We start from the raw sequence: 52851 nt of genomic DNA on the forward strand, positions 1-52851 counted from the left end.
CGGAACTCGGCGCCGCGGCCGTGCTCTCGCTGTTCGTGCTGATCGGCAACCCGCTGATCGTGATGGGCATCATGGGCGTCATGGGATACCGCAAGCGCACCGGCTTCCTCGCCGGGCTGACGGTGGCGCAGATCAGCGAGTTCTCGATCGTCTTCGTGGCCATGGGCATCACGCTGGGTCATGTCGGCGTGCCGGCGCTGGGCTTGACCACGCTGGTGGGGCTGGTGACGATCACGGCGTCGACCTACATGATCCTGTACTCGCAGCCGCTGTACGAACGCCTCGCACCCTGGCTGGGTGTGTTCGAGCGCAGGCGCCCGTGGCGCGAGCTGGCTGCCGAGGCGCGAGACGACGACGGCCGGCCGCCGCAGGCGGTGGTGTTCGGCCTGGGTCGCTACGGCAGCCGCCTGCTGCGCCAGTTGCGCGACGCCGGCGTGCACGCGCTGGGGGTGGACTTCGACCCGGAGGCGGTGCGCGAGCTGCGCGCGCAGGGCCTGCCGGTGGAGTTCGGCGACGGCGAGGATCCGCAGTTCCTCGAGACGCTGCCGCTCGCGCGCTCGCCCTGGGTGATCACGACGCTGCCGCAGTGGGAGTCCAACCGCGCGCTGCTGCATGCCTTGCAGTCGGTGCACTACCGCGGCCGCGTGGCCGGCGCGGCGCGTGACGCACTGCATGCGCGCCTGCTCGCCGAGGCCGGCGTGGCACCGGTGCTCAACCCCTTCGACGACGCCGCCGACCACGCGGCACGCCATCTCGCGCAAGCGATCCGGCAAGAGGAGACGACCTCATGAACCCCACCGGCCCCGTGCTCGCCGCCACCGACTTCTCCCCACACGCCCGTCACGCCGCCGACCGCGCGGCACGCATCGCGCATGCGAAGGGCGCGCCGCTGGCGCTGCTGCACGTGCTGCCGGGCGAGGCGCTGGCGAGCCTGCGCCAGTGGCTGGGCGCGGCGAACGCGCCCGAGGCGCAGCTGACCGGCGACGCCCGCGAGCAGCTCCAGCGGCTGGCCACGGAGCTGGGTGCGGCACGCCACGTCGAGGTGGCCTGCAGCGTCACGGCCGGGCCGCCGGTGGACGAGATCCTGCGCGAGGCCGAGCGGCTCGATGCGCGGCTGATCGTGCTCGGCGCGCGTGGCATCGGCTTCCTGCGCCGCCTGGTGCTCGGCACCACCGCCGAGCGACTGCTGCGCCGCACGGCGCGCCCGCTGCTGGTGGTGCGCCAGACCCCGCACGAGCCCTACCGGCGCGTGCTGGTGGCGCTGGACTTCTCGCCCTGGTCGGGCCAGGCGCTGGCGCTGGCGCGGCGCATCGCGCCGCATGCGCAGCTGGTGCTGTTCAGCGCCTTCGAGGTGCCCTTTGGGGAGAAGCTGCGCTTCGCCGGCGTCGATGCGGCCACCATCGAGGCCTACCGCCGCAAGGCGCGGGCCGATGCGACGCAGGCGGTGCACCGCCTCGCCGCGGCGGCCGGCCTGAAGCCCGCGCAGTGGCAGGCTTGCGTGGTCGAGGGTGACGCCTCGCTGCGCCTGGTGGAGAAGGAACAGGAGCTCGACTGCGACCTCGTCGTGCTCGGCAAGCACGGCATCGCGGCCACGGTCGACCTGCTGCTGGGCAGCGTCACCAAGCACGTGCTCGCGGAGGGCAGCACCGACGTGGCCGTGTCCACCGCGCAGGAGCCATGACGCCGGCGTTCGCGCTGCCCTGGCGTGCGCTCGGCTGCATTGCCGCGGCCGCCGCCGTGCACGCTGCCGCGCCGCCGCCCGAGGCGCTGCGCGCCGGGCTGGCGCTGTTCGTGCTGATCGGCGGGCTGTGGATGACGCAGGCGCTGCACCTGAGCGTCACCGCGCTGCTGGTGCCGCTGCTGGCGGCGCTGGCCGGCCTGATGGACCTGCGTGGAGCGCTCGCCTCGTTCGCGCACCCGGTGATCTTTCTCTTCCTCGGCAGCTTCGCGCTCGCCGCCGCGCTGCAGCAGCAGGGGCTGGACCGCGCGCTCGCCGCGGCGATGCTGCGCGCGGCCGGCGGGCGGCGCGCGCGCGCCGTGGCGCTGCTGTTCGTGCTGACGGCGCTGCTCTCGATGTGGATCAGCAACACCGCGACGGTGGCGATGATGCTGCCCCTGGCGCTCGCGCTGCTGGCTTCGGGCGACGCCCGGGAGCCGCCGGGCGCGCGTGAGCAGGCCTTCGTGCTGCTCGGGGTGGCCTACAGCGCCAGCATCGGCGGCATCGGCACCCTGGTGGGGAGCCCGCCCAACGCCATCGCGGCGGCGCAGGCCGGCATCGGCTTCACGCAGTGGCTTGCCTTCGGGCTGCCGCTGGTGCTCGTGCTGCTGCCGCTGATGGCCGCGGTGCTCTACGCGCTGCTGCGGCCGCGGCTGGCCGGACACATTGCGCTGGCGCAGGACGAGCCGCTCGAGTGGACCGCGCCGCGGCGCTGGACGCTCGCCGTCTTCGTGCTCACGGCCGGCGGCTGGGTGGCCGGCGCGCCGCTGGCGCGGGCGCTGGGCATCACCGCCGACATCGACAGCCTGGTGGCGCTGGCAGCGATCGTCGCGCTGGTGGCCGGCGGCGCGATCGGCTGGACGCAGGTGGAGCGGCACGCGCACTGGAGCGTGCTGCTCCTGTTCGGCGGCGGCCTCGCGCTCAGCGAGGTCATGGCGGCCAGCGGAGCGAGCCGCTGGCTCGCCGATGCCGTCGTGGCGCAGGTGCAGGGCGTGCCGGCGTGGCTGGTGATCGTCGCGGTGGTGACCTTCGTGGTCTTCCTGACCGAACTGGTCAGCAACACCGCCAGCGCCGCGCTGCTCGTGCCCATCTTCATGGGCGTGGCCTCGGCGCTCGGGCTGCCGCCGGTCATGCTGGCGGCGGCCATCGCCGCCTCGGCCTCCTGCGCCTTCATGCTGCCGGTGGCCACGCCGCCCAACGCGATCGTCTTCGCCACCGAGCAGGTGCCCCAGGCCACGATGATGCGCTGCGGCCTGGTGCTCAACCTCGTGTGCATCGCGGTCATCGCCGGCCTGGCCGCGCTGGCGTTCGGCTGACGACCGCTGCGCTACAGCCGGCCGCCCAGCGGCGGCGGCAGCGCATCGCCGGCCTGGCGGCGCCGGAACAGCGCGGCGCGTGCCAGCACGATGGTGGTCACCGGCGCGGTGATCGACAGCACGATGATCACCAGCCAGACGTGCAGCGCGAGTCCACCGCCACGGGTGCTGAAGTGGATGATCGACGCCAACGTGACGATCCAGGCCGCCAGCGTGGAGGCCAGCGCCGGCGCATGCATGCGCGCGAAGAAGTCGGGCAGGCGCGCCAGGCCCAGCGCGGCCACCAGCACCACGGCGCCGCTGGCCAGCAGCAGCAGCGCGACAGCGATCTCGGCCGGCGGCGGCATCATTCGATCGCCTCGCCGCGCAGCAGGAACTTGGCCAGCGCCACCGAGCCGACGAAGCCGAACAGCACCATCAGCAGCGCGCCTTCGAAGTACATCCGGCTGTCGTAGCGGACCGCCAGCACCAGCATCACCAGCATGCCGACGATGTAGAGGAAGTCGAGCGCCAGCACGCGGTCCTGCGCGCTCGGGCCGCGCGCCACGCGCAGCAGCCCGATGGCCATGGCCAGCACGTACAGCACCAGCGTCGCGTCGATCGCCAGGGCGAGGAAGGGGCTCATTCGAAGATCTCCTTCAGCGGCATCTCGTAGTCGGTGCGGAAGTGGGCGAGGAAGGCCGCCTCGTCGTCGAGATCGAACACATGCATCAGCAGCGCGCTGCGGTCGGGTGCCAGCTCGCACCACACGGTGCCGGGCACCACGGCGGTGATCATCGCCAGCGCGGCCAGCGCGTGTTCGTCGCGCAGCGCCAGCGGCACGACGACAAAGGTGCCGCGCGGCGGCTGGCGGCGCGAGCGCAGCACGCCGCGCGCCACGTCGAGCGCCGAGCGCAGCACGTCGCGGCCGACGCGCAGGATCAGCCGCACCAGCACGCCGATGCGCCGCAGCGGCCCGGGCCGCGGGCGCAGCGGCTGCGCCAGCAGCGGCATCACCACCGCCACCAGCAGGCCGAGCAGCAGCTGGCCGGGGCTGGTACTGCGCGTCAGCAGCAGCCAGCCGCCGAACAGGCCGAGCGAGAGCCAGGGCGAGGGCAGCCAGCGCTTCATGGCGCGGCTCCCGCGGCGCGCAACACCGGGCGCGTGCCCAGCACCGCGTCGATGTAGCGCTGCGGCTCGTGGAGCGCCTGCGCGGCCTCGCGCGTGTAGCCGAGCATGGCCTCGCCGTGCAGCACCAGCGCGACCAGCGCCGCCACCAGCGCCGCCACCGGCAGCGTCTCGGCGACGCGCAGCCGTGGCGCCGGGGCGTCGCCGGCGGTCCAGAAGTGGCGGATGCCCACGCGCATCAGCGCCGTGGCGGCCAGCAGGCCGGAGGCGATCAGCAGCCCGAAGAGCGCCCAGCTGCGGCCCGAGCCGATCTCCAGCAGCGTGGTCAGCATCGCCAGCTTGGCGACGAAACCGGCCAGCGGCGGCAGCCCGGCCACCACCAGCGCGCAGACGGTGAACGAGACGCCGAGGAAGGCCAGCGCGGCGGGGATGGCGCGGCCGATCAGCGCTTCCTCGTTGTCGTCGAGGTTGGTGCTCGGCGGCGGCTCGGCGTCGAAGAACACCGGCAGCGCGTCGTTGCCGTCGTCGAGCTGCGCCGGGCCGAGCTCGACCTGCCGGCTGCGCTCGAGCAGCTCGACGAGCAGGAACATTGCCGCGCTGGCGAGCGTGGAGGTGGCGAGGTAGAACAGCGCGCCGCCGGTCAGCGCCGGCTGGCCGAAGCCGATCGCCGCCACCAGCGTGCCCGACGAGGCGATCACGCTGAAGCCGGCCAGCCGCGCGAACTGCTGCGCGGCCAGCATGCCGACGGCGCCGAAGGCCAGCGTGGCCAGGCCGCCCCACACCATCACCTCGCCGCCGAAGCCGGCCGAGGCGCCGGCGCTGGCCGGGAAGCACAGCGTCCACAGCCGCAGCAGCGCGTAGACGCCGACCTTGGTGAGGATGGCGAACACCGCCGCGGCCGGCGCGCTGGCCGCGGCGTAGGCCGGCGGCAGCCAGAAGTTCAGCGGCCAGACCGCCACCTTGGCGAGGAAGGCCACCGCCAGGATGGCCGCGCCGGCGTGCAGCAGGCCGCGGTCGCTGGCCGGCACCAGCGGCAGCTTGTGGGCGATGTCGGCCATGTTCAGCGTGCCGGTCACGCCGTACAGCACCGCCACGCCGATCAGGAACAGCAGCGAGGCCACCAGGTTGATGGCGATGTAGTGCAGCCCGGCGCGCACCCGCGCCATGCCCCCGCCGTGCAGCAGCAGCCCGTAGCTGGCCGCCAGCAGCACCTCGAAGAAGACGAACAGGTTGAACAGGTCGGCGGTCAGGAAGGCGCCGTACAGGCCCATCAGCTGCAGCTGGAACAGCACGTGGAAGTACACGCCGGCGTGCTGCCAGCGCGCCAGCGCGTAGAGCAGCGCGGCCAGGCCCACCGCGCCGGCGAGCACCGCCATCAGCGCCGAGAGCCGGTCGGCCACCAGCACGATGCCGAAGGGCACCGGCCAGTTGCCCGGCAGGTAGACGGCGAAGGCCGACGGTGCCGACGCCGCGTCCACGCGCAGCAGCAGCGCCACCGCGAACGCCAGGCCGAGCGCCGCCGAGGCCAGGTTGAGCACCGCCTTCAGGCCGCGCCGGCCTTCGCCGAGCAGCAGCATCAGCGCGGCGGTGGCCAACGGCAGCAGCACCGGCGCGACCACCAGGTGCTCGGGGCCGAAGGGCAGCGTCATGGCGCCTCCTCCTCGCCGTCGACATGGTCGCCGCCGGACAGGCCGCGCAGCGCCAGCAGCACGACCAGGAACAGCGCCGTGGTGGCGAAGCCGATGACGATCGCGGTGAGCACCAGCGACTGCGGCAGCGGGTCGCTGTAGTGCGCCAGGTCGGCCGGCACGCCGGGCGCGACGATGGGTTCGGCGTCGATCGCCAGGCTGCCGACGCTGAAGATGAAGAGGTTGACCGCGTAGGACAGCAGCGACAGGCCGATCAGCACCTGGAAGGTCCGCGGGCGCAGCACCAGCCACACGCCGGCGCTGGCCAGCACGCCCACCGCGAGCGAGATGATCATCTCCATCAGGCCTGCTCCTCGTGATCGTCGGCGGCGGCCTGCTGGCGGCGCGCGCGCAGCGACTGGTGCGCGATGGCCGTCAGCAGCAGCAGCGTGGAGCCGACCACCACGGCGAACACGCCGAGGTCGAACAGCGCGGCAGTGGGCAGGTGCACCTCGCCGACCAGCGGCCAGTGCACATGGGCGGTGTGCGTGGTCAGGAAGGGGTAGCCCAGCGCCAGCGAGCCCAGCCCGGTGGCCAGCGCGGCGGCCAGGCCGAAGGCGATCCAGCGCGGTGGCAGCAGGCGCAGGCGCGCCTCCACCCAGCGCGTGCCGCCGACCATGTACTGCGCGATGAAGGCGATCGCCACCACCAGCCCGGCGACGAAGCCACCGCCCGGCTCGTTGTGGCCGCGCATGAAGAGATGGAACGCGAACACGAAGGCCACCGGCAGCAGCAGCCGCACCAGCACCGCCGGCACCTCGAGGTAACGCTGCGCGGCCTCGCCCTCACCCTCGCTCTGCAGGTCGCTCACCGCGCTGGCGGGGATGACACGCTGCTGCGCCGGCCGGTCGATCACCTCCTGCGGCGGGCGGAAGCGCCGCAGCAGCGCATAGACGGTGATGCCGACGATGCCCAGCACGGTGATCTCGCCCAGCGTGTCGAAGGCGCGGAAGTCGACCAGCATCACGTTGACCACGTTGGTGCCGCCGCCGCCGGGCAGCGCGTTCTCGAGGAAGAAGGGCGAGATCGACAGCGGCGCATGGCGCGTCAGCAGCGCATACGAGAGCACCGACAGCCCGACGCCGACCAGCAGCGCCAGCACCAGGTCGCGCCGGCGCCGCCAGCGGGCACGCAGCGTGGTGCGCGGGTCGTCTTCCTCGACGCGCTTGGGCATCCAGCGCAGGCCGAGCAGGAACAGCACCATGGTCACCACCTCCACGGCGAGCTGCGTGAGCGCGAGGTCGGGCGCGGAGAACCAGGCGAAGGTGATGCACAGCACCAGGCCGACCACCGACAGCAGGGTCAGCGCAGCGAGGCGGTGGAACTTGGCCTGCCAGGCCGCACCGATGGCGCAGGCGCCGGCGATCAGCCACAGCGCCACGAACTCCGGCGTGGCCGGCACGCGCGCGCGGTCGCCCCAGGCGAGCGGCACGATCAGCGCCGAGCCGAGGCCGGCCAGGCCGGCGATCACGAACATCATCAGCAGCTGCGGCTGCAGCCGCCGCGTGCCCAGCCAGCGCACGGCGCGGCGCGCCAGGTCGCTGGCCAGCGCGAGTGTGGCGTGGAACAGGCGCTGGCCATCCAGCGCGCCGATCAGCGCCGCGCCACGCCGGGTGCGCCGGCGCAGCCGCTCGGCGAACAGCAGGTACACCAGCACGCCGCCGGCGCTGGCCACTAGGCTCATCACGAGCGGCTCGTTGAAGCCGTGCCACAGCGCGAGGCTGTAGTCGGGCAGCCTGCCGCCGACCACCGGCGTGGCCGCCGTGGCGAGCATCGGCCCGATCGACCAGGCCGGCAGCGTGCCCACCACCACGCAGGCCAGCACCAGCAGCTCAACCGGCACGCGCATCCAGTGCACCGGCTCGTGCGGCTGGCGCGGGCAATCGCCCGAGGTGGGGCCGAAGAACACGTCGTGACCGAAGCGCAGCGAGTACACCACCGCGAACACGCCGGCCAGCGTGGCCGCCGCCGGCAGCAGGATCTCCACCGACGGGTGCGCCGTGACGAACACCGTCTCGGCGAAGAACATCTCCTTGGAGAGGAAACCGTTGAGCAGCGGCACGCCGGCCATCGCCGCGCAGGCCACGATGGCCAGCGTGCCGGTGACGGGCATGGCGCGGAACAGGCCGTCGAGGCGGCGCATGTCGCGTGTGCCGGTCTCGTGGTCGATGATGCCCACCGACATGAACAGCGAGGCCTTGAAGGTCGCGTGGTTCATCATGTGGAAGACCGCCGCCACCGCGGCCAGCGGGCTGTTCAGCCCGAGCAGCAGCGTGATCAGCCCGAGGTGGCTGATGGTCGAATACGCCAGCAGGCCCTTCAGGTCGTTCTGGAACATCGCCGCGTAGGCACCGAGCAGCAGCGTCGCCAGGCCCGCGCCGCCGACGATCCAGAACCAGGCCTCGCTGCCGGCCAGCACCGGCCACAGCCGCGCGAGCAGGAACACGCCGGCCTTCACCATCGTCGCCGAGTGCAGGTAGGCCGACACCGGCGTGGGCGCGGCCATCGCATGCGGCAGCCAGAAGTGGAACGGGAACTGCGCGCTCTTGGTCAGCGCGCCCAGCAGCACCAGGCCGAGCGCGAGCGGGTAGAGCGCATGGGCACGCACCGCCTCGCCGGCGGCCAGCACCACGTCGAGCTCGTGGCTGCCGGCGATGTGGCCGATCAGCAGCACGCCGGCCAGCAGCGCCAGCCCACCGGTGGCGGTGACGGTGAAGGCCATGCGCGCGCCGCGGCGGGCGTCCTTGCGGTGCGTCCAGTAGCCGATCAGCAGGAACGAGAACACGCTGGTCAGTTCCCAGAACACCACCAGCTGCACCAGGTTGCCCGACACCACCACGCCGAGCATCGCGCCCATGAAGCCGAGCAGCAGCGAGTAGAAGCGCGCCGCCGGGTCCTCCGGCGAGAGGTAGTAGCGCGCGTAGACCACCACCAGCAGGCCCATGCCGCTGACCAGCATCGCGAACATCCAGGCGAAGCCGTCGAGGCGCACCACGATGTCCAGCCCCAGGCTGGGCAGCCAGGCGAGGCGTTCGCTCAGCACCGTGCCCGAGGCCACCTCGGGGTAGAGCAATGCCAGCGGCACCGCCACGGCGAGCGCCACCGCGGCCGCCCACGACGACTCGAGGTTGCGCGCATTGGTCGGCAGCAGCGCCGCGACGACGGCGCCGACGAAGGGCAGCAGCAGGATCAGCAGCAGCGGCATGGCGGGCGATTCTAGGAAGGCCCACCCGCCCCGCCGGCGCGCCGGGGCACCGGCCGGGACGCGAGGCGCCGCGTCACGCCGCGGGCTGCGGCGCCACGAGAACGTCGGCGCTGCCCTCGGCCATCACCGTGCGCGTGGTGCTGCCGAGCAGCAGGTCCTGCAGCGTGCTGCGGCCCTGGCGGCCGATGGCGACCAGGTCGCAGGACTGTGCCCGTTCGGCCTGCACGATCTGCATCCACGGGTCGGCGCCGTCGGGCGTGGCGAAGCCGGTGCGCGCCGCGGCCAGGCCCGCCGCGGCGGCCAGCGCCTCCAGCCGCGCGCGCGCCTCCCGGCGCATCCGCTCGCGGTACTGCGCGAGCGTGGTGTCGGCCACGCCCGCAGTGCGCAGCCGGCTCTCGAAGGGCAGTTCGACGGCGTGCAGCAGCACCAGTTCCGCCGCGGGCGCCACGCGTGCGGCCAGCGCCAGCAGCGCCGCGCTGCAGGGCGAGAAGTCCAGCGCCACCAGCACGCGCCGGTAGGCCTGCGCGGGCGCCCGGCGCACCATCAGCGCCGGCCGCGCGGAGCGCGCCGCGATGCGCTCGGCCGTCGAGCCGATCACCACCCCGCGCAGCAGGCCGGCGCCGCGCGTGCCGGTGACCACGAGGTCGGCGCCGGTGCGTTCGGCCGCGTGGCCGACCGCCTCGACCGGGTTCCCCAGCGCCAGCTCCGCGTCGACCGCCAGCCCATGGCGCCGGGCCAACGCGGCGGCCTGCTCGTGCAGCCGCGCGCGCGCATCGTCCTGCAGCGTGGCGGCGGCCGCGTCGCCGCCCTCCAGCCCGCGACGCAGTTCCTCGAGCGCGCTCGTGCTGAGGGCGTGCACAAGGGTCAGCCTCGCGCCGGCCGCCTGCGCCAGCAGCGCGGCGCGCTCCGCGGCGTCGGCCGCGGGCGTGGACAGGTCGGTCGCGGCGACGATGGCGTGCAGGGCGCTCATGGGCAGGTGGTCTGGTTGCGTGCGGGTTGCCGGGATGGATCCTGCGCACCGCCGCAGGTTCCGGCCCGTGCCCGCAGCCTACGCCACCTTGCGTATTGGCCCCGGCGAGGGGTCAACCTAACCTGTGTGCATCCCAACCAGGAGCAACCGCCCATGAAACTTTCCCGTCGCCTCGCCGGCAAGACCCTCATCGCCCTCGGCGCCGCCGCCTGCGCGCTGGGCCTGACCGAGATGGCGCGTGCCGCCGACACCATCAAGGTCGGCATCCTGCACTCGCTGTCCGGCACCATGGCCATCTCCGAGACCGTGCTGAAGGACGTGGCGCTGATGACGATCGACGAGATCAACGCCAAGGGCGGCGTGCTCGGCAAGAAGCTCGAGCCGGTGGTCGTCGACCCGGCCTCGAACTGGCCCCTCTTCGCCGAGAAGGCCAAGCAGCTGATCACGCAGGACAAGGTGGCCGCGGTGTTCGGCTGCTGGACTTCGGTGAGCCGCAAGTCGGTGCTGCCGGTGTTCGAGGAGACCAACTCGCTGCTGTTCTACCCGGTGCAGTACGAGGGCGAGGAGCTCTCGAAGAACGTGTTCTACACCGGCGCCGCGCCGAACCAGCAGGCCATCCCCGCCGTCGAGTACCTGATGAGCAAGGACGGCGGCTCGGCCAAGCGCTGGGTGCTGCTGGGCACCGACTACGTGTACCCGCGCACGACCAACAAGATCCTGCGCGCCTTCCTGAAGAGCAAGGGCGTGGCCGAGGCCGACATCATGGAGGAGTACACCCCGTTCGGGCACTCCGACTACCAGAGCATCATCGCCAAGATCAAGAAGTTCGCCAGCGAAGGCAAGAAGACGGCGGTGGTCTCGACCATCAACGGCGACTCCAACGTGCCCTTCTACAAGGAGCTCGGCAACCAGGGCCTGAAGGCGACCGACGTGCCGGTGGTGGCCTTCTCGGTGGGTGAGGAAGAGCTGCGCGGCGTGGACACCAAGCCGCTCGTGGGCCACCTGGCGGCGTGGAACTACTTCATGTCGATCAAGAGCCCGGCCAACACCGCGTTCGTGAAGCAGTGGAGCGACTACGCCAAGGCCAAGAACATCCCCGGCCACAAGGACAAGCCGCTGACCAACGACCCGATGGAGGCCACCTACATCGGCATCCACATGTGGGCCCAGGCGGTCACCAAGGCCAAGTCCACCGACACCGACAAGGTGATCGCCGCGATGGCCGGCCAGACCTTCCCGGCGCCGGGCGGCTTCACGTCCACGATGGACAAGGAGAACCACCACCTGCACAAGCCGGTGTTCATCGGCGAGGTGAAGGCCGACGGCCAGTTCAACGTGGTGTGGAAGACCAAGGGCCCGGTCGTGGCCGACCCGTGGAGCGACTTCATCCCGGAGAACAAGGACAAGAAGAACGTTCCTGAGAAGAAGTGACCCCCCGAGCGCCTTGACGGCGCTCCCCCCTCGAAGGGGGGCGACGCCAGCGGACCGGCGAAGCCGGATCCGCGGCGTCCACTCGATGGCGCGGGCGGGCTGCGCCCGGCCCACATCTTGCTCGCCCGATCTCCATGCTTCGACGCCTCGTTCTCTGCTGTCTGCTGCTGTGTGCGCCCTGGGTGGCGCATGCCCTCACCGCCGCGCAGGCCAGGGCCATTGCCGACGGCGACAGCGATGAGCGCATCGCGGCGCTGAACGCGGCTGCCGCCGACGGGGCGCCGGGGCTCGGCGAGTTCGTGCAGGCGCTGCTCGACGATGCGGTCAAGGTGGCCGGCGAGCAGGTCTTCGTGGTGCGCGACGACAAGGCCGTCGACGCCGCCACCGGTGCGCCGGCCACGCTGCCGGCCGAGGCGGAAGACGTCGTCAACAACAACCGCGTGCGCGGTGCGCTGAACGCGGCGCGTGCCGCGCTGCAGCTGTTCTCGCCCGACCTGGCCACGCGCCGCGCCGGCATCGCCGAGCTGCAGAAGGAGTCGCTCGAGGAAGCGCAGCTGCCGCTGATCGACAAGGCCTACGCGGCCGAGAGCGACGCGGCGCTGAAGCAAGCGCTGGATCGCATGCGCGCGACCATCCTGGTTGCCGCGCCGGACAAGGCCCGGCGCCTGGAGGCCGTGGCGGCGCTGGCCGGCAGCGGGCAGGCGAGCGTCGCGAGCCTGATCCAGGAGCGCCTCGCGCCCGACGCCGAGACCGACCCGGAGGTGCGCGCGGCGCTGTCGCGTGCGCTGGAAGCCATCCGCGCGAAGCTCGCCTGGGGCGAACGCGCCGGCGTGGTGTTCACCGGCATCTCGCTCGGCTCCATCCTGCTGCTCGCCGCGCTCGGCCTGGCCATCACCTACGGCCTGATGGGCGTGATCAACATGGCGCACGGCGAGCTGATCATGATCGGGGCCTACGCCACCTACCTGGTGCAGAACCTGTTCCGCAGCTGGCTGCCCGGGCTGTTCGACGCCTACATCCTGGTGGCGATCCCGGCCTCCTTCCTGGCCTCGGCGCTGGTCGGCGCGGCGATGGAGCGCAGCGTGATCCGCTGGCTCTACGGCCGCCCGCTCGAGACGCTGCTGGCCACCTGGGGCATCAGCCTGGTGCTGATGCAGGGCGTGCGCTCGCTGTTCGGCGCGCAGAACGTGCCGGTGGAGAACCCGGCCTGGCTGTCCGGCGGACTGCAGGTGATGAGCAACCTGACGCTGCCCTACAACCGCATCGCGATCATCGTGTTCGCGGCGCTGGTGCTGGCCGGCATGGCGCTGCTGATCGCGCGCACCCGGCTTGGCCTGTTCGTGCGCGGCGTGACGCAGAACCGCCGCATGGCCGCCTGCGTGGGCGTCGATACGGCCAAGGTGGACACCTACGCCTTCGGGCTCGGCTCGGGCATCGCCGGGCTGGCCGGCTGTGCGCTGTCGCAGGTCGGCAACGTCGGGCCCGACCTGGGGCAGAGCTACATCGTCGACTCGTTCCTGGTCGTGGTGCTCGGCGGCGTGGGGCAGCTCGCCGGCACGGTCTACGCGGCGCTCGGCCTGGGTGTGCTGAACAAGCTGCTGGAGGGCTGGGCCGGCGCGGTGCTGGCCAAGATCATGGTGCTCGTCTTCATCGTGATCTTCATCCAGAAGCGACCACAGGGGATCTTTGCCATGAAGGGCCGGAGCGCCGAAGCATGAGTGCCGTCCTGCCCGCCTCCGCCGCGCCGGTGCCGGCCACGCGCTTCCTCTCGCTGTCCAGCTGGTTCGGCGTGCTGGCCGCGCTGCTGGCCGTGGTCGTGCTCGCGCCGGTGCTCAACCTCGTCGTGCCCGAGGGCCATGTGCTCCACATGAGCGACTTCGCCGTCGCGCTGGTGGGCAAGATCATGTGCTACGCGATCTGCGCGCTGGCGATGGACCTGATCTGGGGCTACACCGGCATCCTCTCGCTCGGCCACGGCCTGTTCTTCGCGCTCGGCGGCTACGCGATGGGCATGTACCTGATGCGCCAGATCGGCCGCGACGGGCAGTACCAGTCCGACATGCCGGACTTCATGGTGTTCCTGAACTGGAAGGAGTTCCCCTGGCACTGGGTGTTCAGCGACAGCTTCGGCTTCCAGCTCGCGATGGTGGTGCTCGCGCCGGGGCTGCTGGCCTTCGTGTTCGGCTACTTCGCCTTCCGCTCGCGCATCAAGGGCGTGTACTTCTCCATCATCACCCAGGCGATGACCTTCGCCGCGATGCTGCTGTTCTTCCGCAACGAGACCGGGTTCGGCGGCAACAACGGCTTCACCGATTTCAAGCGCATCCTCGGCATCCCGATCGCCACGCCGCAGATGCGCATGCTGCTGTTCGTGATCACCGGTCTCACGCTGATCGGCTTCTACCTGATGGCGCGGTGGCTGGTGGGCAGCAAGTTCGGCCGCGTGCTGCAGGCCATCCGCGACGCCGAGAGCCGCGTGATGTTCACGGGCTACGACCCGATCCGCTACAAGCTGACCATCTGGGTCATCTCGGCGGTGATGTGCGGCATCGCCGGTGCGCTGTACGTGCCGCAGGTGGGCATCATCAACCCGAGCGAGATGAGCCCGGCGGCGAGCATCGAGATGGCGATCTGGGCCGCGGTGGGCGGGCGCGGCACGCTGGTCGGGCCGATCCTCGGCGCCTTCGTCGTCAACGGCGGCAAGAGCGTGTTCACGCAGTACTTCCCGGAGTTCTGGCTCTACGTGCTGGGCGCGATGTTCATCGCGGTGACGCTGTTCCTGCCGCACGGCATCGTCGGGCTGCTGCGGCGCGCGAAGAAGGAGGTGCGCTCGTGACGCCGGACCTGATGAAGGCCGGCGCGCAGATCCGCGCCGAACACGAGAAGATCGTCGCGCAGAAGGCGGTGTCCGGCGGCGCGAGCTACGGCCGCGTCGTCACCGGCGAACTCGACGTCACGCACGGCGCCATCCTCTACCTCGACGACATCACCGTCAGCTTCGATGGCTTCAAGGCGCTCAACGCGCTCAGCCTGTCGATCAGCGCCGGCGAGCTGCGCTGCATCATCGGCCCGAACGGCGCCGGCAAGACGACCATGATGGACGTGATCACCGGCAAGACCCGGCCGGATGCCGGCAAGGCCTTCTTCGGCTCGACCATCGACCTGCTGCGCCTGCGCGAGAACGAGATCGCCACCATCGGCATCGGCCGCAAGTTCCAGAAGCCCACGGTCTTCGAGCACCTGACGGTGTTCGAGAACCTCGAGCTGGCGCTCAAGACCGACCACGGCGTGCGGGCCTCGATGTTCTTCCGCCTCACGCCGACGCAGCTCGACCGCATCGGCGAGGTGCTGACGCTGATCCACCTGAAGGAGGCCGCGCAGCGCACCGCCGGGCTGCTCAGCCACGGCCAGAAGCAGTGGCTCGAGATCGGCATGCTGTTGATGCAGGACCCGAAGCTGCTGCTGCTCGACGAACCCGTGGCCGGCATGACCGACGAGGAGACCGAGCGCACCGCCGAGCTGTTCCTCTCGCTCGAGGGCAGCCATTCGCTGGTGGTGGTGGAGCACGACATGAAGTTCATCGGCGAGCTGACGCAGGGCAAGCCGAGCAAGAAGGTCACGGTGCTGCACGAGGGCAGTGTGCTGGCCGAGGGCTCGCTCGCCGACGTGCAGGCGAACGAGAAGGTCGTCGAGGTCTACCTCGGAAGGTGAGCATGCTCAGCGTCGACGGCATCAACCAGTACTACGGCGGCTCGCACATCCTGCGCAACCTCGGCTTCGAGTCCAAGGTGGGCGAGGTGACGGTGGTGCTCGGCCGCAACGGCGTGGGCAAGACCACGCTGCTGAAGAGCCTGATGGGCGTGGTGCCGGTCAAGACCGGCACGATCAAGCTCGACGGCCAGGACATCACGCGCCTGACGCCCTACGAGCGCGTGCGCCGCGGCGTAGGCTACGTGCCGCAGGGCCGCGAGATCTTCGGCCGCCTGACGGTCGAGGAGAACCTGCGCATGGGGCTGGCCTACAAGAGCGGCGGCACGCCGATCCCGGCCGAGCTGTTCGAGCTGTTCCCCATCCTCAAGCAGTTCCTGAACCGCCGCGGCGGCGACCTCTCCGGCGGCCAGCAGCAGCAGCTCGCGATCGCGCGCGCGCTCGCCGCGGGCCCGAAGCTGCTGATCCTCGACGAGCCGACCGAGGGCATCCAGCCCAGCATCATCAAGGACATCGGCCGCGTGATCCGCATGCTGGCCGACCGCAAGACCATGGCCATCGTGCTCGTGGAGCAGTACTACGACTTCGCCGCCGAGCTGGCCGACCAGTACCTGCTGATGGAGCGCGGCGAGATCGTCGCCCGCGGCCGCGGCGCCGACATGGCGCGCGACGGCGTGCGGGAGAAGATGGCGATCTGATCTCGCCCACCGCCGGAGCGCCTCACGGCGCATCCGACAGCTCGATGGCCGGTTCGCCGTCGTCGGCCTGCACCACCAGCACCTTCACGTCGTTCGGGCTGACGCTGGCCGGCACGGTGGCGAGCAACCAGTCGGCATTCTTCGCCAGGTTGACGTTGGCGCTGAAGATCACGTCCTTGGTGCCGGCGGTCGTCAGCCGCAGCTGGTAGTTGCCGCCCTCGAGTTCGCGCGAGTCCTGGCCCGATTCGGGCACCGCCACCTTGTAGTTCACCGCCGCGAAGGTGGGGGGCTGCGTGGCCAGGTCGGCGCCCGGGGCGCTCAGGTACACGTCCAGCGCGGCGGCGTTGAACGAGGCGTTGAACAGGCGCACGCGGGCGTTGTCGGAGACGATGCCCTTGTTGTAGGGGTCGTCGATCATCACCACGTCGGTCAGCGAGCCGCTGCCCGGCACGGCGAGCAGCGTGTACTTGTTGCCGCGCCCGGCGTCGAAGGTCACGCTGCCCACCGTCAGCGCGGGCGCGCTCGTGGTCTTCACGTCCCAGCGGAAGGTGTCGGTACCGATCTCCACGTAGGGCGAGGCGTCCTTGTAGGCCAGGCCGCTCAGCTCGGGCGCGACGGTCTGGTCCTGGCGGTACAGCGTCACCTCGGGGGCGAGCGGGATGGCGTGCACCAGGCGGATCTTGGGGTCGGCGAGGTCGAGCCGGTCGTCGGCGTTGTCGTTGCCGCCGCCGCAGGCGGCGAGCAGCGCAAACGGGACGGCGGCGAGCAGGAGCTTGAGCGAGCGGTTCATGGAAGGGTCCTTTCGTGGCGGGACGAGGGGTTCAGTGCTCCACCAATCTAGGACCGGGTCGGCACGGCGGATGTCGGCGCCGACGGCGTGCCGCTGTCGGCCGGCGCCTACGACCGTGTGGGACAAGGCCGCGTGCCGGCGCGTCCGGCGCGGGCGCGGGCCCTCACGCGCCTGTGCGTTCGATTGCATGACATTGGAGTCGCCTCGCGGCCGGGAGCCGCTGTTCGCGAAGCACCGGTGCAGGGATGCACGGTGCACCGTCACGCGGGGCCCTCGCTCAGGCCTGCCACACGCCGTAGCCCGCCTCGCGCAAGCCGATCGCGAGCTCCACTTCCATCTCTCGCGCGGCCTCGTACGGCATCGGGTTGTAGACCTCGTACAGGTGCGGCAGCAGGCGCAGCCCGTACTCACGGACGAATCGATTGGCCTGAATGCCGGCCTTGTGCTTGTCGAAGCGCAGATCGGGGTCGAGCCCGGTCATGCCGACGTAGACGAACGGCTTGCCGAGCTGCCAATCCGGGTTCGCCTTGCGGAAGCTCGCCTCGTTCCACACCCGGTCGGACAGTTCGACGACGTACACGTGGTGATGGTGGCGTGCATCGCGGCGCGGCATCGCACGAGTCTAGCGACCGACCAATCCGCGATGGCGGCACGCCGCGTGGCAGCCGAGCGTGGCCAAGGCCGCCAGGGCCGTTCTGGAGGGCCATGGACGGCCACAAGCGGTTGCTTACGAACGGCCACAGTGGGGATGCCCGAACGGCACACAGGAACCATTGCGCGGTGCGCGACTTGTCCCGGCCTTGCCCAGCCGGCAGTTCTCTTCGGGATCGTCAAGTCGTTGACGCCAGCAGGATCCGTCCAAATAAGCGGTCACGCCGTCGCCGGGCCCGGGATATGCCTGCCAGAGCTGCCGTAGCTGCGTACCGGCAAACCTCTCGCGACGCATGAAGCGGCGATGCGCGTAGGTCCTGTTCGAAGGCTGAACGGAAGCGGCCGCGCCTCAAGCGCCGCGAACCGCTGCGTGCCGCGCCAGCAGTTCGTCGCGCAGCGCGGTCGCCGCAGGACCGCGCACCCGGTCGCGCCGGTGCACCACGTACGCCTGCTCGCGCGACTCGCCCGCCGCCCCGAGGCTGCGCGAAGGAAGCTTCACGAGCCGCCCTTCGTCGAGTGCCTTCTTCACAGTCCACAGCGGCAGCCGGCCCCAGCCGAGGCCGGCCTCGATGAGGGCCAGCTTGGCTTCCTGCGTGCCGACGCGACAGGTCTGCGGCGAAAGCACGTTGAAGTCACGCCCCGTCGACATCGGCGTCGGGTCGCTCAGCACGATCTGCAGGTGTTCGGTGATGTCTTCGAGCCGCAGGCGTGCGCGCGGGCGAATGCGGTCGGCGAGCGCGTGGCTCGCAGCAACGACGGGCACGACGGCGACGGTACCCAGCGGCTCCTTGGTCAGCCGGGGATCGTTCAGTTCGTCGCCGACTGTCACCGCCAGCGCGCAGCGGCCGTCCAGCAACGCCACGAGCGGGCCCCCCAGGGGCGCCACCTGCAACTGCGCGCGCACGCCGGGATAGCGCTGGTGCACGGCGAGTAAGGCCTTGCCGACGAGCGGCAACGGAAACAACGTATCGACGACCACGGGCAACTCGAGCTCGAGCCCCATGCCGACGCCCTGCGCACGTGCACGCATGGTGTCGACCTTGAGCAAGACGGCGCGCGCGTCTTCCAGCAGCGCGATGCCAGCCGGCGTGAGCACCGGGCGCCGCCCGCGGCGGTCGAACAGCGTGATGTCGAGCTCGGCCTCCAGGCTGGCCACGGCATGGCTCACTGCCGATTGCGCACGCCGAAGCCGCGCCGCCCCGGCACGGAAGCCGCCCGCTTCGGCGATGGCCACGAAGGTGCGCAACTGGCCCAGGGTCAAGGTGTCGATCACTGATCCACTCTATCGATCGTTTGGGTCGAAATTATGTGGCTTCCGTCGATCGGCTTCATGGCTCAAAGTGCGCCCGTCAAACCTGCATGGAGGAAACCACATGACGATCCGACCCCGTGTGCTGGTGCTGTACTACTCGTCGTACGGCCACGTGGAAGCCCTGGCGCGCGCGGTGCGCGAGGGCGCCGAAGTGGCTGGGGCAGAGGCCCGGCTCAAGCGCGTGCCCGAGCTGGTGCCGCCGCAGGTGGCCGAGCGGGCGCGCTACAAGCTGGCGCAGCCCGCGCCCGTTGCACGCGTCGAGGAGCTGGTGGAGTACGACGCAATCATCTTCGGCACGCCCACGCGCTTCGGCACGATGGCAGCGCAGATGAAGAACTTCATCGACCAGGCAGGCGGGCTGTGGGCGCGGGATGCGCTGGTCGGCAAGGTGGGCAGCGTGTTCACCTCCACGGGCTCGCAGCACGGCGGGCAGGAGGCCACGCTGCTCACGAGCCATGTGCCGCTGCTGCACCTGGGCATGCTCATCGTCGGGCTGCCGTACAGCTTCAAGGGGCAGAACCGCATGGACGAGGTGACGGGTGGCAGCCCCTATGGAGCGTCGACCATCGCCGACGATGGGCAAGGCGGCGACAGGCAACCCAGCGCGAACGAGCTGGCGGGCGCGCGCTTCCAGGGCGCTCATGTGGCGTGCGTGGCGCGCGACCTGTTGCTCGGGCGGCAGGCCCGGCAGGCGGCATGAACACCCCGAAAGGCGCCGCCCGCGAATCGCCCTGGCCCATGACCTTGCTGCTGGTAGGAGCCGGACTCGTCTCCGCCGTGCAGCTCGGCAAAGCACCGGCGGCAATGCAGGCGATGCAGGTCGCTCTCGGCCTGCCGCTGGAGCGGGTGGCCTGGCTGCTCTCCGCCTTCGGCGTCGTGGGCGCGTTGTTCGGCATTGCCATCGGCACGGCGACCGACAGGCTGGGCGCACGCCGCACACTGGTGGCCGGTCTCGCGTTGCAGGGCGCGGCATCGGCTGCCGGCGCCGCGGCTCAGAATGCGACGCTGCTGATCGCGAGCCGGCTGGTCGAAGGCGTCGGGTTCCTCGCCGTGATCGTGGCCGCGCCCGCGTTGATCGCGCGTGTCGTTCCTGCCTCGCGCGCCGCAGGTCCGATGGCGGCCTGGAGCGCCTTCATGCCCGCCGGCATGGCGCTCGTGTTGCTCGCCTCGCCGTGGCTGCTGGCCGCGGGCTGGAGGGTGCTGTGGTGGGTGGGCAGCGGGCTCGCGCTGGGCTATGCGGCACTGGCCGCATGGCGCGCACCGCGCGACGGGACCAAGCACTCGCCCTCACGAGGTAGTGCCCTGCCGTTGCGCCGCACCTTGCTCGCGCGCGGCCCGCTCGCCTTGCTGTTGTTGTTCATGCTGTACGCCGGCGCGTGGTTCGCCTTGTTCGGACTGTTGCCGGTCGTGCTGGACGGCGGCCTGGCCGCCACGCCGGCGCAGGCCAACATGCTGACCGCGCTCGCCATCGCGAGCGGTGGCGCCGGCAACCTGGCGGGCGGCGCCCTGCTCGCGCGGGGCATGCGGCCCGCCTCGCTGGTGGCGGGAGCGCTCGGCGTGTGCGCTCTGCTCGCGCTTTCGGTGGCCATGGAATCGCTCGGCGCCTGGCCGCGTTACTGGCTCGTCGTCGCATTCGCCACGGTGGCCGGCCTCGTGCCACCGGCGCTCTTCGCCGAAGCGCCGGCGCAGGCGCCGCATGCATCAACCCTGGGCCTCACACTCGGGATGATGATGCAAGGCAACAATCTCGGGCTGGTCGCCGGTCCGGCGGCAGGCGCTGCGCTCATCGCCACGGGGGGATGGCCTGCGCTGGCAGCTGGCGTGGCCGCGTTGGCGGGGACGGGCATCGTGGCCTCGGTGTGCTTGCTGCCCAGGCCCGTGGCCGGCACGCGAACTCCGCGGGCCACCGAAACCCAGGCGCCGCAAGCTCATCACAGCCCCGCAGCAAGCAGACCTATGGGGCCTCCCGCAACCGGAGCCGATCGCGTGCGCTCCGGTCCGCGACAGCACAGCACATGAACGCGTAATGGCCCTGTCACGCGCGTGTGCTCCGTTGAGCCACAGCGGGCGTTGTCCGATGTGCTCGATGATCAGCAGAAGGGGTGAGCCGGCCCGACCTCAAGCCGCGCTTCGCGACTCAATCGCTCCGCGCCCTGCCCGCCAGCGTAAGCCCACGAAGAGTGGCCGAAGGTCAGCTTTGCGGCAACGAGGCCGAGACGCCGTAGGTCCCTTCCGGGTCGCCAGGCGACTCCAGTCCTATGCGATTGAACGCAAAGCCATCTCAGCCGCTCAGGCCGCGTGCCACAGCGCCGCGCAGAAGTGGCAAGCGCTGCCCGCCATGACGAACAGGTGCCAGACGAAGTGGGCGTAGCGCCACCGCGAGTCGAACACGAAGACCACCGCGCCGAGCGTGTAGGCCAGCCCGCCGGCCACCAGCCAGGCCAGCCCGGCACCCGACATGCGCTGCACCAGCGGCGCGGCGGCGACCAGCGCGCCCCAGCCCATCAGCACGTAGAGGCCGGTCGACCACAGCGGGTGGCGCAGGCGGTCGAGCAGCTTCGCGGCCACGCCCAGCAGAGCCGCCGCCCAGACCAGGCCGAACAGCGTCCAGCCCCAGGCGCCGCGCAGCACGCCGAAGGTGAAGGGCATGTAGCTGCCGGCGATGAAGAGGTAGATGGCCGCATGGTCGAGGCGGTTGAACCAGCGCTTGGCACGGCCGGCCGGCAGCGCGTGGTACAGCGCCGAGACCAGGTACAGCAGGATCATCGTGGCCGAGAAGAGGCTCGCGCCGACGACACTCGCCGCGCCCTGCCGCGCGGCCACACCCACCAGCAGCGGCAGCGCGGCCGCTGCGAGCAGGCAGGCGATGCCGTGACTCAAGGCGTTGGCGATCTCCTCGCCGGCGGTCTGGTCTCGATCGAGGGCACGGGCGCGCATGGCGGCATGGTATCCGGGCCGCCATGACTGGCTGCCGTCAGAATCGTGACCACCCGATCCAGGTCAATGGCCACCCACGCATGATCACCGTCCACCACCTGAACGACTCGCGCTCGCAGCGCGTTCTCTGGCTGCTCGAGGAGCTGGAGCTGCCCTACGAGATCAGGCACTACCAGCGCGACCGGCAGACGATGCTGGCGCCGCCGGAGCTGCGCGCGGTGCATCCGCTGGGCAAGTCGCCGGTGCTCAGCGACGGCGAGGCCACGGTGGCCGAGTCCGGCGCGATCATCGAGTACCTGATCGAACGCCATGGCGGCGGGCGCCTGAAGCCCGCGCCCGGCACGCCGGAACTGCTGCGCTGGCGCTACTGGCTGCACTTCGCCGAGGGTACGGCGATGCCGCAGCTGCTGCTCAAGCTGGTGTGCGACCGCATCGCCAGCGCGCCGATGCCCTTCATCGCCCGGCCGGTGGCGCGTGCGATCTCGGCCAAGGTGCTGGCGAGCTTCGTCACGCCCAACCTCGAGCGCCAGCTCGACTTCATGGAGGCCGAGCTGGCCGCGCGGCCCTGGTTTGCCGGCGCCGAATTCAGCGCGGCGGACATCCAGATGAGCTTCCCGGTCGAGGCGGCAGCCCAGCGCGCGGGGCTGGACGATGCGCGCCCGCGCCTGATGGACTGGCTCGCACGCATCCATGCCCGGCCGGCCTTCCACCGCGCGCTGCAGCGCGGCGGGCCGTACAGCTTCGCCACGCCCTGACGCAGCCGCGCGTCCGGAACGGACATCGCCGCGTAGGTCGATTCGGGGGGTGGATGCTTCCCCCGGGGCTGGCGCAGAATCCGCGCTCGCCGTCGTTGCTGAACCGAGTACAAGGAGGACGTTCGTGTCGATCCGCATGTTGCTGCGTGCCTGGCTGGTGTGCGCCCTGGTGCTGCTGGCCGGTGCACCGGCATGGGCCACCCCGGGCAAGGTGGTCGTCGGGACCTACATCAACAAGATGACCGAGCTGAGCTTCAAGGAAAGCAAGTTCTCGCTCGACTTCTACATCTGGTTCCGCTGGAAGGCCGAGGGCGAGCTGGCCGAGTACAAGCCGCTCGAGAGCATGGAGCTGATCAACGGCCGCATCGACGGCAAGAGCAGCGTGGTCGAGAAGAAGATCGGCGAGCTGAACTACGCCTCGGCACGCATCACCGCCACCATCTTCAAGAACTGGGCGCTGGAGAGCTTTCCGTTCGACAGCCACCGCGTGCAGGTGCACCTGGAGGACAGCCAGTTCGTCGACAGCGCGCTGGTGTTCGAGCCCGACGTGGCCAACTCGCGCCTGGGCGACGAGCTGAGCCTGCCGGGCTGGCTGGTCTCGGGCTTCGCGACCCAGGCGACGCAGAAGGAATACAAGAGCAACTACGGCGACACGTCGCTGCCCACCGACGCGCTGTCGACCTACTCGCGCCTGACCTTCGGCATGGATCTGACCCGCGCCGGCGTGGGCTCGGCGGTCAAGCTGCTGTCCACGGTGGTGTTCGCCACGCTGGTGGCCTTCGTCGCCTTCGGCATCCGGCCGGTGGACGTGGACCCGCGTTTCGGCCTGGGCGTCGGCGCGCTGTTCGCGGTGGCCGCCAGCGCCTTCGTGGTGGCCTCCAGCATCCCGGAGTCGGCGCTGCTGACCGTGGCCGACCAGATGCACATGGTGGCGATGGGCTTCATCTTCGCCTCGATCGTGCAGTCGGCGATCTGCCTGAAGTGGGACGAGGCCGGCGAGGAGGCGAAGTGGAAGCGGCTGGACCGCCTCTGCATCTTCCTGTTCCCGGGCGCCTTCCTGCTGTGGACCGGCTGGCTGGTGTTCAAGGCCTACCGCTGATCAGGTGCGCCAGATGCGCGGCGGCAGGTCGGGCAGCCCCCAGGCCTGCTCGCGCCAGCGGCCGCGCACCTGCCTGAACAGGGCCGTCAAGGGCTCGACACGCTCGGCCACGGCGCGCAGCAGCACGAGCGTGTCGTCGGGGGCCGTCGCCCCGGCCCACGCCGCCAGCGGGTGGGCCGCGACGGCCGCCCGGGCCGAGTCCAGCAGCGCCTCGCGCTGTGCGGCCGCCAGCGGCGTGCCGGCGGCGAACCAGAGCGTGCCCAGCACGCGCCGGCCGGCCAGGCCGAGCGGCGAATCGAGCAGCAGCGTGTCGTCGGCGGCGATCACGCCGCGCTCCAGCCAGCGGCCGGGCAGTTCCAGGTGCTGCAGGTAGCGGCCGCGTTCGAAGGGCGCGCCGGCGGCCGGCAGGCCGAGCGCGAGCAGGTCCCAGCCGATGGTCTCGGCGCCCGGCGCGAGTTCGAAGCGCAGGTGGTTCTCGGCCAGGCAGCCGCTGTAGGCCAGGGTCTCGAGCGGCAGCCATTCCAGCCGCGCGCCGGCGTCGAGGCGGGCGCGCAACGACTGCACCGCCGGTTCGCCGGCGCTGCGGTAGAAACGCGCCGCGCCGGGGGTGGTCAGCAGCGCATGGCTGCCGGCCTGCAGCTGCAGATCGATGTCGAGCCGGTCGCCGCCGACCATGCCGCCGGGCGGGTGCACCAGCACGTGGTGGCAGACCGCCGGGCCTTCGGGGTAGAGCCGCTGCAGCACGCGCAGCGGCCCCTCGTGGCGGTCGTGCGAGACGGTGGTGTCGCTGTCGCGCCGGTAGTCCAGCGCGAGCCGCCCGTGCCAGGCCATCAGCGCCGCTGCCAGAAGGCGCGGTGCTGCGCCGCGATCTCTTCGGCCAGCGCGCGCACCGGGCCGATCACGCGGATCTCCTTCTGCCCGCGTGCAAAGAGATCGCGGCAGGGCAGGTCCAGCGTCGGGTTCTCGGCATGGTCGCCGGTGATCGCGAGCAGCGCACGCTCCTCCATCCCGTAGACCACCCGGCCGATGTGGGCCCAGTACTGCGTGCCGGCGCACATCGCACACGGCTCGACGGTGGTGACCAGCGTGCAGCCCCACAGCTGCCCGGGCGTGAAGCGGGCGGCCGCCTCGCGCGCCAGCACCGCCTCGGCGTGGTTGACGCCGTCGACGTTGCCCTGCTCCATCAGCACCGTCTCGTGGTCGGGGGCCACGAGCACGGCGCCGAAGGGGTGGTGGCCGGCGTCCAGCGCGCGCTGCGCCACAGCCTGGGCGCGCCGCAGCATCGCGGCGACCTGCGCTTCGGTGGGTTCGGTGCGGTCGGTGTCCACTCAGCGATTGTGCGCGCCGCGGTGCGCCCACGCCGTGGTGCGCTTCTCGATCACCGCGAACAGCTCGTACATCGCCATCGCCATCAGGCCGACCACCACCAGGCCGGAGAAGGCCAGCCCCATCTGCATCGAGCTGCCGGCGCTGATCAGCAGGTAGCCGATGCCCTCGTTGCTGGCCGTCATCTCGCTGACCGTGGTGCCGACGAAGGCCAGCGTGATGGCCACCTTCAGCGAGGCGTAGAAGTAGGGCAGCGAGCGCGGCAGGCCGATCTTCAGCAGCACGTCGCGGCGCTTTGCGCCGAGCACGCGCAGCACGTCCTCGAGCTCGGGCTCGAGGGTCGCGAGGCCGGTGGCGATGTTGACCATGATCGGGAAGAAGCTGATCAGGAAGGCGGTCAGCACCGCCGGCCCGACGCCGATGCCGAACCACACCACCAGGATGGGCACGAAGGCCGCCTTGGGCAGTGCGTTGAAGCCGGTCATCAGCGGGTACATCGCGTCGTAGGCCAGGCGCGAGCTGCCCATCAGGAAGCCGAGCAGCACGCCCACGACGATGGCGAGCGCGAAGCCGAGCATCGTCACCCAGAAGGTGTGCCAGGCGTGGCCGAGGATCAGCCCACGCTGCTCCCAGGTGGCCACGGCGATGCGCCACGGGCTCGGGAAGATGAACTCGCTGACCTCGAAACCCGAGCAGATCGCCTGCCACAGCAGCACGGTGACGACGAGCAGCAGCAGCGGGGCGGCGCGTTCCAGCGGGGTCTTCATGGCGCCACCTCGGCCGGGCCGCCCACCGGCTTGCCGGATTCACGACGAATGGCGCCGATGTGCCCGCGCAGCTCGTGCACGATGTCGGTGAAGACCGGCGTGTAGGTGATCTCCAGGTCGCGCGGGCGCGGCAGGTCGATCTCGCGCCGCACCACGAAGCGGCCCGGGCTGCGGCTCATCACGTACACCGTGTCGGCGAGGAAGACGCTCTCGCGCAGGTCGTGCGTGACGAGGATGACGTTGAACTTGCGCTGCGCCTGCAGGTCGCGCAGCGCACACCACAGCTCCTCGCGGGTGAAGGCGTCGAGCGCGCCGAAGGGCTCGTCCAGCAGCAGCATCTTCGGCTCGTGGATCAGCGCGCGGCAGATGCTGGCGCGCTGCTGCATGCCGCCGGAGAGCTGCCAGGGGTACTTGTCCTCATAACCCGCGAGGCCCACGCTCGCCAGCAGCGCACGCGCCTTCTCGGCATACTCGGCGCGCCTGCTGCGGAAGCTCGAGCGCCAGGGCTCGACGATCTCCAGCGGCAGCAGCACGTTGGCCAGCGTGGTGCGCCAGGGCAGCAGGCTGGGGGCCTGGAAGGCCATGCCGGTGATCTTCAGCGGGCCGCGCACCTCCTGCCCGCCGATGATCACCGTGCCCCGGCTCGGCCGCTTCAGGCCGGTGGCGAGCTTCATGAAGGTGGACTTGCCGCAGCCCGAGGGCCCGACGATGGCGATGAACTCGCCCTCGCCGACCTTCAGGTCGATCGCCTCGACGGCGTACTGGCCCTTGGCGAGCAGCTCGTCGTTGTAGGCCAGCCAGACGTCGTGGAAATCGACGAAGCTCGGGGTGTCCATGTCACCGCTTCACTTCCGGAAGATCGCGCGCTCGGCCGCGGCCGGCAGGAAGGCGGCGTTCCACACCGCCGCCGGGTTGACCCGCTCCTTGGTGGCAAAGGCATCCGACACCTGGCTCGCCATCAGGCTCAGCCGGCCGGGGTCGACCGCGCCGAAGCCCTCGGCCTTCGCATCGGGCGTCAGCACGGTCTGGTCCAGCGCCAGCCGCAGGCGGCGCAGTTCCAGATCGGCGTTGACGATGCCGTCGCGCTCCTTCACCGTGGCCACCGCGGCCTTCGGGTCGGCGATCACGTCCTTCACGCCCTTGGTGAAGGCGCGCAGGAAGCCCTTCACCGCCTCCGGGTTCTTCTTGAGGAACTCCTCGCCGGCGATCACCACGTTGCCGTACAGCTTCACGCCGTGCTGCGCGTAGGGCAGCACGACGATGTCTTCCGTCTTGACGCCGCGCGCCTCGAGGTTGAGCAGCGAGGTGAACGAGAAGCCGGTGATGGCGTCGATGTCGCCGCGCACCAGCATGGTCTCGCGCAGCGGCGGGTCCATCGCCGTCCAGGCAACGTTCTCGACCTTGTTCGCCTTGGCGAAGATCGGCCAGGCGCGGCGGCCGGCGTCGAACACCGGGGCGCCCAGCTTCTTGCCGGAGAGATCCGCCGGGGTCTTGATGCCGGACTTCTTCAGCGCCAGCACCGCGGCCGGCGTGTTGTTGTAGACCATCATCACCGCCACCGGCTTGTTCGGCGCGGTCGGGTTGTTGGCGTGGAACTCCATCAGCGCCGCCAGGTCGGCGAAGCCCATGTCGTAGGTGCCCGACGCCACCCGGGTGACGGTGCCGCCCGAGCCGTTGCCGGCATCGATGCTGACGTTCAGCTTCTCGGCCTTGAAGTAGCCCTTGGCGGCGGGCACCAGGAACAGGGCGGCGGGGCCCTCGAAGCGCCAGTCGAGCTGGAACTTGACGGGGGTCTCCTGGGCGTGCAGCGGCAGGGCGAGGGCCAGCGCCAGGGCGGCGACGGCGCGGCGGGACAGGGTGGGCAGGGTCATGCGCAGGGCTCCGACAACGGCGGGTGGACGATGCCCAACCGCCGTGCAAGAACCGTGCACGCGCCGCCCGGCGTTCAGCCCAGCAGGTCGAACAAGGTGCGCGCCACCACCTTGGTGGCGCGGCGCAGGTCTTCCAGCACCAGGTGCTCGTCGGCGCGCTTGGCGTTGCTCTCGAACACCGTGCGCGGGCCGGCGCCGTAGATCACCGCCGGCACGCCGCGTTCGCCGTACAGGCGCACGTCGGTGTACAGCGGCGTGCCCGAGGTCGGGATCTCCTCGCCGAACACGCTGCGGCCGTGTTTCTGGATCGCGTCGACGAGGGGCTTGTTGCCCGGCAGCGGCTGCATCGAGTTCGCCAGCAGCAGCCGCCTGATCTCTACCGTGATGCCCGGGAAGGTGGCCGCCGCCTCGGCGATCACGCGGCGGATCGAGGCCTCCACCTCGGCCGGGTTCTCCTCGGGGATCATGCGGCGGTCGAGCTTGAGCACCACCTTGCCCGGCACGACATTGGTGTTGGTGCCGCCCTCGATGCGGCCGACGTTCAGGTACGGGTGCTTGATGCCCGGCACCCTGGACGTGACCGACTGGTAGAGCCGGTTCTGCGCGTACAGCGCGTTGAGGATCACCGTGGCGCCCTGCAGCGCATCGACGCCGGTGTCGGGAATCGCCGCATGCGCCATCTTGCCGTGCACGGTGACTTCCATCTGCAGGCAGCCGTTGTGCGCGGTGACGACCTGGTAGCTGAAGCCGGCGGCGATCAGCAGGTCGGGCCTGGTCAGGCCGTTCTTGAGCAGCCAGCCGGGGCCGAGCTCGCCGCCGAACTCCTCGTCGTAGGTGAAGTGCAGCTCGACGCCGCCGGAAAGCTTCGCGCCGAGCGACTCGAGCGCGCGGGTCGCGAAGGTGAAGGTGGCGAAATCGCTCTTGCTCACCGCCGAGGCGCGGCCGTAGAGCTTGCCGTCCTCGATCTGCGCACCGTAGGGGTCGTGCTGCCAGCCCTCGCCGGGCGGCACCACGTCGCCATGCGCGTTCAGCGCGATCGTCTTCCCCTCGCCATAACGACGTCGCACGATCAGGTTGGTGATCGACTCGAGGCCGTAGTCCTTCACGGCCTGCGCCGGCACCGGGTGCTTCTCGGCCTGGTAGCCGATGGCCTGCAGCAGCTCGGCGGTGCGCTCGGCGTGCGGCGCGTTGTTGCCCGGCGGCGTGTCGGTGGGCACCTGCACGAGGGCCTGCAGGAAACGCACCTCCTCGTCGAAGTGGGCGTCGATCCAGGCATCGAGTTGTTCGTAGGCGTTCATGACAGTTCGGAGCAGAGTTGTTCGAGCACGTGCTGGAAGGCGCGCACGGAAAGGTCGCAGTCGTCGTTGGTCGACGATTCGAGCGGGTTGTGGCTGATGCCCGAGTTCAGGCCGCGCACGAACAGCATCGCCTGCGGCATCACCTCGTGCAGCTTCATCGCGTCGTGGCCGGCGCCGCTGGGCATGCGGTAGATCGGCAGCCCGAGCGACTCGACCGCACGCTCCCAGCGTGCCTGCCACTCGGGCGCGCTCGGGGCGGCGGCGGCGCGCATGGTCTCCTCCAGCGTGTGGTGCAGGCCGCGGCGCGTGCAGATGCGCTCGAGTTCGGCCAGCGTGTCGGCGGCGCAGGCGTCGCGCACCTCGTTGGTCGTCGCGCGGATGTCGAGGCTGAACCTGCAGCGTCCCGGCACCACGTTGATCGAGCCGCCCGGCACCTCCAGCATGCCGACGGTACCCACCAGGTTCGGCACGCCGGCCGCGCGCCGCTCCAGGAACAGCACCAGCTCGGCGACGGCCGCCGCCGCGTCGCGCCGCCGGTCCATCGGCGTGGTGCCGGCGTGGCTGGCCATGCCGACGACTTCGCCCACGTAGCGCACGCTGCCGTTGATCGAGGTGACCACGCCGAGCGGCAGGTCGATCTCGTTGAGCACCGGCCCCTGCTCGATGTGCACCTCGACGAAGCCGAGGTAGCTCGACGGGTCGCGCTTCATGGCGCCGATGGCCTCGAGCGTGCCGGGCCGGCCGGCGGCGCGCATCGCCTCGCGCATCGTGATGCCGTCGGCATCGCGCTGCTCGAGCCAGGCCGGGTCGAACTGGCCGATCACCGCGCCCGAGCCGAGGAAGGTGGCCTTGTAGCGCTGGCCCTCTTCTTCCGCGAAGCCGATCACCTCGATGCCGAAGGGCAGGCGCCGGCCCGCGCGGTGCAGCTCGCGCACGGCGACCAGCGGCACGAAGATGCCCAGCCGCCCGTCGTACTTGCCGCCGTTGCGCACCGTGTCGTAGTGCGAGCCGGTCAGCAGGCGCCTGGCCTGTGGATCGCTGCCGTGGTAGACACCGACCACGTTGCCCACCGCATCGACCGACACCTCGTCGAAGCCGCAGTCGCTCATCCAGCGCTGCAGCTGCGCCTGGCAGGCCTGGTGCGCCGCCGTCAGGTAGGTGACGGTCAGCTGGCCCTGTTCGGCGTAGCCCGGGTCGCTGTGCTGCGCCAGCAGCTCGGCGCAGTCCCACACCTGGTTGCCGAAGGTCGGCGCGAACCCGAACTTGTCGTTCAGCCGCATCTCGACGATGCGGTGGATGTTGCGCAGCGCCTCGCGCAGCTCGAAGTCCGGGTGATTGCCGAGCCGCCGGGCGAAGGTGGCGATGATCTCGGCGCGTGTCAGGCCCGTGCCGCGCGGGCCGCGCACCGCGAGGATGAACGGGAAGCCGAACCGGGCGTTGTAGGCCGCGTTCAGCTGCTGGATGCGCTCGAACTCGGCCGGCGAGCAGTTCGTCAGGCCCGAGGCGCTCTGCTCGTGCGTCGATTCGGCGGTGAGCGTCTTGCTGACCATCGCCTTGCCCGCGAGCTCCGGGTGGGCGCGGATCAGCGTCAGCTGCGCGTCGCGCCCGGCCTCGTCCAGCACCTGCACCATGGCGTGCTTGAGCTGGTGGATCGAGGCGAACGGCCGGCGCGCCAGCGCGCGCTCGGCGATCCAGGGCGAGTGTTCGTATAGCCCGTCGAGCAGCGCGGCCGCCTCGGCGGGGCTCGCGGCGTTCAGTTGGTCCAGCGTCAGCGGCATGTTGAGTGGGCAGTCAGAGGGTCACGCGGATGCTCTTCACCAGCGGCTGCAGCGCGGCGACCTGGTCGCGCACGAAGCCGGTGAAGGCCGCAGGGGTGCCCGGCGTCTCGGTGACGCCGAGCTCGAGCAGCTTCTTCTTCACGTCGGTCTGGGCCAGCACCTCGTTGACGGCGGTGTTCAGCCGCGTCACCACCTCGGCCGGCAGGCCCTTGGGGCCGGAGAGGCCGAAGAAGTTGTCCAGCACCAGCTTGCGGTAGCCGAACTCCTGCACGCTGGGCACGTCCGGCACCAGCGGGCTGCGCTGCGCCGAGGTGACGGCGATCGGGCGAAGCTGGCCCGACTTGAAGAACGGAACGTAGGCGGTGACCACGTCGATGCCCACGGGGATCAGCCCGGCCACCAGGTCGGTGGTCATCGGCGCGCCGCCGCGGTAGGGCACGTGCGTCATCTTGACGCCGATCGAGCGCACCATCAGCTCGCCCCAGACGTGGCCGATCGAGGCCGGGCCGCCGGAGCCGAACTGCAGCGGCGTGCCGCCCTTGTCGGCCTTGCGCGCAGCGTTCTCGAGGTCGACGACGGTGTTGATGCCCGAGCCCGGGTGCGCCATCACGACGCAGGGCGCGGTGCCGATGGCGGCGATGTGGGTGAAGTCGGCCACCGGGTCGTAGGGCTGCTTCTCGAGCGCGAACGGACCGATAGCCACCGGCGTCGAGTTCGACAGCATCAGCGTGTGGCCGTCGGGGGCGGCGCGCATCACCGCGGTGCCGCCGATGCTGCCGCCGGCACCGGGCTTGTTGTCCACCACCACGGCCTGGCCGAGCTTGCGGGCGAGCTGTTCGCCGACCACGCGCGCCACGATGTCGCTCGCCCCGCCGGCCGCGAAGGTGACCACCAGCGTGATCGGCTTCTCCGGGTAGGCGGCGCGGGCCGGCAGCGCGAGCGCGGCCGCGCCGCCGGCGGCGAACCGGAGCGTCTGGCGGCGGGTGAGGGGGGTGGACGAGGTCATGGCAGGCTCCTCTCGGACGGCGGATGGGGAGCGGCGTGCACGCAAGCCTCAGGCCCGCGCCAAGAAGGGATGGGTCTTCATCCAGTGACGCGCGATCTCGATGCGGCGGCAGACCCAGACCCGGTCGTGCTTCTCGATGTGGTCGAGGAAGCGCTGCAGCGAACGCATGCGCCCTGGCCGGCCGAGCAGCCGGCAGTGCATGCCGACGCTCAGCATCTTCGGCGCCTCCTCGCCCTCGGCGTACAGCACGTCGAAGGCGTCGCGCAGGTAGGTGAAGAAGTCCTCGCCCTGGCTGAAGCCCTGGGGCAGGCAGAAGCGCATGTCGTTCGTGTCCAGCGTGTAGGGCACGATCAGGTGCGGCACCGTCGTGCCGTCGGTCCTGGTCACCTCGGTCCAGAACGGCAGGTCGTCGCCGTAGTAGTCGCTGTCGTACTCGAAGCCACCGTGGTCGGCCACGAGCCGGCGCGTGTTCGGGCTGTCGCGGCCGGTGTACCAGCCCAGCGGCTTCTCGCCCGTCAGCCGTTCGATGATCTCCATGCCGATGCGAAGGTGCTCGCGCTCCTGTTCCTCCGGCATGGTCTGGTAGTGGATCCAGCGCCAGCCGTGGCAGGCGATCTCGTGGCCGAGCTCGACGAACGCGCGGGTCAGCTCCGGGTGGCGCTCGAGCGCCATCGAGACGCCGAACACCGTCAGCGGCAGGCCGCGCTGCTCGAACTCGCGCAGCAGCCGCCACACGCCCACGCGCGAGCCGTATTCGTAGATCGACTCCATGCTCAGGTGCCGGTCGGGGTAGCTCGCCGGGTTGAACATCTCGGAGAGGAACTGCTCGCTGCCGGCGTCGCCGTGCAGCACGCTGTTCTCGCCGCCTTCCTCGTAGTTGAGGACGAACTGCACGGCGATGCGCGCGTTGCCGGGCCAGCGGGCATGCGGCGGGTTGCGGCCGTAGCCGACGAGATCACGCGGGTAGGTCTTCTCGTTCATGGTGTGGGCGGCATCAGCACCGCTTCGAGGTCGGGCACACGCGTGTCGAGCTTCAGGTTGCGCTCGACGTTGTGCAGGTGGTCTTCCATCAGCTTCGCGGCGGCACGCGCATCGCGCTTCTCGAGCGCATCGACGATCGCCACGTGCTCGGCCCAGGAATGTTCGGCCGAGTGCGAGGACTGGTACATCAGCGCGATCAGCGAGGAGCGCGTGACGAGGTCACCGAGCAGGTCGGCCAGCACCTCGTTGCCGAGCATGCGCGCGATCACGACGTGGAAGTCGGCCAGCAGGTGGGTGCGGCCGGAGACATCGGTGCGCTGCACCGCGGCCTGCTCCTCGCGCAGGTGGGCGCGCAGCTCGGCGATCTGCTCGCGTGTCAGGTCGGCGGCGGCGCGGCGGATCAGGGCGCTCTCGATCATCTGGCGCACCTCGAACACCTGGCGCGCCTCCTCGACGCTGGGCTCGGCCACGCGTGCGCCGCGCGCCGGCTCGAGCGTCACCAGCTTGTCGCGGCTGAGCTGGTTCAGGGCCTGGCGCACCAGCGTGCGCGAGACCTTGAAGATGTCGGCGATCTTCTGCTCGGCGAGCTTGGTGCCGGGCATCAGCCGGCGCTCGACGATCGCGCCGGTGATCGACTCGACGATGCGCTGCGTCGTGCTCGGCTCGGACTCGGCGCGCGCCGGGCGGCTGCCGCCGCGGACGACCTGGAGCTTGGGAGAGGAACGGGTACTGGGGCGTGGCATGGTCGGTGGTACTTGCCTTTGCGTGCAAAGTGTATACACTTTTCTGCGTACCGCAAGCCCCGATTCACCTCAACCCCGTTCAAGGATTCCGATGGGAAAGCTCACCACCCACGTGCTCGACACCGCCAACGGCTGCCCCGCCGCCGGCATGGCCGTCACCTTGCATCGCCTCGGTGCCGACGGCAGCGCGACGCTGCTGAAGAACATCACCCTCAACCACGACGGCCGCGCCGATGCGCCGCTGCTGCAGGGCGACGAGTTCCAGCCCGGGCGCTACCGGCTGGTGTTCCACGTCGCGGCCTACTTCCGCGCGCGCGGCGCGGCGCTCGCCGAGCCGCCGTTCCTGGATGCGGTGCCGCTCGACTTCGGCCTCTCGGCCGTCGGCGAGCACTACCACGTGCCGCTGCTGGCCAGCCCCTGGGCCTACTCGACCTACCGCGGCTCCTGAGGCTTGATCGCGGGTAATCCCGCATTCGGTGGATGCACGAAGTGTATACACTGAGAACACGTCGCCGCGGAGCCCGCCGCTCAGCCTGAAGAGCCGCCGGTCGCGACGTTCACTCCCCACAGAGCCCGCCGTGGTGGGGGTCGCGGTCCGGTTCTTGCGAGCCGGCGCCGTCAACCGGAGAGTGAACGCAATGGATGCGTACGTGCTGGACTGGGTCAACCTGCTGCTGCGCTGGGCCCATGTCATCGTGGCGATCGCCTGGATCGGATCGTCCTTCTACTTCGTCTTCCTCGACAACAGCCTCACCAAGCCCGAGGCGCCCGACCGCAAGTCCAAGGGCAAGGACGTGGGCGGGCAGGCCGAAGACCTGCCCGACGGCGAACTGTGGGCCGTGCACGGCGGGGGCTTCTACCACCCGACCAAGTACATGGTGGCGCCCAAGCAGATCCCGGCCAACCTGCACTGGTTCTACTGGGAGAGCTACTCCACCTGGCTGACCGGCTTCGCGCTGTTCACGGTGCTCTACCTGTACCAGGCCAGCACCTTCCTGATCGACAAGAGCGTGTACGCCTGGACACCCGGCGCGGCCATCGCCGCGGCGCTCGGCTTCCTGGTCGTGTTCTGGATCGCCTACGACCTCATCTGCCGCACGCTCGGCCAGCGCGAGGGCGGGGACCGGCTCGTCGGTGCGCTGGTCGCCGTGCTCGTGGTGTTCGCCTCCTGGCTCGCCTGCCAGCTGTTTGCCGGCCGCGCCGCCTTCCTGCTGGTGGGCGCGATGATGGCCACGGCGATGAGCGCCAACGTGTTCTTCTGGATCATCCCGGGCCAGCGCACGGTGATGGCGCAGATGAAGGCCGGCCAGCCGGTGGACCCGGTGCACGGCCAGCGCGCCAAGCAGCGCAGCGTGCACAACACCTACTTCACGCTGCCGGTGCTGATCGCGATGCTCAGCAACCACTACGGCTTCCTGTACGGCGCGCCGCACAACTGGCTGGTGCTGGCGCTGATCATGCTGGCCGGCGCGCTGATCCGCCATTCCTTCGTGGCGCGCCACAAGGCGCTCGTGGCCGGCAAGCGCGTGCCCTGGGAGCACGCCATCGTCGGCACCATCGTGATCGTCGGCCTCGCGGCCTGGCTCGCACCGGCGCCGCAGCCGGCGCAGGCCAGGGCCGAGCCGGTGAGCTTCGCGCAGGTGCAGCAGGTCGTCGCCGAGCGTTGCGCGATGTGCCACAACGAGCAGGTGGTGAGCAAGAACGTGCAGCTGCACACCCCCGAGCTGATCGCGAAGAACGCGCAGTCGCTCTACCAGCAGGCGGTGGTGCTGAAGACCATGCCGATGAACAACGCCACCCAGATCACCGATGCCGAGCGCGCGCTGATCGGGCGCTGGTTCGAGGCCGGCGCGCCCACCAACTGAAGGAACGACGATGAACGACACGGCCGTCCACCCCGTCGACGAACGCCTGCCCACCCCGCGCCTGGCCGCGCTCGGCCTGCAGCACGTGCTGGTGATGTACGCCGGCGCCGTCGCGGTGCCGCTGATCATCGGCCGCGCGCTCAAGCTCACGCCCGAGCAGGTGGCGCTGCTGATCTCGGCCGACCTGTTCTGCTGCGGCCTGGTCACGCTGATCCAGTCGCTCGGCTTCACGCGCTGGTTCGGCATCAAGCTGCCGGTGATGATGGGCGTCACCTTCGCGGCGGTCGGCCCGATGGTCGCCTTCGCCAACGCGATGCCCGGTGTGGAGGGCGCGCGCGCGATCTTCGGCGCGATCATCGGCGCGGGCATCGTCTCGATGATCATCGCGCCGGCGATCAGCCGGCTGCTGCGCTTCTTCCCGCCGGTCGTCACGGGCACCATCATCGCGATCATCGGCATCAGCCTGATGCGTGTCGGCGTGGGCTGGGCGATGGGCGGGCCGGCGCCGCTGGCGCAGAGCGTGGACGTGCCCAAGCTGGTGGCGATGGTCGATGCCGCCAAGGCCACGGCCGAGGCGGCCAGCGCACCGGTCAAGCTGGCCGGGCCGATCCCGATGGTCGACAACCCGGCCTACGGCGCGCTCGACAACATGGCGGTGGCCGCCGTGGTGCTGGTGTTCATCCTGCTGCTGGTGAAGTTCATGAAGGGCTTCGTCGCCAACATCTCGGTGCTGCTGGGCATCGTGCTCGGCTGCGTGCTGGCGGTGATGCTGGGCAAGATGCCCTTCGACAAGGTGGCCAAGGCGCACTGGTTCGACGTGGTCACGCCCTTCGCCTTCGGCATGCCGACCTTCGACCCGATCATGATCGCGACCATGGTGCTGGTGATGATCGTCGTGATGATCGAGTCCACCGGCATGTTCCTGGCGCTGTCGGACCTGACCGGCAGGAAGATCGACCAGCCCGCGCTCGCCGCCGGCCTGCGCACCGACGGCCTGGGCACGCTGATCGGCGGCATCTTCAACACCTTCCCCTACACCAGCTTCTCGCAGAACGTCGGCCTGGTCGGCGTCACCGGCGTGAAGAGCCGCTGGGTCTGCGTGGCCGGCGGCGTGATCATGATCGTGCTGGGCCTGCTGCCGAAGATGGCGGCGCTGGTGGAATCGATCCCGACCTTCGTGCTCGGCGGCGCGGGCCTGGTGATGTTCGGCATGGTCGCGGCCACTGGCATCCGCATCCTCGCGACGGTGGACTTCAAGGGCAACCGGCACAACCTCTACATCGTCGCGCTGTCGATCGGCTTCGGCCTGATCCCGCTGGTCGCACCGCGCTGGATGCAGCAGATGGCGCATGGCCTGCACCCGCTGCTGGAAAGCGGCATCCTGCTGACCGCGATCGCCGCGGTGGCGCTGAACCTGTTCTTCAACGGCGCGAAGGCCGACACGGCCGGAGCCATCGAAGCCGCGAAGGCCGCCGAAGCCCATTGAGATGAGCACGCTGCTGATCCGCGACGCGACGCTGCTCGTCACGATGGACGACGCGCGGCGCGAGATCGCGGGCGGCGGCCTGTTCGCGCGCGACGGCGTGATCGAGGCCGTGGGCACCGCCGGCGAACTGCCCGACAGCGCCGACGAGGTGATCGACGCACGCGGCCAGGTGGTGATCCCCGGCCTCGTCAACACCCACCACCACTTCTACCAGACGCTCACCCGCGTCGTGCGCCCGGCGCAGGACGCGGAGCTGTTCGCCTGGCTGAAGACGCTCTACCCGATCTGGGCGCGCCTGACGCCGGAGATGGCCTGGGTCTCCACCCAGATCGCGATGGCCGAGCTGCTGTTGTCCGGCGGCACCACCAGCAGCGACCACCTCTACCTGTTCCCCAACGGCACGCGGCTGGACGACACGCTCGAGGCCGCCGCCGCGATCGGCATGCGCTTCCACGCCGCGCGCGGCGCGATGAGCGTGGGCGAATCCAAGGGCGGCCTGCCGCCGGATGCGGTGGTCGAGGAGGAGGAAGCCATCCTGGCCGACGCCGAGCGCCTGATCGCGCGCTGGCACGACCCGGCGCGCCATGCGATGCAGCGCATCGTGGTGGCGCCGTGTTCGCCGTTCTCGGTCAGCCCCGGCCTGATGCGCGACGCAGCGCTGCTGGCGCGTCGCCACGGCACGAGCCTGCACACCCACCTGGCCGAGAACGACAACGACGTCGCCTACACCCGCGAGACCTTCGGCTGCACGCCGGCCCAGTACGCCGAGGAACTCGGCTGGCTCGGCCCGGACGTCTGGCACGCCCACTGCGTCAAGCTCGACGCGGCCGGCATCGCCGCCTTCGCGCGCAGCGGCACCGGCGTGGCGCATTGCCCGGGATCCAACATGCGGCTGGCCTCGGGCGTCGCGCCGATCCGCGCCATGCGCGATGCCGGTGTGCCGGTCTCGATCGCCGTCGACGGCTCGGCCAGCAACGACAGCGGCCACCTGCTCGGCGAGGCGCGCCTGGCGCTGCTGCTGCAGCGCGTGGCACACGGGCCGGTGGCGGGCCCGTCGGCGCTGACCGCGCGCGAGGTGCTCGAGATCGCGACGCTGGGCGGCGCGCGCGTGCTGAACCGCGACGACATCGGCGCGCTCGCACCGGGCATGAGCGCCGACCTGGTCACCGTGCCGCTGGACGAGATCGGCCTGGCCGGCGCCGGGCACGACCCGCTGGCCGCGCTGTTCTTCTGCCACGTGCCGCGGGTGAAGCACAACGTCGTGGCCGGCCGCGTGGTGGTGCGCGACGGGCGGCTCACCACCGTGGACCTGCCGCGCCTGATCGAGCGCCACCAGCGCCTCGCGCGTTCGCTCGTCGCGGCGTGAGGGCGGCGCAGACTCCTAGCGCCAGCCCGCGATCGTGACGCCCAGCCCGGCCTTGTTCTGGCGCAGGTTGTAGTCGACCAGGCTCTCGCCGTAGCCGCTGAACAGCTGCAGCTGCCCGTGCAGCGCGCCGGCCAGCGGGAACACATAGTCGATCTGCACCGAGCCGCGCGAGCGCGCGCCGCCGCGCAGCGAGTGGCGCAGCTGCACCGACAGCGCATGCTCGCCCCAGTAACGCGCCACGCGCAGCTCGCCGCGGCCGATGTGGTCGGCGATGTCCGGGTTGTCGTCGTCGTCGGCGTCCTCGGGCAGGCGCACCCAGGGGCGCAGCTCGGCCATCCAGTCGCCGCGTTCGGCCGCCAGCGTGCCGATCACGCGGTTCCAGCTGCGCGACAGCGGCAGCGCGCGGCCGTTGGACTGGTGGTTCAGCGCCAGCCCCGCCATGCGCAGCCGCCAGCCGGCCAGCGGCAGGTCCAGCGGCGTCACCGCCATCAGCTCGGGTTCGTAGTTGGTCTCGCGGAACGGGCGCGAATCGGCACCGTTGTAGACCTGCCAGCGCGAGGACTGCGTGTAGCCGCCCCACAGGCTGACCGGCAGGCCGAACAGGCGGTGCGAGAACTTGGTCTTCAGGCTGATCTGGTACTTGGCCTCGACCGACTTCAGGTTCAGCGGTTCGTTCACCGAGTGGTCCGCGGCCGGCGAACCCGGGCTGCGGTTGACGCGGTCGGTCCAGGTGGCCGGCAGCAGGTAGACCGGCTTGTAGGCGCGCGGCGCGAACAGTGCGGGGCGCTGGCCGTCCAGGTCCCAGCGCGCGCCGAGCTGCGAGTCGGGGTCCTCCGGGGCCGTGCGCGCCGGCGGCGCCGAGGCGGCGGTCGCGGGCGGCACCGGGTCGAGGCGGCCGTGCAGCCGGTCGTAGCAGGCCAGCCGCGCCGTCGGGTCGGCGATCGGCGTGCAGTCGGCGGCGCCGGCCTGCGCGAACGCGGCCGGCACCAGGGGCAGGCTCAGGGCGAGGGCGAGCAGGGCAGATCGCATGGAAAGGCTCGTGCGCGGCAAAGCGCGAAGTATCCATGCACACTGGGCGCGATGAACGACAACGAGCCCGGCTGGCTGGTGGCCTGCCTGTGCGCGGCCTGGTGCCGCACCTGCGACGACTACCGCACGACCTTCGAGGCGCTGGCGCGCGACATCGGCGTGCGCGCGCAGTTCCGTTGGGTCGACATCGAGGACGACGAGGCTGCGCTCGGCGATCTCGACATCGTCGACTTCCCGACCCTGCTGGTGGCCGACGGCGACACGATCCACTTCCTCGGCCCGGTGCTGCCGTATGCCGCGGCGGCCCGGCAGCTGATCGAGCGCGCGATGCGGCGGGAACTGGCGACGCCGCGCGACCGCGTGCACGAGGGCCTGGCAGCACGGCTGCGCGCGCTGCGCGGCTGAGGGCGCTCATTCGCCGGCTGCATTTGCAGCCGCGCATTCCTTCGTTCCCGCAGGCGGCGGCGGCGCCTAGATTGCGGCGCATGGACCAGCCCACCTTGCCCCGCCCGCCACGGCCCCGCCTGCTCGTGGTGCCCGGCCTGCACGACAGCGGCCCCGGCCACTGGCAAACCTGGCTGCAGGCGCAGCACCGCGACGCCGTGCGCGTGCGCCAGCGCGACTGGCACGCGGCACGGCTGGAGTGCTGGAGCAGTCGCATCGACCACACGCTCGCGCTGCACCCGGGCGCGCGCTTCGTCGCCGTCGCGCACAGCTTCGGCTGCCTCGCACTCGCCGACCATCTGGCGCGCCGCCGCGACTCGCCGGTGCTCGCGGCACTGCTCGTCGCGCCGGCCGAGCCGGACCGCTTCGGGCTCGGCAGCGCCCTGCCGCCGCAGCGCCTGCCGCGTTCGACGACCATGGTGCTCAGCGACACCGACCCGTGGATGAAGCCGGCCAGCGCGCGCCGCTGGGCGCAACGCTGGGGCTGCCATGTGGTCCACCTGGGCGATGCCGGGCACATCAACGTCGAGTCCGGTCACGGGCCGCTGCCGCTGGCGGCGCGCTGGGTGCAGGCGGTGCTGCAGCGCGTGCGCCAGCCGGACACCGAATCACGGATCGCTTCTGTCTCCGCGGCGGCTCCCGTGCCTGAGCCGGCGCACCGGTTCCATTTCAGACCACATTGCCCCTGAACATCGTCGGCGCCCGCGACATCCGCGGCGGCCCGTTCGGCACCCGTGCTCAGCACCTGGCAAGAGGCGCTCCCGAGTGTCGTGCGCCACGGGCTCGCCAAGGCGGCCCGCTGGGCAGGTCCGCGTCGCGACGAGCCCGCCGCGCTGCCTCCATCGCGCGTGCGGCGAAGAAGCGTGCCTGCGCCGCGGCCTCCAGCACCTCCGTCAGCAGTTCCGGCGTGAGCCCGGCCGGACCGGCGGCGTCGATCGCGACGGCGGCGTGCAGCAGCGTGGCTTCGGCCGCGTAGGCATCGGTCGCGATGGCAGCGGCGTCCTGCTGCACGACGCTGGCCAGCGCATGTTTCGCGCGGCCAGCCTCCACCGAGGCGAGCAGGAACTGGTCGAGCGCCGGGAGGGGGCCGGGTGCATCGTGCGGCGCGCTGGCATGGCCGAACGCCTCGCCGGCCAGCCCCTGTGGCAGCCAGCGCTGCGGCGCCGCGCCGTCGCTCGGGAACAGCAGGCACCCGACGACACTGAATCCGGGCTGCAGGGCCCGTACGATGTCGGGGTCGATCGACGCGACATCGACAACGAAGCGGATCACGTCGCGCATCCATTCCTCCGGGGCCGCGCCCTTGCGTGTGGCGGCGATCTCGGTCAGCAGGGCGGTGGCGCGGGCGAGCAGTTCGGCGTGGGTAGGCATGTAGCGACGGGTTCGGATCGAGGACACCGACCATAGAACCGGCCGGCCCGGGCGTGAACGCCGCTTTTCGTTTATGCATATGCGCCGTGCCGCCGTTGCCGGCCTCGTTCTCGTTCGCTCTTGCGCGCTGTCGCAGCGCCTGGAAGTCGCCTCGGTCATCACCACCCGCTCGGTGAAGGAGCTGGGCCTGACGGTGGGCAAGGAGGTGATTGCGCTGGTGAAGTCCACCGAGGTCTCGATCGCGACGCTGTGAGCGCGGGGCCGTCGATATCCGCTTTGTGCATATGAATCCTTGCAAGGATTCGTTCTCGGTTCGACGACGCCTTCCTAGCATGCCCTCCTGTCGCATTCATCCGCCCGGAAGCCCACTCATGTCGCTGCGTCACTCCGTCCGCCGCCTCGCCCTGGCCCTTGCGCTCGGCGCCACCGCGCTCGCGGCCTCCGCCAAGGACGTCACCCTGCTGAACGTCTCGTACGACCCGACGCGCGAGCTCTACGTCGACTTCAACAAGGCCTTCGCCGCCTACTGGAAGGGCAAGACCGGCGACACCGTGACCGTCAAGCAGAGCCACGGCGGCTCGGGCAAGCAGGCGCGCTCGGTGATCGACGGCCTGGAAGCCGACGTGGTGACGCTGGCGCTGGCCTACGACATCGACGAACTGGCCGAGCGGGGCAAGCTGATCCCGGCGGACTGGCAGAAGCGCCTGAAGCACAACAGCGCGCCCTACACCTCGACCATCGTGTTCCTGGTGCGCAAGGGCAACCCCAAGGGCATCAAGGACTGGGACGACCTCGCCAAGCCCGGCATCGGCGTGATCACGCCCAATCCCAAGACCTCCGGCGGCGCACGTTGGAACTACCTCGCCGCCTGGGGCTACGCGCTGAAGAAGTACGGCAACGACGACAAGAAGGCGCAGCAGTTCGTCGGCCAGATCCTCGCCAACGTGCCGGTGCTGGATGCCGGCGCACGCGGCTCGACCACCACCTTCGTCGAGCGCGGCATCGGCGACGTGCTGCTCGCCTGGGAGAACGAGGCGCTGCTCGCGCTCAAGGAACTCGGGCCGGACAAGTTCGACATCGTCGCGCCGAGCCTGTCGATCCTGGCCGAGCCGCCGGTGACGGTGGTGGACAAGGTGGTCGACAAGAAGGGCACGCGGGCGGTGGCGCAGGCCTACCTCGAGTACCTCTACTCGCCCGAGGGGCAGGACATCGCGGGCCAGAACTACTACCGCCCGATCGACCCGGCGGCTGCGGCGAAGTACGCCAGGCAGTTCCCCAAGGTCAGCCTGTTCACGATCGACGAGGTGTTCGGCGGCTGGGCCAAGGCCCAGAAGACCCATTTCGCCGACGGTGGAACCTTCGACCAGGTCTACACGCGCAAGTGACGCCACGGCTTATCTGATTCGCGCATAAGGATCGGCGAAACCCGTCGTTCGCCGGCCGACCGGGGCTGCCTAGCATGCAGCCCCATGTCCATTGACGGCCCGACCATGCCTCTCGTGAACCGACGCGCCGCCACGCTGGCGCTGGCCCTCGCCGTGGCCGCGCCCTGGGCGAGTGCCCAGGGCGCCAAGACCCTGCTGAACGTCAGCTACGACGTCTCGCGCGAGTTCTACAAGGACTACAACGCCGCCTTCGCCGCGCACTGGAAGAAGAGCACCGGTGCCACGCTGACGCTGAACCAGTCGCACGGCGGCTCGAGCCGACAGGCGCGCAGCGTGGTCGAGGGCCTCGAGGCCGACGTCATCACGATGAACCAGGCCAACGACATCGACCTGCTGGCCGAGCGCGGCCAGCTCATTCCGGCCGACTGGGCCCGGCGCCTGCCCGACAACGCCTCGCCGACCACCTCCGTCTCGGTGATCCTGGTGCGCCAGGGCAACCCGAAGCAGATCCGCGACTGGAGCGACCTGGGCAGGCCCGGCGTCTCGGTCATCATCCCCAACCCCAAGACCTCGGGCAACGGCCGCTACACCTACCTCGCGGCCTGGGGGGCGGCGCTCAAGAGCGGCGTCGCGCCGGCGGCGGCGCAGGCGCTGGTGGAGCGCATCTTCGCCAACGTGCCCGTGCTCGACGGCGGCGGCCGCGGCGCCACCACCACCTTCGCGCAGCGCCGCCTCGGCGATGCGCTGGTCACCTTCGAGAGCGAGGTGCCGCTCATCGAACGCGAGTTCGGCGGCGGCTTCGAGGTGGTCTATCCGGCCCGCACCGTGCTCGCCGAGAACCCGGTCAGCGTGGTCGACAAGGTGGTCGACAGGCGCGGCACGCGCGCCGAGGCCGAGGCCTACCTGAAGCATCTCTGGTCCGACGAGGGCCAGGAGATCGCGGCGAAGCACCACCTGCGCCCACGCAGCGCCAAGGTGCTGGCGAAGCACGCGAAGGCGTTCCCGAAGGTCGACGCCTTCACCGTCGACGAGGTGTTCGGCGGCTGGAAGAAGGCGCAGAAGGAGCACTTCGACGACGGCGGCCTGTACGACCAGGTCATCGCCAGGGCGAAGAGGCCATGATCTTCACGCGCACCCTGCTGAAGCGCCACAGCGTGCTGCCGGGCTTCGACCTGGCGCTGGGCTTCACGCTGCTCTACATCAGCTGCGTCGTGCTGATCCCGCTGTCGGCCGCGTTCCTGAAGACGGCCACGATGAGCAGTACAGCGTTCTGGGAGGCGGTGAGCTCGCCGCGGGTGGTGGCCTCGTACCGGCTGACCTTCGGCGCCTCGTTCGCCGCGGCGCTGGTCAATGCGGTCTTCGGCCTGGTCGTCGCCTGGGTGCTGGTGCGCTACGAGTTCCCGCTCAAGCGCGTCGTCGACGCGCTGGTGGACCTGCCGTTCGCGCTGCCCACCGCGGTGGCCGGCATCGCGCTGACGGCGCTGTACGCCGGCAACGGCTGGATCGGCCAGTTCCTGCCCTTCAAGGTGAGCTTCACGCCGCTGGGCGTGTTCGTGGCGCTCACCTTCATCGGCCTCCCGTTCGTCGTGCGCACCGTGCAGCCGGTGCTCGAAGACCTGCAGAAGGAGATCGAGGAGGCCGCCGCCACGCTGGGCGCCAACCGCTGGCAGACCTTCGTGAAGGTGATCTTCCCCGTCCTCACGCCGGCGCTGCTGACCGGCTTCGCGCTGGCCTTTGCGCGTGCGCTGGGCGAGTACGGCTCGGTCATATTCATCGCCGGCAACATGCCGATGGTCAGCGAAATCACGCCGCTGCTGATCATCACCAAGCTCGAGCAGTACGACTACCAGGGCGCCACCGCGATCGCCTGCGTGATGCTGGTGGCGGCCTTCGTGCTGCTGCTGGCCATCAACGCGCTGCAGGCGTGGACGAGAGCGAGGCAGGGGCGATGAGCACGACCACCGCCTTGCCGCTGCCCCAGGCCGCCGGCGTCGCGCCGCGACCGATCCGCAGCGCCACCACCGAACCTGCCTGGGTGAAGTGGACGCTGGTCGGCATCGCGCTCGCCTTCCTGACCTTCTTCCTGTTCGTGCCGCTGGCGATCGTCTTCGTCGAGGCGCTGAAGAAGGGCTGGGACGTCTACCTCGCCGCCATCGTCGAGCCCGATGCGCTGTCCGCGATCCAGCTGACGCTGATCGCGGCGGGCATCAGCGTGCCGCTGAACCTGGTGTTCGGCATCGCCGCGGCCTGGTGCATCGCCAAGTTCGAGTTCCGCGGCAAGAACGTGCTGCTGACGCTGATCGACCTGCCTTTCAGTGTCTCCCCGGTCATCGCCGGCCTGATCTACGTGCTGGTGTTCGGGCTGCAGGGCTGGTTCGGCGAGACGCTGCGCGACCACGACCTGAAGGTGATCTTCGCGGTCCCCGGCATCGTGCTGGCGACCGTGTTCGTGACCTTCCCGTTCGTCGCGCGCGAGCTGATCCCGCTGATGCAGGCACAGGGCACCGAGCAGGAGGAGGCCGCGCGCGTGCTCGGCGCGAGCGGCTGGCAGATCTTCCGGCGCGTCACGCTGCCGAACGTGAAATGGGCGCTGCTGTACGGCGTGATCCTGTGCAACGCGCGCGCGATGGGCGAGTTCGGCGCGGTCAGCGTGGTCTCGGGCCACATCCGCGGCCAGACCAACACCATGCCGCTGCACATCGAGATCCTCTACAACGAGTACCAGTTCGCCGCGGCCTTCGCGGTGGCCTCGCTGCTGGCCGGGCTGGCGCTGGTGACGCTGGTGCTGAAGTACTGGGTCGAGCAGCGCATGAAGCAGGAGGCACGATGAGCATCGAAGTCAGGGGCCTGAACAAGCGGTTCGGCGCCACCGTCGTCTGCGACAACCTGAACTTGGACATCCCGGCCGGCGAGCTGGTCGCGCTGCTCGGGCCCTCGGGCTCGGGCAAGACCACGCTGCTGCGCATCATCGCGGGGCTGGAGGTGCCGGACGCCGGCAGCGTGCTGTTCCACGGCGAGGACGCGACGCACACCGACGTGCGCGAGCGCCAGGTCGGCTTCGTGTTCCAGCACTACGCGCTGTTCGCGCACATGTCGATCTTCGAGAACGTCGCCTTCGGCCTGCGCGTGCGACCCAAGGCGACGCGCCCGTCGGAGAAGGACATCCGCGCCAAGGTCACCGAGCTGCTGAAGCTGGTGCAGCTCGACTGGATCGCCGACCGCTACCCGCACCAGCTCAGCGGCGGCCAGCGCCAGCGCATCGCGTTGGCGCGCGCGCTGGCGGTGGAGCCCAAGGTGCTGCTGCTCGACGAGCCCTTCGGCGCGCTCGACGCCAAGGTGCGCAAGGAGCTGCGCCGCTGGCTGCGCCGCCTGCACGACGAGATGCACGTGACGAGTGTCTTCGTCACGCACGACCAGGAGGAGGCGATGGAGGTCGCCGACCGCATCGTCGTGATGAACGAGGGCCGCATCGAGCAGCAGGGCGCGCCCGACGAGGTCTACGACCACCCGGCCACGCCCTTCGTGCTGCAGTTCCTGGGCGACGTGAACCTGTTCCACGGCCGGCTCGGCCACGGGCCGGGCGGCGAGAACGGGGACGTCAGCTACGTGCGCCCGCACGAGCTGCAGATCGTCGAGCGCGCCGAGCCCGGATCGGTGGCGGCGGTGCTGTCGCAGGCGCTGACGGTGGGCCCGAACACACGGCTCGAGTTCCGCCGTGCCGACGAGGCCGGCTATGTGGACGTCGAGATGCCGCGCAGCGAGTACCAGGCGCTGCGCGAACGCCTGGGCCTGAAGCCCGGCTCGGCGGTGCACCTGCGGCCGCGCAAGGTGACGCGCTTTCGCGAGGAACTGCCGGATCCGGCGGCGATGATCTAGTGTGCTGTCCCGCAGACAACTGGCATATGGATTCGATCAGATGGTGATGATCGCGCGCTCGCCGACTCGGGCCGATCCGGTCGTTGCCCAGCCGGGGAGATACCACGGGGTATCTCCCCGGCTGGGCGCCTACGGCTCATCCCCGTTGCGGCCCGTCCATATGCCAGTCATCTGCGGGACAGCACACTAGGACCCTTCAAACGATCCAGAAGTCCGCGGCCGTGACCGGGGTGGCGGCCGCGAGCGTGGCGAACAGCACTGCGGCCTGGCTGCCGGAACCGTCGGCGTCGTACCAGAGCCGCCCGGTGTCACCGTCGTAGACGATGCGGTCGCTCTCGTCGAGGCTGGCCGGGTCCGACTGGAACGCGTCCTCGGCCAGCTGGCCGGGCGGGCCCAGGGCGGCGAACACGGTGTCGTCGAGCTCGATCCGGTCGTCGCCGCTGTGGAAGTCGGCCAGCCGGTCGGCATTCGCGAGCGCGTCCGGCGCGCTGCTGAAGCGGAACGTGTCCGAACCGGCGCCGCCGGTCAGCGTGTCGTTGCCGGCCCCGCCGTCGAGCCGGTTGGCCGCCGCGTTGCCGGTGATGCGGTTGGCTGCGTCGTTGCCGCTGCCGTCGATCGCCGCCACGCCCTCGAGTGTCAGGCGCTCGAGATCGGCGCCGAGCGTCCAGCTCACCGTGCTGCGCACCAGATCGGCCACGCCTGCGGCCGGGCCGCTCTCGACGATCGTCTCGCCGCCATCCACGACGTAGGTGTCGTTGCCGGCGCCGCCGAGCAGCGTGTCCGCCCCGGCGCCGCCGGTCAGCGTGTCGTTGCCGGTGCCGCCGTCCAGGCGGTTGGCCCCGGCGTTGCCGGTCAGGGCATTGGACGCGGCATTGCCGGTCGCGTCGATGTTGCCCGTGCCGGTGAGGACGAGGTTCTCGAGCGTGCTCGCCAGGGTGTAGCTGCGGCCGACCTGCACCGTGTCGATGCCCGCCGCGGCGGCCTCGCTGACCACGTCGCCGAGGTTGTCGAGCACGTAGGTGTCGTCGCCCGCGCCGCCGATCAGCGTGTCGGCGCCGGCGCCGCCGTCGAGGCGGTTGGCGGCGGCGTTGCCGGTGATCTGGTTGGCGGCGGCGTTGCCGGTGCCGTCGATCGCCGCGCTGCCGGTCAGCGTGAGCATCTCGAGGTTGGCACCGAGTGTCCAGCTCACGCTGCTGCGCACCAGGTCGACCCCGACGCCGGCCGTGCTCGTCTCGCTCACCGTGTCGCCGGCCGACACCACGTAGGTGTCGTCGCCCGTGCCGCCCACCAGCGTGTCCGCCCCGGCGCCGCCGGTCAGCGTGTCGTTGCCGCTGCCGCCGCGCAGCAGGTTGGCCGCGGCGTTGCCGGTGATCTGGTTGTCCAGGCCGTTGCCGGTGCCGTCGATGGCCGCGGTGCCTTGCAGCGTCAGCTGCTCGAGGCCGGCACCGAGCGTCCAGGTCGCCGTGCTCAGCACCCGGTCGGCCTGGCTGTCCAGCGTGCCGGTCTCGCTGATGGTGTCGCCCGCATCGACGGCGTAGGTGTCGCTGCCGTCGCCACCGACCAGGGTGTCGGCACCGGTCCCGCCGCGCAGCGTGTCGTTGCCGGCCGCGCCGGTGAGCGAATCGTTGCCGTCGGCGCCCAGCAGGGCATTGGCCGCCGCGTTGCCGAGGATCACGTTGCCCAGGTCGTTGCCAGTGCCGTTGACCGCGGCGCTGCCGGTCAGCGTGAGCCGCTCGAGGTTCGCGCCGAGCGTGAAGCTCACCCGCGACAGCACCGTGTCCGTGCCTGCGCCGGCGTCCTCGCTGACGCGATCGCCCGCACTGTCGACGACGAAGGTGTCGTTGCCGGCGCCGCCGGCCATCGTGTCGGCGCCGCTGCCGCCGTCGAGGCGGTCGGTGCCCGCGCCGCCGTCCAGCGAGTCGTCGCCGGCGCCGCCGACGAGCGAATCGTTGCCGCCCTGGCCCAGCAGCAGGTCCTGGCCGTCCAGCCCGCCCAGCGTGTTGGCGGCCTCGTTGCCGTACAGGCGGTTGTCCCGTGAGTTGCCGGTGCCGGAGATCGCCGCCGTGCCGCTCAGGAACAGCACCTCGACCTGCGCCTCGAGCGTGCGGCTCACCGTCGTGGCCACGCTGTCGATCTCGGTGGCCACGGTCGAGGTCTCGTCCACCACGTCGCCGGCGCTGTCGACGATGTAGTCGTCGTTCCCGGTGCCGCCGGCCAGCGTGTCGTTGCCCAGGCCGCCGTCCAGCGCGTCGTTGCCGGCGCCGCCGGCGAGGCGGTCCGCGCCGCCGCTGCCGCGCAGCGTGTCGTTGCCGGCCAGGCCGCCGAGCTGGTTGGCGCCGTTGTTGCCCAGCAGCGTGTTGGCCTGCGCGTTGCCGGTGCCGTTCACCGGTGCGTCGCCGTCCAGCACCAGCACCTCGATGTTCGGGCTGAGCGTGAAGCTGTCGCTCGTGCGCACGATGTCCTGCTCGGTGGCGAGGGTGGAGGTCTCGATCACCGTGTCGCCGGCTTCCACGTAGTAGGTGTCGTTACCGGTCCCGCCGACCAGCGTGTCGTGACCGGCGTCGCCGTACAGCAGGTCGTTGCCGGCGCCGCCGTCCACCGAGTCGTCGCCGTCGTCGCCGAACAGCGTGTCGTTGCCGCCCTGGCCGCGCACGGTGTCGTCGCCGATGTAGCCGCGCATGAAGTCGGACTGCTCGGACAGACGGATCGTGTCGTGGCCGGTCAGGCCCTGCAGCAGCAGGGCCAGGTCGTCGCCGCTCGAGGGGGTCTGTGCCGCGGCGTAGCAGGCCGTCACCGGCAGCGCGACGCCTTCCAGCCCCCACTGCGCGACCCAGCCCGTGCCGTTCCAGGTCTCCTGCTGGTAGGCCTGGAGCGTGCCGCCGGTCGGCTGCAGCTGGGCGTTCACGGTGAGGCCGGTGCCGAGCAGGTAGCCGCGCAGGCTGCTGCCGACGGTGATGCGGTAGGCGTCCTCGTAGGTGTTGCCCAGGGCGCTGGTGAAGCCGGTGTTGTCGAAAAAGGCGGCCGTGCCCGAGGCGAGCGGGTTCAGGTTGAGGCTGTACAGGTTGAAGGCGGTGTTGGCGTAGAGCGTGGCCATGGCAGGCGGGCGGAGGCGGCGACCGGTTCACTCTACGGTTGGCTGCCGCCGGGCCGGTGAGGCAACTCACCGCCGGTGCCGATCGCCGCGCCGCGGCGCTGCGCCGGCTCACCGGCGCTGCCGGTTCTGGCACCATCGCGGCCCTCTGCGGAGCAATTTCCATGTCCATCCTGAAGCAGCTCAACCTGAAACCCAGCGCCAGGCGGCAGGGCAAGGCCAGGCCCGCCGGCAAGCCCGTCGAGACGATCGAGTTCGAGGCCGAGGAGATCACCGTCCCGGTGTCCAAGGGCCTGCCCGGCGATACCGGCGAGCAGCAGATCAAGGACATCCTGCAAGGCCTGCGCGACGACGTGCAGGACTACTGGGCCATCTACGCCCGCGGGCTGGAGAGCTTCCAGACCAGCATGTCGTTCTCGTCCAGCGACGAGGCCGAGCCGAAGGTCCTGCAGGCCACGCTCAAGGCGGTGGGCAAGAAGGCGCTCGACCTGGCGCTCGACGAGGCCGGCAAGAAGCTCGGCGGCCCCTGGGGCACGGTCATCGGTGCCGCGAAGGACGTGGTCGAGGCCTGGATGAACGAGTCCGAGCGGGTGGCCGCGGCGCAGGGCCAGGTGAAGATCCGCGACTACATCATCGCGATCCGCAACGGCATCGGCGCGCAGCAGAAGGCGGTCACGGCGGTCATCGAGGCGGGCAAGCAGCCGCTGATCGAGGAGTACCGCCGCCTCGCGCAGGGCGACCTGTCCAAGGGCAAGGCCTCGGCCGACGGGGTGCTGGTCGGCCAGGCGGCCGGGCTGGTGAACGCGCTGCGCCAGGCGGCGCTGGCGTTCCGCGCCAAGATGCCCACCGAGTCGTTCTTCCAGCAGCAGTTCTCGCGCAGCTTCGCCGACACGCCGGGCCGCTCGGACTACGTCTCGCACGGCGGGGTGCCGACCGGCAAGATCTACTTCGGCCTGCGCGTCTACGTCGACCCGACCGGCGACGCCGCCCACCCGAAGTGGAAGCTCGAGGGCAAGGACAGCGCCTGGAAGCTGGTCACCAAGGCGCCCAACCCGGACCGCGTGGCCGACAGCCTGCAGATGTCGCTGGAGGGCAAGAAGCCCTGGATGGTCGAGCTCGAGAAGATGGTCAAGCTGAACGTGGAGGTGGAGGAGTCCTTCTCCAACAGCTACCAGGAGGGCTGGATCGTGTTCACCAAGAGCCCGGACCAGTACGAGGTGCGCAGCAACTACGGCCCGAAATGGTTCGACCTGGCCTGGAAGCAGCCCGCCATCCGCGCCGCGGCGCTGGACAACGCCAAGCTGGTGGGCGGCTCCGACTACTGACACCGCCCCGCCCGCGCCGAATTCGAGCGCAAGGCTCGGAGTGCCCCGCGCCGCGCCTTTGCCTATCCTGCACGGCATGCACAGCAGCAAGGACAAGCCGATGCAAGCCGTACAGGAGCGTGCCGCCAGGCAGGCGGCCACGGAGCGTGATCCGCGCTGGGCGCGTGTGCTGGCACGCGACGCCTCGGCCGATGCCGAGTTCGTCTACGGCGTGCGCACCACCGGCGTGTACTGCCGCCCGAGCAGCCATGCCCGCCTGCCGCGCCCGGAGAACGTGGTGTTCTTCGACAGCCCGGCCGTGGCCGAGGCCGCCGGCTACCGCGCGAGCCGGCGCGACGGGCCGGACCGCAGCGCGGTGGCGGCGCGCCAGGCCGAGGCGGTGGCGCAGGCCTGCCGGCTGATCGGCGCATCGGAGGAACTGCCCAACCTCGCCGAACTCGCCGCGCAGGCCGGCCTGAGCCCGTTCCACTTCCACCGCGTGTTCAAGGCGCGCACCGGGCTCACGCCCAAGGCCTACGCCGAGGCGCGCCGGCGCGAGCGGGTGCAGGCCGGGCTGGCCCAGGGCCGCAGCGTCACCGAGGCGATCTACGACGCCGGCTTCAACTCCAACGCGCGTTTCTACGCCGCCTCCGACCGCGTGCTCGGCATGCGCCCGAGCGACTACAAGGCCGGCGGCACGAACGCGGCGATCCGCTTCGCGGTGGGGCAGTGCTCGCTCGGCGCCATCCTGGTGGCGCAGAGCCAGCGCGGCGTGTGCGCGATCGCACTCGGCGACGACCCGGCCGCGCTGGTGCGCGAGCTGGAAGACCGCTTCCCGAAGGCCGAGCTGATCGGCGGCGACGGCGACTTCGAGCGCCTGGTCGCCCGCGTGGTCGGCCTGGTGGAGGCGCCGCGCCTGGGCCTGGACCTGCCGCTGGACATCCGCGGCACCGCGTTCCAGGAGCGGGTGTGGCGTGCGCTGCGCGACATCCCGCCCGGCCGCACGCTCAGCTACACCGAGCTGGCCCGGCGCATCGGCGCGCCGCGCTCGGTGCGCGCCGTCGCGCAGGCCTGCGCCGCCAACACCCTGGCCATCGCCATTCCCTGCCACCGCGTGGTGCGCGCCGACGGCCAGCTGGCCGGCTACCGCTGGGGCGTGGAGCGCAAGCGCGCGCTGCTGGAGCGCGAACGCGGGGCGTGACGCTGACGGCCCGCCGCGTCAGGCCTCGACCGGCTCGCCCGCCAGCGCCCGCTGCACCACCGCGCGTGTCAGCGTCGGCGCGAAGGCCTCGATGAAGGCGTAGACGTAGCCGCGCAGCCACGCGCCGCGGCGCACCGCCAGGCGCGTCAGGTTCACCTCGAACAGGTGGCGCGCGTCGATGGCGCGCAGCGTGCGGTCGCGCTCCGGGTCGAAGGCGATCGAGGCGACGATGCCCACGCCCATGCCCAGCTCGACGTAGGTCTTGATCACGTCCGCGTCCATCGCGCTGAGCACGATGTCGGGCGCCAGCCCGGCGCGGGCGAAGGCCTCGTCGATGTGGGTGCGGCCGGTGTAGCCGGCCTCGTAGGTGATGATCGGGTGCTGCGCGAGGTGCGCCAGCGTCACCGGGCCCTCGACGGCCAGCAGCGGGTGGCCCGGTGGCACGACGATGCTGTGCGTCCAGCGGTAGCAGGGCATGGCCAGCAGCTGCGGCATGGTGGCCAGCCATTCGGTGGCGATGCCGACGTCGGCCTCGCCCGAGATCAGCATCGCGGCGATCTGCTTCGGCGAGCCCTGGTGCAGCGTCAGCGTCACCTGCGGGTACAGCGCGCGGAAGTCCTTCACCACCGCCGGCAGCGCATAACGCGCCTGCGAGTGCGTCGCGGCGATCGACAGCGGCCCGGCGTCCTGCGCCGTGAAATCGGCGCCGACGCGCTTCAGGTTGTCGGCGTCCAGCAGCAGCCGCTCGACGATCGCCAGCACTGTCTCGCCGGGCGGCGTCAGGCCGGTCAGGCGCTTGCCGGCGCGAACGAAGATCTCGACGCCGAGCTCGTCCTCCAGCTCGCGGATCTGCCGGCTGATGCCCGGCTGCGAGGTGTTCAGCACGCCGGCCACCTCGGTCAGGTTGAAGCCCGAGCGGGCGGCTTCGCGCACGGCGCGCAGTTGCTGGAAGTTCATCGGAGGCGATTGCCGGAGGACAGTCGGCCATTCTCGACAGCCGTCTACATGCGCACAACGATCGTGTGCGACTTTGCTTCATCGGATTCCGAATAAGCGACGCAGGCCCTCAGGGACACTGGACCGTCACGCCGGTCACGCTGCACAGGCCGCGCGGCCCGAACAGGCCGCCGCCGATGCGGCTCAGGTAGGCGCCGTCGCTGGTCCAGCAGCCGCCGGCATCGCAGTGGCCGATGAACACCTGCGCCGGCGCGGCGGGCGCCGCGGCCGGCGCGGGGGGCGCCGGCCGCGCCGGCCGGACCGCGGCGGCCGATGCCGGCGC

52 protein-coding genes (1 of these 52 only partly in view) are annotated in these 52851 nt (G+C 70.9%); 26 read left to right on the plus strand and 26 right to left on the minus strand.

Going from position 1 to position 52851, the window contains the following annotated elements:
- The 3 genes in view from D9C15_RS27305 to D9C15_RS27315 are tightly spaced (each overlapping or abutting the next) and all read left to right on the plus strand, a layout consistent with a single transcriptional unit that may run on beyond the window.
- Window positions 1-791, plus strand: the end of a protein-coding gene (locus D9C15_RS27305; RefSeq protein WP_128002086.1) for a cation:proton antiporter. It extends 865 nt beyond the left edge of the window; the window shows 791 of its 1656 coding nt (coding positions 866-1656); its start codon lies beyond the left edge, outside the window; it ends in the stop codon at window positions 789-791.
- Window positions 788-1681 carry a universal stress protein gene (locus D9C15_RS27310; protein ID WP_128002088.1) on the plus strand — a complete coding sequence of 298 codons (894 nt, stop codon included), beginning with the start codon at window positions 788-790 and terminating at the stop codon, window positions 1679-1681. Before D9C15_RS27305 ends, D9C15_RS27310 begins: the two co-directional genes overlap by 4 nt.
- The gene (locus D9C15_RS27315; RefSeq protein WP_128002090.1) at window positions 1678-3033 is read left to right on the plus strand and encodes an SLC13 family permease; all 1356 of its coding nucleotides are present in this window, start codon (window positions 1678-1680) and stop codon (window positions 3031-3033) included. The genes D9C15_RS27310 and D9C15_RS27315 overlap by 4 nt, the downstream gene beginning before the upstream one ends.
- A gap of 11 nt (window positions 3034-3044) precedes the next feature.
- Here D9C15_RS27315 and mnhG read toward each other — a convergent pair whose 3' ends face one another.
- The 7 genes from mnhG to D9C15_RS27350 all read right to left on the minus strand — a co-directional run bounded on the left by mnhG (window position 3045) and on the right by D9C15_RS27350 (window position 10003).
- A complete protein-coding gene (gene mnhG / locus D9C15_RS27320) occupies window positions 3045-3383 on the minus strand; it encodes a monovalent cation/H(+) antiporter subunit G (protein WP_310734512.1) in 339 nt (112 codons plus the stop codon).
- Window positions 3380-3658, minus strand: a complete 279-nt coding sequence (locus D9C15_RS27325) for a K+/H+ antiporter subunit F (RefSeq protein WP_128002092.1) — start codon at window positions 3656-3658, stop codon at window positions 3380-3382. Before D9C15_RS27325 ends, mnhG begins: the two co-directional genes overlap by 4 nt.
- Complete coding sequence (locus D9C15_RS27330; RefSeq protein WP_128002094.1) at window positions 3655-4143, minus strand: Na+/H+ antiporter subunit E; 489 nt, start codon at window positions 4141-4143, stop codon at window positions 3655-3657. The genes D9C15_RS27325 and D9C15_RS27330 overlap by 4 nt, the downstream gene beginning before the upstream one ends.
- On the minus strand, window positions 4140-5789 hold the full coding sequence (locus D9C15_RS27335) for a monovalent cation/H+ antiporter subunit D (protein ID WP_128002096.1): 1650 nt from the start codon (window positions 5787-5789) through the stop codon (window positions 4140-4142). The genes D9C15_RS27330 and D9C15_RS27335 overlap by 4 nt, the downstream gene beginning before the upstream one ends.
- Window positions 5786-6130: a Na+/H+ antiporter subunit C gene (locus D9C15_RS27340; RefSeq protein ID WP_128002098.1), complete on the minus strand. Its 345-nt coding sequence runs from the start codon at window positions 6128-6130 to the stop codon at window positions 5786-5788. Before D9C15_RS27340 ends, D9C15_RS27335 begins: the two co-directional genes overlap by 4 nt.
- Window positions 6130-9033, minus strand: coding sequence for a monovalent cation/H+ antiporter subunit A (locus D9C15_RS27345; RefSeq protein WP_128002100.1), 2904 nt, complete (start codon window positions 9031-9033; stop codon window positions 6130-6132). Before D9C15_RS27345 ends, D9C15_RS27340 begins: the two co-directional genes overlap by 1 nt.
- A gap of 73 nt (window positions 9034-9106) precedes the next feature.
- A complete protein-coding gene (locus D9C15_RS27350; protein ID WP_128002102.1) occupies window positions 9107-10003 on the minus strand; it encodes a universal stress protein in 897 nt (298 codons plus the stop codon).
- Window positions 10004-10156: 153 nt separating this feature from the next.
- Here D9C15_RS27350 and urtA point away from each other — a divergent pair, with 153 nt between their 5' ends.
- The 5 genes from urtA to urtE all read left to right on the plus strand — a co-directional run bounded on the left by urtA (window position 10157) and on the right by urtE (window position 15840).
- Window positions 10157-11434: an urea ABC transporter substrate-binding protein gene (gene urtA / locus D9C15_RS27355; protein ID WP_128002104.1), complete on the plus strand. Its 1278-nt coding sequence runs from the start codon at window positions 10157-10159 to the stop codon at window positions 11432-11434.
- A 134-nt stretch (window positions 11435-11568) separates the two neighbouring features.
- Complete coding sequence (gene urtB, locus D9C15_RS27360) at window positions 11569-13152, plus strand: urea ABC transporter permease subunit UrtB (protein WP_128002106.1); 1584 nt, start codon at window positions 11569-11571, stop codon at window positions 13150-13152.
- Window positions 13149-14270 (plus strand): urea ABC transporter permease subunit UrtC, encoded by a 1122-nt coding sequence (gene urtC, locus D9C15_RS27365; RefSeq protein ID WP_128002108.1) that lies wholly within the window; start codon window positions 13149-13151, stop codon window positions 14268-14270. Before urtB ends, urtC begins: the two co-directional genes overlap by 4 nt.
- Entirely contained in the window at window positions 14267-15145 is an 879-nt protein-coding gene (gene urtD, locus D9C15_RS27370) for an urea ABC transporter ATP-binding protein UrtD (protein WP_128002110.1), read from the plus strand. The genes urtC and urtD overlap by 4 nt, the downstream gene beginning before the upstream one ends.
- A 2-nt stretch (window positions 15146-15147) precedes the next feature.
- On the plus strand, window positions 15148-15840 hold the full coding sequence (urtE, locus tag D9C15_RS27375; RefSeq protein ID WP_128002112.1) for an urea ABC transporter ATP-binding subunit UrtE: 693 nt from the start codon (window positions 15148-15150) through the stop codon (window positions 15838-15840).
- A gap of 22 nt (window positions 15841-15862) precedes the next feature.
- Here urtE and D9C15_RS27380 read toward each other — a convergent pair whose 3' ends face one another.
- From D9C15_RS27380 to D9C15_RS27390, 3 genes are all read right to left on the minus strand, one after another.
- Complete coding sequence (locus tag D9C15_RS27380; RefSeq protein WP_128002114.1) at window positions 15863-16630, minus strand: DUF4397 domain-containing protein; 768 nt, start codon at window positions 16628-16630, stop codon at window positions 15863-15865.
- Window positions 16631-16907: 277 nt separating this feature from the next.
- A complete protein-coding gene (locus D9C15_RS27385; RefSeq protein ID WP_128002116.1) occupies window positions 16908-17243 on the minus strand; it encodes a hypothetical protein in 336 nt (111 codons plus the stop codon).
- Window positions 17244-17630: 387 nt separating this feature from the next.
- Window positions 17631-18554, minus strand: coding sequence for a LysR family transcriptional regulator (locus tag D9C15_RS27390; RefSeq protein ID WP_128002118.1), 924 nt, complete (start codon window positions 18552-18554; stop codon window positions 17631-17633).
- Between the two features lie 100 nt (window positions 18555-18654).
- Between D9C15_RS27390 and wrbA the strand changes: the two genes are divergently transcribed.
- Window positions 18655-19293: an NAD(P)H:quinone oxidoreductase gene (gene wrbA / locus D9C15_RS27395; RefSeq protein ID WP_128002120.1), complete on the plus strand. Its 639-nt coding sequence runs from the start codon at window positions 18655-18657 to the stop codon at window positions 19291-19293.
- Window positions 19290-20612: an MFS transporter gene (locus D9C15_RS27400; RefSeq protein WP_128002122.1), complete on the plus strand. Its 1323-nt coding sequence runs from the start codon at window positions 19290-19292 to the stop codon at window positions 20610-20612. Before wrbA ends, D9C15_RS27400 begins: the two co-directional genes overlap by 4 nt.
- A gap of 270 nt (window positions 20613-20882) precedes the next feature.
- Here D9C15_RS27400 and trhA read toward each other — a convergent pair whose 3' ends face one another.
- A complete protein-coding gene (gene trhA / locus D9C15_RS27405; RefSeq protein WP_128002124.1) occupies window positions 20883-21530 on the minus strand; it encodes a PAQR family membrane homeostasis protein TrhA in 648 nt (215 codons plus the stop codon).
- Window positions 21531-21610: 80 nt separating this feature from the next.
- Here trhA and D9C15_RS27410 point away from each other — a divergent pair, with 80 nt between their 5' ends.
- Both D9C15_RS27410 and D9C15_RS27415 read left to right on the plus strand, forming a co-directional pair.
- Window positions 21611-22285, plus strand: a complete 675-nt coding sequence (locus D9C15_RS27410; protein WP_128002126.1) for a glutathione S-transferase — start codon at window positions 21611-21613, stop codon at window positions 22283-22285.
- Between the two features lie 124 nt (window positions 22286-22409).
- Window positions 22410-23384, plus strand: coding sequence for a ligand-gated ion channel (locus D9C15_RS27415; protein ID WP_128002128.1), 975 nt, complete (start codon window positions 22410-22412; stop codon window positions 23382-23384).
- Here D9C15_RS27415 and D9C15_RS27420 read toward each other — a convergent pair whose 3' ends face one another.
- The 10 genes from D9C15_RS27420 to D9C15_RS27465 all read right to left on the minus strand — a co-directional run bounded on the left by D9C15_RS27420 (window position 23385) and on the right by D9C15_RS27465 (window position 33154).
- Window positions 23385-24215, minus strand: a complete 831-nt coding sequence (locus D9C15_RS27420; protein ID WP_128002130.1) for an urease accessory protein UreD — start codon at window positions 24213-24215, stop codon at window positions 23385-23387.
- Window positions 24215-24667 carry a nucleoside deaminase gene (locus D9C15_RS27425; RefSeq protein ID WP_128002193.1) on the minus strand — a complete coding sequence of 151 codons (453 nt, stop codon included), beginning with the start codon at window positions 24665-24667 and terminating at the stop codon, window positions 24215-24217. The genes D9C15_RS27420 and D9C15_RS27425 overlap by 1 nt, the downstream gene beginning before the upstream one ends.
- A 45-nt stretch (window positions 24668-24712) precedes the next feature.
- The gene (locus D9C15_RS27430) at window positions 24713-25477 is read right to left on the minus strand and encodes an ABC transporter permease (protein WP_128002132.1); all 765 of its coding nucleotides are present in this window, start codon (window positions 25475-25477) and stop codon (window positions 24713-24715) included.
- On the minus strand, window positions 25474-26313 hold the full coding sequence (locus tag D9C15_RS27435) for an ABC transporter ATP-binding protein (protein WP_128002134.1): 840 nt from the start codon (window positions 26311-26313) through the stop codon (window positions 25474-25476). The genes D9C15_RS27430 and D9C15_RS27435 overlap by 4 nt, the downstream gene beginning before the upstream one ends.
- 9 nt (window positions 26314-26322) lie before the next feature.
- Window positions 26323-27348: an ABC transporter substrate-binding protein gene (locus D9C15_RS27440; protein ID WP_128002136.1), complete on the minus strand. Its 1026-nt coding sequence runs from the start codon at window positions 27346-27348 to the stop codon at window positions 26323-26325.
- Window positions 27349-27422: 74 nt separating this feature from the next.
- Complete coding sequence (locus D9C15_RS27445; RefSeq protein WP_128002138.1) at window positions 27423-28646, minus strand: M20 family metallopeptidase; 1224 nt, start codon at window positions 28644-28646, stop codon at window positions 27423-27425.
- On the minus strand, window positions 28643-30424 hold the full coding sequence (gene uraD / locus D9C15_RS27450) for a 2-oxo-4-hydroxy-4-carboxy-5-ureidoimidazoline decarboxylase (protein ID WP_128002140.1): 1782 nt from the start codon (window positions 30422-30424) through the stop codon (window positions 28643-28645). Before uraD ends, D9C15_RS27445 begins: the two co-directional genes overlap by 4 nt.
- A gap of 13 nt (window positions 30425-30437) precedes the next feature.
- Window positions 30438-31430, minus strand: a complete 993-nt coding sequence (locus tag D9C15_RS27455) for a Bug family tripartite tricarboxylate transporter substrate binding protein (protein WP_128002142.1) — start codon at window positions 31428-31430, stop codon at window positions 30438-30440.
- A 48-nt stretch (window positions 31431-31478) separates the two neighbouring features.
- Window positions 31479-32411: an allantoinase PuuE gene (gene puuE, locus D9C15_RS27460; RefSeq protein ID WP_128002144.1), complete on the minus strand. Its 933-nt coding sequence runs from the start codon at window positions 32409-32411 to the stop codon at window positions 31479-31481.
- Entirely contained in the window at window positions 32408-33154 is a 747-nt protein-coding gene (locus D9C15_RS27465; protein ID WP_128002146.1) for a GntR family transcriptional regulator, read from the minus strand. The genes puuE and D9C15_RS27465 overlap by 4 nt, the downstream gene beginning before the upstream one ends.
- Before the next feature lie 91 nt (window positions 33155-33245).
- Here D9C15_RS27465 and uraH point away from each other — a divergent pair, with 91 nt between their 5' ends.
- The 4 genes from uraH to D9C15_RS27485 all read left to right on the plus strand — a co-directional run bounded on the left by uraH (window position 33246) and on the right by D9C15_RS27485 (window position 37871).
- The gene (gene uraH / locus D9C15_RS27470) at window positions 33246-33602 is read left to right on the plus strand and encodes a hydroxyisourate hydrolase (RefSeq protein WP_128002148.1); all 357 of its coding nucleotides are present in this window, start codon (window positions 33246-33248) and stop codon (window positions 33600-33602) included.
- A 190-nt stretch (window positions 33603-33792) separates the two neighbouring features.
- Window positions 33793-35019: a urate hydroxylase PuuD gene (locus D9C15_RS27475; RefSeq protein ID WP_128002150.1), complete on the plus strand. Its 1227-nt coding sequence runs from the start codon at window positions 33793-33795 to the stop codon at window positions 35017-35019.
- 10 nt (window positions 35020-35029) lie between these two features.
- Window positions 35030-36505, plus strand: coding sequence for a nucleobase:cation symporter-2 family protein (locus tag D9C15_RS27480; RefSeq protein ID WP_128002152.1), 1476 nt, complete (start codon window positions 35030-35032; stop codon window positions 36503-36505).
- Window position 36506: 1 nt separating this feature from the next.
- A complete protein-coding gene (locus tag D9C15_RS27485) occupies window positions 36507-37871 on the plus strand; it encodes an 8-oxoguanine deaminase (protein WP_128002154.1) in 1365 nt (454 codons plus the stop codon).
- A gap of 15 nt (window positions 37872-37886) precedes the next feature.
- Here the strand turns inward: D9C15_RS27485 and D9C15_RS27490 are convergent, their stop codons facing one another.
- Window positions 37887-38900: a phospholipase A gene (locus D9C15_RS27490; RefSeq protein WP_128002156.1), complete on the minus strand. Its 1014-nt coding sequence runs from the start codon at window positions 38898-38900 to the stop codon at window positions 37887-37889.
- Between the two features lie 51 nt (window positions 38901-38951).
- Between D9C15_RS27490 and D9C15_RS27495 the strand changes: the two genes are divergently transcribed.
- Both D9C15_RS27495 and D9C15_RS27500 read left to right on the plus strand, forming a co-directional pair.
- Window positions 38952-39305, plus strand: coding sequence for a YbbN family protein (locus tag D9C15_RS27495; protein ID WP_128002158.1), 354 nt, complete (start codon window positions 38952-38954; stop codon window positions 39303-39305).
- Window positions 39306-39385: 80 nt separating this feature from the next.
- Window positions 39386-40033 (plus strand): RBBP9/YdeN family alpha/beta hydrolase, encoded by a 648-nt coding sequence (locus tag D9C15_RS27500; protein ID WP_128002160.1) that lies wholly within the window; start codon window positions 39386-39388, stop codon window positions 40031-40033.
- A gap of 49 nt (window positions 40034-40082) precedes the next feature.
- Here the strand turns inward: D9C15_RS27500 and D9C15_RS27505 are convergent, their stop codons facing one another.
- Window positions 40083-40715 carry a hypothetical protein gene (locus D9C15_RS27505; RefSeq protein WP_128002162.1) on the minus strand — a complete coding sequence of 211 codons (633 nt, stop codon included), beginning with the start codon at window positions 40713-40715 and terminating at the stop codon, window positions 40083-40085.
- Between the two features lie 79 nt (window positions 40716-40794).
- Here D9C15_RS27505 and D9C15_RS34700 point away from each other — a divergent pair, with 79 nt between their 5' ends.
- From D9C15_RS34700 to D9C15_RS27535, 6 genes are all read left to right on the plus strand, one after another.
- Window positions 40795-40968, plus strand: a complete 174-nt coding sequence (locus tag D9C15_RS34700; RefSeq protein ID WP_240668615.1) for a TOBE domain-containing protein — start codon at window positions 40795-40797, stop codon at window positions 40966-40968.
- A 118-nt stretch (window positions 40969-41086) separates the two neighbouring features.
- A complete protein-coding gene (locus tag D9C15_RS27515) occupies window positions 41087-42100 on the plus strand; it encodes a sulfate ABC transporter substrate-binding protein (RefSeq protein WP_128002166.1) in 1014 nt (337 codons plus the stop codon).
- Window positions 42101-42184: 84 nt separating this feature from the next.
- Window positions 42185-43222, plus strand: coding sequence for a sulfate ABC transporter substrate-binding protein (locus D9C15_RS27520; RefSeq protein WP_240668616.1), 1038 nt, complete (start codon window positions 42185-42187; stop codon window positions 43220-43222).
- Entirely contained in the window at window positions 43219-44052 is an 834-nt protein-coding gene (cysT, locus tag D9C15_RS27525; protein ID WP_128002168.1) for a sulfate ABC transporter permease subunit CysT, read from the plus strand. The genes D9C15_RS27520 and cysT overlap by 4 nt, the downstream gene beginning before the upstream one ends.
- Entirely contained in the window at window positions 44049-44930 is an 882-nt protein-coding gene (gene cysW, locus D9C15_RS27530; protein WP_128002170.1) for a sulfate ABC transporter permease subunit CysW, read from the plus strand. The genes cysT and cysW overlap by 4 nt, the downstream gene beginning before the upstream one ends.
- On the plus strand, window positions 44927-45976 hold the full coding sequence (locus D9C15_RS27535) for a sulfate/molybdate ABC transporter ATP-binding protein (RefSeq protein ID WP_128002171.1): 1050 nt from the start codon (window positions 44927-44929) through the stop codon (window positions 45974-45976). Before cysW ends, D9C15_RS27535 begins: the two co-directional genes overlap by 4 nt.
- Before the next feature lie 196 nt (window positions 45977-46172).
- Here the strand turns inward: D9C15_RS27535 and D9C15_RS27540 are convergent, their stop codons facing one another.
- Window positions 46173-49070: a beta strand repeat-containing protein gene (locus D9C15_RS27540; RefSeq protein WP_128002173.1), complete on the minus strand. Its 2898-nt coding sequence runs from the start codon at window positions 49068-49070 to the stop codon at window positions 46173-46175.
- Window positions 49071-49231: 161 nt separating this feature from the next.
- Here D9C15_RS27540 and D9C15_RS27545 point away from each other — a divergent pair, with 161 nt between their 5' ends.
- Together D9C15_RS27545 and ada are read left to right on the plus strand one after the other, a co-directional pair.
- Window positions 49232-50392: a hypothetical protein gene (locus D9C15_RS27545; protein ID WP_128002175.1), complete on the plus strand. Its 1161-nt coding sequence runs from the start codon at window positions 49232-49234 to the stop codon at window positions 50390-50392.
- Window positions 50393-50492: 100 nt separating this feature from the next.
- Entirely contained in the window at window positions 50493-51572 is a 1080-nt protein-coding gene (gene ada, locus D9C15_RS27550; protein WP_128002177.1) for a bifunctional DNA-binding transcriptional regulator/O6-methylguanine-DNA methyltransferase Ada, read from the plus strand.
- An 18-nt stretch (window positions 51573-51590) separates the two neighbouring features.
- On the opposite strand, the gene D9C15_RS27555 is transcribed toward ada, so the two are convergent.
- Window positions 51591-52529, minus strand: coding sequence for a CysB family HTH-type transcriptional regulator (locus D9C15_RS27555; RefSeq protein ID WP_128002179.1), 939 nt, complete (start codon window positions 52527-52529; stop codon window positions 51591-51593).
- Between the two features lie 109 nt (window positions 52530-52638).
- Window positions 52639-52851 (minus strand): hypothetical protein (locus D9C15_RS27560; protein WP_205854922.1); only part of this gene is annotated, 213 nt, incomplete at its 5' end.

This window comes from Piscinibacter defluvii, assembly GCF_004011805.1.
Lineage (GTDB): Bacteria > Pseudomonadota > Gammaproteobacteria > Burkholderiales > Burkholderiaceae_C > Piscinibacter > Piscinibacter defluvii.

Excerpts from the sequence above, each read along its gene's own strand:
- D9C15_RS27310 (WP_128002088.1), top strand. The coding sequence starts at position 788 with ATGAACCCCACCGGCCCCGTGCTCGCCGCCACCGACTTCTCCCCACAC.
- D9C15_RS27315 (WP_128002090.1), top strand. The coding sequence starts at position 1,678 with ATGACGCCGGCGTTCGCGCTGCCCTGGCGTGCGCTCGGCTGCATTGCC.
- mnhG (WP_310734512.1), bottom strand. The coding sequence starts at position 3,383 with ATGATGCCGCCGCCGGCCGAGATCGCTGTCGCGCTGCTGCTGCTGGCC.
- D9C15_RS27325 (WP_128002092.1), bottom strand. The coding sequence starts at position 3,658 with ATGAGCCCCTTCCTCGCCCTGGCGATCGACGCGACGCTGGTGCTGTAC.
- D9C15_RS27330 (WP_128002094.1), bottom strand. The coding sequence starts at position 4,143 with ATGAAGCGCTGGCTGCCCTCGCCCTGGCTCTCGCTCGGCCTGTTCGGC.
- D9C15_RS27335 (WP_128002096.1), bottom strand. The coding sequence starts at position 5,789 with ATGACGCTGCCCTTCGGCCCCGAGCACCTGGTGGTCGCGCCGGTGCTG.
- D9C15_RS27340 (WP_128002098.1), bottom strand. The coding sequence starts at position 6,130 with ATGGAGATGATCATCTCGCTCGCGGTGGGCGTGCTGGCCAGCGCCGGC.
- D9C15_RS27345 (WP_128002100.1), bottom strand. The coding sequence starts at position 9,033 with ATGCCGCTGCTGCTGATCCTGCTGCTGCCCTTCGTCGGCGCCGTCGTC.
- D9C15_RS27350 (WP_128002102.1), bottom strand. The coding sequence starts at position 10,003 with ATGAGCGCCCTGCACGCCATCGTCGCCGCGACCGACCTGTCCACGCCC.
- urtA (WP_128002104.1), top strand. The coding sequence starts at position 10,157 with ATGAAACTTTCCCGTCGCCTCGCCGGCAAGACCCTCATCGCCCTCGGC.
- urtB (WP_128002106.1), top strand. The coding sequence starts at position 11,569 with ATGCTTCGACGCCTCGTTCTCTGCTGTCTGCTGCTGTGTGCGCCCTGG.
- urtC (WP_128002108.1), top strand. The coding sequence starts at position 13,149 with ATGAGTGCCGTCCTGCCCGCCTCCGCCGCGCCGGTGCCGGCCACGCGC.
- urtE (WP_128002112.1), top strand. The coding sequence starts at position 15,148 with ATGCTCAGCGTCGACGGCATCAACCAGTACTACGGCGGCTCGCACATC.
- D9C15_RS27380 (WP_128002114.1), bottom strand. The coding sequence starts at position 16,630 with ATGAACCGCTCGCTCAAGCTCCTGCTCGCCGCCGTCCCGTTTGCGCTG.
- D9C15_RS27385 (WP_128002116.1), bottom strand. The coding sequence starts at position 17,243 with ATGCCGCGCCGCGATGCACGCCACCATCACCACGTGTACGTCGTCGAA.
- wrbA (WP_128002120.1), top strand. The coding sequence starts at position 18,655 with ATGACGATCCGACCCCGTGTGCTGGTGCTGTACTACTCGTCGTACGGC.
- D9C15_RS27400 (WP_128002122.1), top strand. The coding sequence starts at position 19,290 with ATGAACACCCCGAAAGGCGCCGCCCGCGAATCGCCCTGGCCCATGACC.
- trhA (WP_128002124.1), bottom strand. The coding sequence starts at position 21,530 with ATGCGCGCCCGTGCCCTCGATCGAGACCAGACCGCCGGCGAGGAGATC.
- D9C15_RS27410 (WP_128002126.1), top strand. The coding sequence starts at position 21,611 with ATGATCACCGTCCACCACCTGAACGACTCGCGCTCGCAGCGCGTTCTC.
- D9C15_RS27420 (WP_128002130.1), bottom strand. The coding sequence starts at position 24,215 with ATGGCCTGGCACGGGCGGCTCGCGCTGGACTACCGGCGCGACAGCGAC.
- D9C15_RS27425 (WP_128002193.1), bottom strand. The coding sequence starts at position 24,667 with ATGCTGCGGCGCGCCCAGGCTGTGGCGCAGCGCGCGCTGGACGCCGGC.
- D9C15_RS27430 (WP_128002132.1), bottom strand. The coding sequence starts at position 25,477 with ATGAAGACCCCGCTGGAACGCGCCGCCCCGCTGCTGCTGCTCGTCGTC.
- D9C15_RS27435 (WP_128002134.1), bottom strand. The coding sequence starts at position 26,313 with ATGGACACCCCGAGCTTCGTCGATTTCCACGACGTCTGGCTGGCCTAC.
- D9C15_RS27440 (WP_128002136.1), bottom strand. The coding sequence starts at position 27,348 with ATGACCCTGCCCACCCTGTCCCGCCGCGCCGTCGCCGCCCTGGCGCTG.
- D9C15_RS27445 (WP_128002138.1), bottom strand. The coding sequence starts at position 28,646 with ATGAACGCCTACGAACAACTCGATGCCTGGATCGACGCCCACTTCGAC.
- uraD (WP_128002140.1), bottom strand. The coding sequence starts at position 30,424 with ATGCCGCTGACGCTGGACCAACTGAACGCCGCGAGCCCCGCCGAGGCG.
- D9C15_RS27455 (WP_128002142.1), bottom strand. The coding sequence starts at position 31,430 with ATGACCTCGTCCACCCCCCTCACCCGCCGCCAGACGCTCCGGTTCGCC.
- puuE (WP_128002144.1), bottom strand. The coding sequence starts at position 32,411 with ATGAACGAGAAGACCTACCCGCGTGATCTCGTCGGCTACGGCCGCAAC.
- D9C15_RS27465 (WP_128002146.1), bottom strand. The coding sequence starts at position 33,154 with ATGCCACGCCCCAGTACCCGTTCCTCTCCCAAGCTCCAGGTCGTCCGC.
- uraH (WP_128002148.1), top strand. The coding sequence starts at position 33,246 with ATGGGAAAGCTCACCACCCACGTGCTCGACACCGCCAACGGCTGCCCC.
- D9C15_RS27475 (WP_128002150.1), top strand. The coding sequence starts at position 33,793 with ATGGATGCGTACGTGCTGGACTGGGTCAACCTGCTGCTGCGCTGGGCC.
- D9C15_RS27480 (WP_128002152.1), top strand. The coding sequence starts at position 35,030 with ATGAACGACACGGCCGTCCACCCCGTCGACGAACGCCTGCCCACCCCG.
- D9C15_RS27485 (WP_128002154.1), top strand. The coding sequence starts at position 36,507 with ATGAGCACGCTGCTGATCCGCGACGCGACGCTGCTCGTCACGATGGAC.
- D9C15_RS27490 (WP_128002156.1), bottom strand. The coding sequence starts at position 38,900 with ATGCGATCTGCCCTGCTCGCCCTCGCCCTGAGCCTGCCCCTGGTGCCG.
- D9C15_RS27495 (WP_128002158.1), top strand. The coding sequence starts at position 38,952 with ATGAACGACAACGAGCCCGGCTGGCTGGTGGCCTGCCTGTGCGCGGCC.
- D9C15_RS27500 (WP_128002160.1), top strand. The coding sequence starts at position 39,386 with ATGGACCAGCCCACCTTGCCCCGCCCGCCACGGCCCCGCCTGCTCGTG.
- D9C15_RS27505 (WP_128002162.1), bottom strand. The coding sequence starts at position 40,715 with ATGCCTACCCACGCCGAACTGCTCGCCCGCGCCACCGCCCTGCTGACC.
- D9C15_RS34700 (WP_240668615.1), top strand. The coding sequence starts at position 40,795 with ATGCGCCGTGCCGCCGTTGCCGGCCTCGTTCTCGTTCGCTCTTGCGCG.
- D9C15_RS27515 (WP_128002166.1), top strand. The coding sequence starts at position 41,087 with ATGTCGCTGCGTCACTCCGTCCGCCGCCTCGCCCTGGCCCTTGCGCTC.
- D9C15_RS27520 (WP_240668616.1), top strand. The coding sequence starts at position 42,185 with ATGTCCATTGACGGCCCGACCATGCCTCTCGTGAACCGACGCGCCGCC.
- cysT (WP_128002168.1), top strand. The coding sequence starts at position 43,219 with ATGATCTTCACGCGCACCCTGCTGAAGCGCCACAGCGTGCTGCCGGGC.
- cysW (WP_128002170.1), top strand. The coding sequence starts at position 44,049 with ATGAGCACGACCACCGCCTTGCCGCTGCCCCAGGCCGCCGGCGTCGCG.
- D9C15_RS27535 (WP_128002171.1), top strand. The coding sequence starts at position 44,927 with ATGAGCATCGAAGTCAGGGGCCTGAACAAGCGGTTCGGCGCCACCGTC.
- D9C15_RS27540 (WP_128002173.1), bottom strand. The coding sequence starts at position 49,070 with ATGGCCACGCTCTACGCCAACACCGCCTTCAACCTGTACAGCCTCAAC.
- D9C15_RS27545 (WP_128002175.1), top strand. The coding sequence starts at position 49,232 with ATGTCCATCCTGAAGCAGCTCAACCTGAAACCCAGCGCCAGGCGGCAG.
- ada (WP_128002177.1), top strand. The coding sequence starts at position 50,493 with ATGCAAGCCGTACAGGAGCGTGCCGCCAGGCAGGCGGCCACGGAGCGT.
- D9C15_RS27555 (WP_128002179.1), bottom strand. The coding sequence starts at position 52,529 with ATGAACTTCCAGCAACTGCGCGCCGTGCGCGAAGCCGCCCGCTCGGGC.